Raw genomic sequence first — 57671 nt, 5'->3', positions numbered from 1 at the left:
AGATACATTGTCTCCCATCTTCAGTAAGACGGGAACATCTGCACTGTCTACAAGTGGTTCTATTTCAGGAAGTGTCTTAATATTCGGACCTTTCTTCAATTCAACTTCATCCCCGTCTTCTGCCGGCGGTACAAGCATATCTGTGTTGATAATCTCTTTTTCCGGTTGTTCAAATTTAGGATAAGACATTCCGAATAATTTTTCCATATCACGCGGATCTGTAATTTTTCCCGTCAAAGCTGAAGCTGCCGCTGTTTCAGGACTACACAAATGCACCTGATCATCCTCGGTACCGGATCTACTTGGGAAATTTCTTGGCATCGTTCTTAAACTGATAGTGCCTGATGCGGGTGCCTGCCCCATTCCTATACAACCCATACAACCGGACTGGTGGAACCTTGCTCCTGCCGTTATTAAATTGGCAAATGCTTTATTATCTATTAAATTCTGAATCACCTGCCGGGAAGTCGGGTTGATGTCGAAAGAGACATAATCTATAACGCTCTTACCCTTCACAATCGCACCTGCTATCCAAAAATCCCTAATTCCGGGGTTAGCCGATGATCCTATTACCACCTGCCCTATTTCTTTTCCGGCCACTTCACTTACCGGCACAACATTTCCGGGGCTTGTAGGCAGCGCAATTAAAGGTATAAGGTCGTCCAATATAATTTCATCGTGTAAATCGTATTCACATCCTTCATCTGGCAACAATTCTCTCCAATCTTCTTCGCGATGCTGAGACCTTAAAAATCGTTTTGTTTCCTGGTCACTCGGGAAAACTGTGGTAGTAGCACCAAGTTCAGCACCCATATTTGCAATGACGTGGCGATCCATGGCACTTAAAGAATCCAGTCCTTCACCGTAATATTCTATAACTTTTCCCACACCTCCTTTAACATCATACCTGCGCAGCATTTCCAGAATTACATCCTTTGCGCTTACCCAGTCTGGTAATTTTCCGGTAAGCTTCACCCCCATCACCTGTGGCATTTTAACAAAATAAGGCTGTCCTGCAATTGCAGCCGCCACATCAAGTCCGCCAGTACCTATGGCGAGCATTCCCAGAGATCCTGCAGATGGCGTGTGGCTGTCAGAACCTACCATTGTTTTTCCGGGTTTCCCAAAACGTTCCATATGTACGGGATGGCTCACACCATTTCCCGGGCGACTATACCACAGTCCGAATTTTCGTGATGCCGAAAGTAAGAACGCATGGTCATCGGCATTTTTAAAATCGGTCTGCAGCAGGTTGTGATCTACATATTGTACAGCGACTTCAGTTTTGGCTTTTTTCAATCCCATTGCCTCCAGCTCGAGCTGTACCAGGGTACCGGTAGCATCCTGCAGCAGCGCCTGGTCTATCTTGATCCCGATTTCTTTGCCGGGAGTCATCTCCCCTTCCAGGAGATGTTCTTTAATTAATTTTTGAGTGACATTTAATTTTGACATAGTTGGCTATTTTACGTTTAAAATATTAAAATTGAACCGGAAGTTCCTTCCATTTAACAATATCTTATATCTAAATGCGGAAGAAAAAAGTAATTTGCTTCACAAAAAAAATTACTATTGCTAAGAATTAAATAAATGGATGTTATTATTAAACGTGCTATTGTAGGAGGAGTAGTTTCTACAGTAGTCATGGGTATCGGAACCTTTATATTAGGAGAAATTTCGGGATATAGAGCGATGGATATGCTTTCCACCTCCCTATCAGGAATTAATATGTTGTGCAACACCGTGATCCTGGGGTCCTCTACAATTTTAGCTTTAATGCTTACCTTATTAAGTATCAGCAGGTCTGCAAATTCCCGACTTACGAAAAAGCATTACAGAAACGTATTGCATATTGCCAAATATGACACTATTCTTATTATTGTGGCTACCATCACTTTCCTGATGTTAAACCTGCCTATAATAGAAAGTAATGAAGTGCCAGAAAACTGGTACGTCGCCATTTACTACACCAGCCTTGGTATGGCTGCTATCCTTGGCGGCGGGTTAATTGCTATTGTTACAATGCTTTATGGAACTATAGCAAGTATTATTCTTATCGTCGGACTTCAGATTACAGATCACCCGTTGGTGGACAATGAGGAAGCTGAAGATGCAAAAAAAGAGCAGGAAAAACAGGATGAGAAAAACAAAAATAGGGCAAAACAGATGAATTAAAAAGGGCCATTTGAAAATGTCCCTGTTCAACATCGTTCACGAATAGGTCCTGAAAGGGACGAGTTGATGAACGAGCCAGATTACACTTTGAAATGACCCTTATAGTGTCTAAACTGTTTATTTTAGCTCTTGCTCAGATTTCCAATAATGTCAATTTGATTTCCTTCTTCCAAATTAAATCCTGGTTTTCCTTTTCTCGGAAATAGGTAAGTAAAAGGATCATTAAAGGCGCTCCAGCTTTCGGCAAGACCGTAGTCGTTATTTTTACTCTTATTTTCCGGACGCCTAAAGGTATTTAATTCAGAATCATAATCAGATCCTACTGCATCCTCTCCCGGAAATAACATTCCGTCGTTGATTTCAGAATAAACCAGCACAGATTCTCCTCCATTGCCGGGCAAATCAACGATTTTAAGTGCAAAATCTTTTAAAACTGTTCCTTTAGCGGTGATATCTTTAGTCTTAAAATCATCTTTAATATTATTTCTTGGATGCGCAAAAATTGGAGCTCCACCGGCATCTTCAGATATTGTAGCAAGATCTGCATAAGCAGAATCCACGATACCGTCACAGGTAAGTAAAATTCCTTTTATTTTGTAACCGTCGGTAACCAGTTTTTTTACAGCGGCCTTTGTTGATTCTTCAACCACATCAATCAGGATCATATCCTGCCTGTTAATATGTCTGATAGCATATCCCTGGTTAAAAACGCCATCTTTTTCTTCTCCTTTTATAATAAACGTATCCGGAATAAGCTTTAGGAATTTTCCGGTTTCTCCTTGCTGAATAAATTCAGCTGATTGGCTATGCAGTACCTCCATCTTATCAACAGTCTTCATATGCTATAAATTTTATATTAGTTGCTTCAAGATACAACTTCAGAAACAGTTTTTCAAAGAAAATTTGGAAGGGTTTAACTGCTTTTAGCACTTAATTAACGGCAAAGACATAAGCAGAATAGTTGCCGTGGTGCGAGATGGAAAAAGGCAAATTATAATTCTTTCCCTTTAAAATAAGATGCGGAATAAAATTAAAATCTGTTTTTATACCCAAGTCTATGAAGAATAACTTTTTACTGTTGGCAACTGCCGAGATCAATTCCTGTTTTAGGTTTATAGTATCTGAAAAAATTCGCTTTTGCACTGCGGAATTTTCTACGGAAGCCACACAATGTATTACTTTTTCTGAAATTTTAGCGGTAGTAAAATAATGCCAATTATTGATCTTTACCATTCCTGGAGACCCCAATCCTTCTGAAGGATCTAACTCGCACCTGAAGGATTTCGGATTAAATTTCCGTGGCAGTGAAAACCTTCTTTGATGGGCTTTATAAGCAGCTTCTTTCATTGCCCAAAAAAGCCAGAATCTTTGCTCCTCATTTTTGGCTTTCTTCAATAACTCCCGCTCCCCTTCTGTAAAAATTTTAGAATGCAGTCCGGGTCTTTTCCAGTTGCTTTCTTTAGCTGCCAGTTGCAGATCCACAATGTCGTTTCCGATCATTTTTCAGCCATTTTTCGCTCAATAATCCTCTTTGCATCACCAACCGTTAGCATTCCATCCATTGAATCATTATCGATTTCAATTTTAAACTCATCCTCCACGTCCAGGACCACGTCTACCAGGTTAGCTGAATTTATTTTGAGGTCATTAATGAAATCTGTTTTCTCCTTAAAATCCTCCAACCCCTCCTTCCGCTGAACATACGGAGTAACAATGGATTTCAATTTTTCAATTATTTCTTTATCGTTCATTACTGCAATTTTTTTAATACTTATTTTGATGTTGTCGCTTGTAAAATGTCAACTGTGTATTGTTAGTTTCGAATTGAGATCTTACAACTTCAATTTTCTTCTTTCTTCTTTTTCATCCTGGTTCATGATCCTGATTCCTGGATCCTGTCTCTGCTTTTGCCTTTTTAATTCAATCATATTTCCTGAAAATCACCACCGCATTTACATCTCCAAATCCAAAGCTTGCTTTAGCAAGAATTTTTGTTTCCTGCTGAAGCGTTTTCTGCGGAATTTTTTCGCTGGTAATCATTTTTAGAATTTCAGGATCGGGATCTTCGCAATTAATGTTTCCGAAGATAAAATTATTTTTAAGCTGAAGTACACTCGCAACACATTCTATACTCCCCGAAGCACTTAAACAGTGACCAATCATCCCCTTCAGCGAATTGATTAATGGAAAATCTCCCTTTTCACATTTCAAGGCCTTTGTCCAGTTAAGAATTTCTACAGAATCTTTAGCTGTTGCCGTTAAATGTCCGTTTATAGCATCAATTTGCTGTGGATCGATATTTGCCATTTTCAGGGCACCTCTTATGCAGCGCTGTACCGCCTCATCATTCGCTGCAGTCATGCTTCCACCTGCCCGTTGTCCTCCGCTGTTTACATCCCCGCCCAGGACTTCGGCATAAATTTTAGCACCTCTTTCCAAGGCAGATTCAAGGTCTTCCAGAACAAGGGCTCCTGCACCGCTACCGGGAACAAATCCTGCCGCAGATGCACTCATAGGGCGCGAAGCCGCTTTTGGACGGTCATTGTATTTTCCGGGTAAGATTCGCATGGCGTCAAAACCACCCCAAACATAAGGGCCGTCATCACTGCAACTTCCTACCAGCATCCTTTTAGCTTTTCCAGCCTGGATGCGTTCAAATCCCATTAGCAAAGCTTCAGTTCCTGTTGTACAGGCTGAAGAATTGGTGGTAACCTGATTTCCGCATCCCAAAATACCTCCTAAATACGCACTTATGCCGCTGGCCATTGTCTGGATTACACTTGTGCTCCCAAGTCGCCGTGTTTTTCCGGCGTCAATAAGATGAATTGCTTCCCGGAATTTATCCACTCCCAGAATTCCTGTTCCGAAAATAATTCCGGAGTCCCAGTCTGGTGCTTCATCGGGTGAAGGTTCCAAACCTGCATCCTTCCATGCATCTGTTCCCGAAATCACTCCGTACACGATTCCGCTGCTGTTAAGTCCGCGTAGTTGTAATGGAGTGAAATACTCCTTAAGTTTTTCTTCTGAAACTTCAGGCTTCCCTCCTATCTGACAACTAAAATTTAGCTCTTCTAATTTTGGATGAAAAGTAATACCAGATTTGCCATTTTTGATTGCGGACTCAAATTCTTCTATTCCAACACCATTTGGAGAAGCCACGCCAAGGCCGGTTATTACTACTCTCTTTTTCATTTTTTTTACTTTCAAGCTTAAATTTCATTTTTAAATGATGAGTTTAAAATCTGAATTCCGAAGTTTCACTACTCACTACTCAACTTCATCATCCCTGCAATTGTTCCTTTACAAACTACTTCATCTTTAGTATTAAACATTTCCACATCACATTTTAGCTTATTAAACCGGAAATATCTCTTCTTTGAAACTACTTTCACGGTTTCTCCCGGAAAAACCGGTTTATAAAATTCAACTTCAGAAGAACTAAGGGCTATTTTCGGATTTTTTGCATTAGAATTCTCTCTATTTAAAAGAAAAATTCCGAAGCAAACGAGTCCGATCTGTGCCATACATTCCGTTAAAATTACTCCCGGTGTTACGGGATTATCTTTAAAATGGCCTTTATAAAAAAAAGATTCCGGAGGAAAAGTGTAGTACCCAAAAAGCCCATTTTCATCAATATGGGTAATATCATCTACAAATAAAAACGGATCTGAATACGGCAGCCGGGAAAGGATTTCTTTTATGTCCAAAGGATAAAACTTACAGGTTTTACATTAAATGTTCCCCGCCATTCACAGGAATAATGGTCCCCGTGATCCATCCTGCTTCATCTTTGCTTAAGAGATAAACCACATTGGCCACATCTTTGGGAACGGTGAGCCGCTTAAACGGATTATGTTTTAAGGCATGGTTTTTTAAAGTTTCGTTGCCAGGGATCATCTCAAACGAACGGGTAACGGTAATTCCAGCCTGGATACAATTTGCCCGAATCCCGTGAGGTGCGAATTCCAGAGCCATACCGCGGGTAAGAGATTCCAGTGTAACTTTAGCGGCAGAAATGGCAGCATAGTTCTTCCAGGCTTTCTTGTTTCCCTCACTTGTAAATGAAATTATTCTCGCATCTTTTGCAAACAGTCCTGCGCGAAAAATATCCTGCGTCCAGTCGTACAAACTTAAAGCCATTGCATCTATGGTTAGCTGAAAATCGATGTTTTCAAGCCTCTCTTCCTCGCCCGTCATCGACTTTAAATTTCCTTTGGCTATACTATGTACCATTGTCCTGATCTTCCCCTGAGCACCTAAAATTTCGGAAATTTGCGAAACGAGACCTGCTCTCTTCTCTTTCTGAATAGCATCTACATTAAAACTCTCCAGACGAACTCCGGTGTCACGGATTTCACCAAAAGCTTCTTCAATATTCGGAATTTCAGAACGGCGATCCCGATGAACAATAATAATATTCATCCCGTGCTTTGCAAGCTTACAGGCACTGGCATATCCCAGCCCGCTACTGCCACCCAGGATAAGCGCCCAATAATTTAAATCTTTAAATTCTGCTACCATTGTAATAAAATTCTTTGTGCTGAAAATCCCGGGCCAAAACTGAGCATTATTCCCTGTTCACCTTTAGGAATATCTTTTTCCATAAACCGCTGCAATACATAAAGTACCGTCGCGCTGCTCATATTACCATACAAACGTAAGACTTCCCGGGTATCATCAATATTCTTTCCTAAGTTACCAAAAAGATCAGAGACTGTTTGTACAATTTTTTTTCCACCCGGATGAAAAATGAGATGATCTACTTTTTCAATCGAACTATTATTTCTTTCCAGAAAAGGAAAAATAATATCTGAAAAATGATCTGAAATAGTTTCAGGAACTCTCTGGTCCAGGATCATCTGCAATCCCTGATTGGTGAGATCAAATCCCATCATTTGAGTTGCGTCAAAAAAATGATACATTTCTTCAGCAAGAATTTCAGGTCCTTCTATATTTTCTTCAGAAGACATAAGCACGCATGCGGCACCATCACCAAAAATAGCAGCGCTAACCATATTTGCCATGCTGTAATCCTCAAGCTGAAAAGTTGCCGTGGGACTTTCTACAGCAATCACCGCTGCCCGTTTGCCGGGATTAGCTTTAAGAAAATTATGAGCGTAAATCATCCCGGAAATACCCGCAGCACAGCCCATTTCGGTTACCGGGAGCCGCGTGATATCCTGTCTTAGATTAAGATCATTAATTAAATAGGCATCCAGAGAAGGAATCATAATTCCCGTACAACTAACGGTAATGATGTAATCCAGCGAATCTGCCTTCCATTGTGCGTTATTGAGTGATTTTTTAAGGACATTTTTTCCGAGCTTTTTCACTTCCCGCACATAAATATTGTTCTTATCTTCAAAAGAAGTAGCAGTAAAAACCTCTTCAGGAGCCATTATAGAATAGCGCTTATCCACACCTGCTCCTTCAAATATTTTCAGAATTTTTCTTCGGAATCTATCATCCTGTCCCTCAAGCCAGGTTTCTACCAATGGCAGGACATCTGCCGTTTCCCGGAAATATTCCGGAAGTTCTTTTTCAACCTTTACAATTTTTACACTCATAATCTTTCTACTATTCTTTTTCAATGATCCACTGGTAACGGAAAGCCCACTTCCAGCTTATTTCCTGCTTATTTGAAGGAATTTGGGAAGCCAATTTTTCAATATCCGCTTTTTTGAATCCGCGCAGGATAGAAATCAATCCATCTTTCCTGGCGATTTCATTATTGATAAATACGCCGCAAAAGGCCTGGAAAAGCCTGTAGGCGGCTTTACTCCTGTGAAGGTCGTTAATAACAATCCCAACACGCACCTGCCGGTAAAAATTACTTAATAAATCCACAATTGCCGGATTCTTAAAATGATGTAGCGTGAGCGTACAAAGGATTATATCATATTGCTGATTCTTAAACTCCTCACTAAAAATGTTGAGTGTATTAAATCTCAACTCCGGAAATCCTTCAGAAATTTCTTCTGCAATTTTTATAGCATATGGATTGGCATCTATACCTGTGAGTTTTAATTTCCGATTGTGCCTTCTTCCCCACTTTGCTAATTCCCTTAAAATAGCACCATTTCCGCAGCCGAGATCCACAATTTCCAGAGTTTTTTCCTTCGGAACACTTTCAAGAAGCCTTTTTACTCCCTGAATGGTGATGTTATTTCCGCCGAGCCATTTATTAATATTATCAAGATCACGTAAGGTTTTTTTCAGCTCTTCCCCGCTCAACTCGAAATCATCCATGATCTCCTCCTGATCTGTCCTTTTGGAAGTATCTATGCTGCTCATGCTACAATTTTTCCGTGGGTTCTTTTAATGATGTGAGGCAGAAGAAAAGGCATCTTACTGATAAGATTTTGAGAGACCCCGGCCATTCCTGGATTTAACAAAATACTTTGTAGCATCCTTCCTGTTAATAGCCTGGTTTTAAATTCTTTGTTCCAGTTCATTTGATATTTTTCTTCAATTTCAATTCTACTGCTAAATTCTTTATTACTAAAGGCAAGAATAGCTTCTGAAGCCATTTTGGCGCTGTGAATGGCTATGGCCATTCCATTACCGCATAGAGGATGAATTAAGCCTGCAGCATCTCCCAGCATTAAAATATGATTTTCGATCAGGGACTTTTCATCAAATGAAACCTGTGCAATAGTCAGGTCTTTTTCAAATGCTGGTTTGGCATCCTGGAAGAAGGACTTAAGGTGCGGGTTTTCAGAAAGAACATTATCTTTATAATCTTCCGGGGATTTATGTTCCTTAAAGCTTTTGTAAGTGGCTAAATAGCATACATTAATACTCCCGTTCTCCACTTTTGACAATCCGCAGTACCCACCTCTGAAGTTGTGAAGGGAAACCAGATTGTCGGGATAATCTTTATGTCGATAATGTGCTTTTACAGCAAGCCATTCCGATTTCTTCTGAATAAAATTCCGATTCAGTTTTTTGTCTATTATCGATCTTTTTCCAAATGCAGCGAGGACAAAATCTGCCATAAGTTCTGTACCTTCAGCAGTAGAGATCTTAAATATATCTTTGGAATATGAGATATCTATGACTGTTTCCTGTATAACTTCAACACCTCTCTTTATAGCTATTTCGTAAAGATAATTATCCAGAGCATAGCGGCTTAACCCTATTCCGCCCATCTTCAACTCTGAAAAAATCTTTTTTCCTGATGGTGTGCTGTAATTAAGAGTATTAATTTCTACAGGAGCTAAGTATTCCAGAAAAACACCAAGGGAATTCAGATAAGGAATAATTTCTTTAGAAAGATATTCTCCACAAACTTTATGACGTGGAAAAACATCCTTTTCGAAAAGTATCACTTTTAAGTTATTGGAAGCCAGATGAATTGCTGCGGTTAAACCAGCCAGGCCCCCGCCCACAATAGCAATTTTACCAATTCTCATGTTATGAAGATAATTAAAAAGAATAAAAAAATCCCGGCGGTTAACCGGGATTATATATTGTTTAAGTATTCTCAGTTAATTTTCTGAAGTTGCCTCTTGCGCTTCTTGCTTCAATTTGTCACTAGCCACAATTGCTAACTCTACCCTACGGTTTTTAGCCCGTCCTTCTGCTGTTGTATTGTCGTATTTAGCCTGAGCTTCACCATACCAGTTGGTTGTTAATCTACTCTGAGCAATACCTCCATTAGTTACAAGGTAATTGGTTACTGCCTGCGCCCTATTCTTAGAAAGGGTTAAATTATAACTTTCTGCCCCTCTATCATCTGTGTGGCCCTCTACCAGGATATTTGTATCTGGATATTCCTTTAAAATATTTGCCAGTTTTTCCAGAGTTTGACGGGATTCTCCGCTAATATCCGATTTATCTGTAGCGAAATATACACCACTATTTTCATCAAAAGTTACGTTAATTCCTTCACCTACTCTTTCTACTTCGGCACCCGGAATTTCCTGTTCAATTTCTTTTGCCTGCTTATCCATTCGACTACCAATGTAACCTCCGGCAGCACCACCAACAACTCCGCCAATAATTGCTCCCAGTGCGCTATTGCCATCGCCGGTGTTATTACCTATAACTCCGCCAATTACAGCACCACTACCGGCTCCAATTACGGCTCCTTTTTGTTTATTATTAGCATTTCTTGTCGCGTCACAGGCAAATAGCATGCTGGCTGCAAAAAAAACTGCGGTAAATTTATTTAGCATTCTACTTCTCATAATGTGTTCTTTTTTTAAATTTTATTAAAGTTCATTCTAATTACGAAGGGCTTACCTTCAAGAGTAACTGTTTGTTCCCAAACCATGTCATTCTCACTTAAACTTTTAAGGTTTAATCTAAAGCCCTGTCCACCTGTGGTGGAGTTCGCATTTTCATCTGTTGGTTTCAGGAGAAAGTCGTATACACCCTGAGGCGTATTTTCTTCATCTATAGACCAGTTAAAATATCTTTGTGCTGTACTACAATTAGCACCCTGTAAGGTATATGTTCCCTGATTGTTGTTGGACACAAAGTTCCAGGTACTATTTTCAAAACACGAAGCCGAAGCATCGTTTAGCAGGGTTACATTAAAAGTACCTGTGTTTTGAGGATAAGTAACGCTTGTAAGCGTCCAATCCCCTTTAAACGTTTTACGCGCTTCCCTTGCTACCTGGCTGGGGCCGCAGGAGGCGATTATAATTGCAAATGTTAATACAGTCAGTATCTTTTTCATTATTGTTTTGGGTTTAAAGTAAAAACCCAATGTAGATCATAGATTGATCTACATTGGATTTAATAATATTAAGTTTAGTCCTATTTTCTAAATAACCTGCTTAACAGAGATATTACCAGAAGAACTACAAAAATCCAGAATATGATCTGGGCAATATCAGCAGCTCCCTCTGCTATACCACCAAATCCAAAAATTGCAGCGATAATTGCGATGATTAAAAAAATGATAATTAGACGTATCATAATAATTGGTTTTAATTGATTAGATGGATCTAAATTAGGTCAGGAGTTTCCGGGGAACAAAACATTATTAATACTTTAACAGAGACTATGTTAAGAAATATTAAATATTTTAATTGAAACCTGTTAAATTATTAATGTTCTATTAATTGAAGAATCTATTCTCTGTTTAGGAAAACAAAAACCATCTCTGTTTTCAATATTTGTTGAAGACTTTCTACTTTAGAGTTTTTAGCACAGTTCATAACAGATGACTATTGATATTTGTCATTTTTTGGGTTCTGCTTTCTTTATTGCAATTTGACTGTGAATTTTTAGATTTCTTTTATAAGAAGAATATTTATATTATAGGACATTTGACTATTCATGTCTTAGAAAACATGCTAATACGGCTAAGAAACGGGTATATCAACTATTTTCTTATAAAATCAACTAAATAAGGAAAAGTAAAAAGCTACGGCATCTCGCTTAATTTATTTAACTTTGATTGACTATTACACAAAAAAATCACACACCAATGGCTATGAATAATATTCCCAGTGTAGATCTGGCCGATTTCTTATCTGATGATCCTAAAAGAAAACAGAAATTTGTTGATGAAATTGGCAAAGCTTACGAAGAAATAGGTTTTGTTGCTTTAAAGAATCACTTTTTAAGCGACAAACTTGTAGATGAACTATATAATGAAGTGAAATCCTTTTTTGATCTTCAACTGGAAACCAAGAAGAAATATGAAATTGAAGGTTTGGCAGGACAACGCGGATATATTTCTTTCGGAAAAGAACATGCAAAAGGCAAAAAGGAAGGAGATCTAAAGGAATTCTGGCATTTTGGTCAGGAACCTGCCGAAGATGCCAATCTTACCGAAGAATACCCCAAAAACGTGCAGGTTGAGGAACTGGAAGATTTCAACCATGTAGGTATGGAAGCTTACCGGATGCTCGAGAAAACCGGAATTTATGTCCTAAGAGCATTGGCACTTCACATTGGACTTAAAGAAACATATTTCGATCATTGGGCAAGCAACGGAAACAGTATATTAAGACCTATCCACTACCCTCCTATTACCGAAGAGCCAAAAGGAGCCGTTCGTGCAGGAGCACATGGTGATATTAATCTTATCACTTTACTAATGGGGGCATCTACAGGTGGATTGCAGGTGCTTAGAAAGGATGGTGAATGGATAGATGCCATTCCTCAGGAAGATGAACTTGTGATAAACGTTGGTGACATGCTGGAACGACATACCAATAATAAACTCCGTTCTACTGTTCACCGGGTTGTAAACCCTCCTAAAGAGGAATGGGACAAGCCAAGGTATTCAATACCTTTCTTTTTACATCCAAGGAGTGAGATGCCATTGGACTGCTTAGAAGAATGTATAGATGAAAATAATCCAAAGCAATATGAAGATATCACCGCAGGGGAGTTTTTACACCAGCGGCTTGTAGAGATTGGATTGCTCAAAAAATAAGTTATGGCAAAGAAAAAAATGGGACTTGAAGATCTGGGAGGATTCGTTTTTTCAACCAATGACGATTTTGATGAGAACGAATTGACAGATAACGAGCAACAGGAAGCGCTAAATCCCGGAGATCAGGAATTAGAGGCACATTTTAGCAATAAAGGGCGCGGTGGAAAAACCGTAACAATAATTAAAGGCTACATAGGTCCTGAAGAAGATTTGATAACTTTAGGTAAAAAGCTGAAGAAGAAATGCGGTGTCGGTGGTTCTACTAAAGACGGAGAAATAATCATTCAGGGTGATGATCGTGAAAAAATCATGGAGATCTTGAAAAAAGAAGGATATAATGTAAAACGTGTTGGAGGATAATCTTCAGTACGTTTTTTTATTTACACTATGAGCAGTAAAACGATACATATAATTAACGGAGACGGTCTTGCCGCAAAAATGATGGAACTCGATATTCCGGGAGAAGTCATTGTTTGGCGGGAACTTCTTTGTGAAGGTCCTACTGTTCAGGATGTGGGAAGTAACGAATTTATTGAAGTCAGGAAAAAATTTGTAAGAGACACTTATGATATTTCACCTGAAGATTACGAGGAAAAATTTATTTCTCAGCTGGAAAAACTTCTTGAACTTGAGGAATATGAGGAAGTTATTCTGTGGTTCGAATTTGATCTTTTCTGCCATATAAATATGATTGCTGCAATTAGTTTTTTTCTTAACCAGAAAGAGGAAGTGCCAATGTACCTGGTTTGCAGCAAAAAATTGAATGGTGAAAAGGGGCATAAACCACTTACACAACTCAACGCAAAGCAGTTGTACAATCATTACCAAAATAAAATACCTCTTACTTCAGATGATTTACAAACAGCAGTTTATATATGGGAACTGTATTGTAGTAATAATCCCCTGCAATTAAAGGCTCAAATAAAAAAACATAGTAACTTCGAATATCTGTCAAGCTGTATCCGCGCGCACATAGAGCGTTTTCCTAACAGTAAAACCGGAATAAACTCCCTGGAACGAAATATTCTCACAATCATTCAGCGAAATGTGATTTCTTCAGAAAATCAACTTCTGGGATACGCCCTTGAGTATCAAGGTTATTATGGATATAGTGATGATCAGATGCAACGATTACTAAAGAAGCTTCAGGATTTTTATGTGGTAGAAGATGAGCGCGTAATTCTGTCAAAAAAAGGAGAAGCGGTTATGGAAGGGAATAAAAATTTTTACAGGGAACTTAATAATAATGAATATTTTGGTGGAGCAAAAATGTACGACTTCTTATACGAGTCAGAATCTCATCGATTATTAAAATTGTAATATGAGTTTAGCAGCTTCAGAATTTATATTAAATATTGACGGCAGTATATATCACCTTAATCTTTTACCCGAACACCTGGCAAATACGGTAATTGTAGTTGGGGATCCTGACAGGGTAGATAAAGTAGCCGCACATTTTGATAATATAGAATTTAAGGTAAGAAAAAGGGAATTCCATACCCAAACCGGTACCTATAAGGGAAAGCGTCTTAGCGTGATTTCTACCGGAATAGGAACAGATAATATCGATATTGTTTTTAATGAACTGGATGCGCTGGTGAACATCGATTTTGAGAAGAGAACACTAAGAAAAGATCTAAGACAGCTGGATATTATCAGGATTGGAACTACTGGCTCTATTCAGCCGGATGTTCCTGTTGATTCTTTTTTAATGAGCAAAGCCGGAGTTGGGTTTGATTCTCTCCTTCATTTCTACGACAGCAACCATATTCAGGATATGGAGTTTGCTGAAGCGCTTGTGAAGCATTTGGATTGGTCTCCGAAGAAATCTGTACCATACGTCGTGGAGAATGATAAAAATCTTGCCGGGAAGCTGGATTCTAATGAAGTACACAAAGGAATTACAGCTACAAACGTGGGATTTTATGGTCCGCAGGGGAGAATTTTGCGACTTGCACTACAGGACCCGTACATGAACCGAAAACTTTCAGATTTTTCTTATAAAGGTGAAAAGATTACGAATCTGGAAATGGAAACTTCTGGCATCTATGGACTGTCGAAATTGTTGGGGCATAGAGCGGTTTCCATGAATGCAGTAATTGCCAATCGCGCTACAGGAGAATTCAGTAAAAATCCCAAATTAGTAGTGGAAAGGCTCATAAAATATTGCCTGGATAAGCTTACTGATTAAATTCTAAATTAACAGAAAATTATATCTGTGGAGCTGCCTTCTTTGTATTTTTGAGCTAAAACGAATTTATGCAGAAACCTGAAAGAAGCCACTATAGACATCGTGACCTTAACTGGTTGAGCTTTAACGAAAGGGTTTTGCAGGAGGCCGAAGACAAATTAAATCCTCTATACGAACGTATCCGTTTTTTGGCAATTTTCTCTTCAAATTTAGATGAATATTTCAGGGTAAGGGTTTCTCAACTTCGGCAAATGAAGAAGGTAGAAAAAAGTCTGAGAAAAAAACTTGCCTTAAAGCCCACTAAATTAACTAAGGAAATTCTTGAAGAAGTAAAACGACAGCAGGAGAAATTTGGAGAAATTTATTATAAACAAATCATTCCGGAACTTGCCCACCACGATATTTATTTGATTGAATCTTCCCATTTTAATGCCGAACAAAAGAAGTTCGCCGTAGATCTATTTCAAAAGGAAATTTCGAAACACATAAAATCCAGGCTTTTAAATCTGGATGAAGAAAATGAACTTTTTCTTGAAAATGCTACCCTTTATTTTCTTGTAACTTTTCAGAACGAAAATAAACTTGGGCTGGTAAACATTCCCGTTGATTCCTGCGGAAGATTTGTAGAGCTAAAAGATAAAAACCAAAAGACCGTTACTTTTTTGGACGAAATTGTGCGTTTTGAGCTACACACCATATTTCCGGAGGAGGAGATTACCGGAATTTATGAAATCAAACTTTCCAGGGATGCCGAACTTTACATTGACGATATATACGATGGTCCTTTAGCTGAAAAAATCTATGATTCCCTGAAGCAACGAACCAGCGGGCAACCTACCAGGTTACTTTATGATGCACAAATGCCTAAAGAGGTGCAGAAAAAAACCCGAAAGCTTCTTAACCTGGGGAAAATAGATATGATGCCGGGGGGAAAATATCATAATTTCAATGATTTTTTCTCCTTTCCCGATCCTACGAATAATCCTGAACTACATTTTGAGAAACTTCCTCCTATTCCTCACAAAGTACTCGAAAAGTCTAACGATTATTTTTCTGTAATTGCGGAAAAGGATCAGGCCTTACATTTTCCATACATGTCCTTTGATTATGTCGAGAATTTTCTTGAACAAGCCGTTCAGGATAAAGACGTAACTGATATTAAAATTTCCCTTTATCGTGTTGCTGATGAATCCAAACTGACTTCCTCTCTTCTTGAAGCTCTTGAAAAGGGCAAAAATGTTACCGTTTTTGTAGAAGCAAAAGCACGTTTTGATGAAAAGAACAACATTATCTGGGGAAGAAAATTTGAGGAAAAAGGAGCTAATGTAATTTACAGTTATCCCAAGGTAAAGGTCCATTCTAAAATAATGCTTATCCAGAGAATGGAAAATGGCGAAAGTGTAAATTATTCCTACATAGGTACCGGGAACTTTAATAGCGAAACTTCTGAAATTTACTGTGATCACGCCATTTTTACTGCCAATCAAAAGATAGCGAAGGAGCTGCTAAGGCTTTTTAAAGTTCTGGAAGGAGAATTAATTGTTCCCAGGGAAAAGAACCTCCTAATATCCCCATTTTCGACCCGACAGGAATTTACAAAGCTTATATATAATGAGATAGAAAATGCCAGGGAAGGAAAGAAAGCAAAAATTACTGCTAAAATGAATAGCCTGGAAGACCCTGAAATGGTGGAACTTCTTTATAAAGCAAGTAATTCTGGTGTCAAAATAAGATTGTTAGTTCGAGGATTTACCTGCCTTATCCCTGGAATTAAAGGAATAAGTGAAAATATTTATATGACGAGTGTGGTGGATCGATACCTGGAACATGGCAGGATCTATATTTTTGAAAACGGGGGAGACGAAAAAATCTATTATGGAAGTGCAGATCTTATGAGCAGAAATCTCGACAGGCGTATAGAGGTTATTTCCCCGGTTCTGGATAAAGATATTGCGAGAGAATTTAAGGAATTGCTGGACATACAGTTAAAAGATAATGTCAAAGCAAGAATTCAGGATGCTTCCGAAGAGAATAAATATGTAGAACGTGTTGAAGGGGAAAAAGCCGTACGCTCACAGTACGAAATGTATAACTACTTAAAAGAAAAACATACTTCATGAAATCCATAAGAATTGGCGGTGTACCAGAGCATTTTAACCTTCCGTGGCATTTGTGCATAGAAGAAAATGAATTTAATAAAGAGGAAATAAACGTGATCTGGAAAGATTTTCCAGGCGGTACAGGTGCTATGAATAATGCCCTTCGTTCCGGAGAAATAGACGCAGCCGTTATTTTAACTGAAGGGATCACAAGGGACATCTTAAATGGAAACTATGCAAAAATAGTACAGACGTATATAGGTTCTCCGCTTATCTGGGGAATACACGTAGCCGCCGATTCACCTTATAAAAACAGTGCAGACCTCCAGCATACTAAAGCTGCGATTAGCAGGGAAGGTTCCGGTTCACATCTAATGGCTTATGTAAATGCTCAAAATAATAATTGGAATGTTGATGATCTCGATTTTGAGATCGTAAAAGATATCGATGGTGCTGTTAAAGCTTTAAACGAAGATAAAGCACAATATTTTATGTGGGAACATTTTACCACAAAGCCGCTGGTAGATAATCATACCTTCAGATTAATTGCAGACTGCCCTACCCCATGGCCGTGTTTTGTGATTGCTGTAAGAGATGAAGTTCTAAAATATAATTCCCAGCGAATCCATACGATGCTAGAGGTTTTAAACCGTAAAACAGCAAATTTTAAAGAAATTCCGGAAATTGATAAGATTTTAGCCGAGCGTTATAATCAAAAGCTGGAAGATATTAGAAAATGGTTAAAGCTGACCAATTGGAGCAGCAGCCAATTATCTGATGTAGAAATCACTGAAGTTCAGGAAAAATTATTACAGTTAAAACTTATAAATAAAAAAGTCAAAAGTTCAGAAATATTATATAGTTTGCAGCAGTTTTAACATCATCAATCAATACATCATAAAATGAAAAAAACTATCTGCCTGCTGGCATTCCTATGTCTTGGTTTTACTGCACTTGCACAAACAACTGAAGAAGAAACCACCGCAGTCGACACGCGTGACATTTCAAAAAATGAATTAAGCCTTAATGCATTTAACCTGGTAACTTTTGGGATCCTAGATTTTTCCTATGAAAGAGTTATTAATGAGAATTCCACCTGGTCTACGGAATTATTTCTACACTTCAACAAGGACTATTACGACGAAGCCTATTACAAAGACGTTTCGGTAACCGGGAAGTACAAACATTTTTTTAGTTCCAGCTATGCCCGCGGATTCTATGTTCATGGCTTTGGAATGTTATCCTCAGGAGAATACGAAACAGAATATTGGCACAACTCCGGCACCGGGGAATCCGAATGGGATACGGACAATTACACCGACTTTGCCATAGGTTTTGGTCTGGGCGGGAAATTTATTTCTTCAGGAGGGTTTCTGCTTGATCTTAGCGGGGGAATTGGAAGAAATTTATTTAATAATTCAGCCCCGGAAATTATCGGTCAGTTTATGGTAAACCTGGGCTACAGGTTTTAGTTAAAAAATAGAAGATTACATTAAGGATCGAAAATGGCCATTTTCGATCCTTAATCTTTTTTGGGAACTCTTGACAACAGCAGATCGATAACTGTCAAATGTTGTTCTTGTTTTTTCTGAATCTAAGACCTCACTGGTTTTGAAAACCTGAGTGGTCTCGTGCTAAGATCCATAGTTCCTTCAGAATTTTCTAATAACGCAGTGCGATAATTGCCATTATCAAGTCCCCTCTTATTTTAATAGTTCGCTATTCTTCAAACTGTGAAGTCTGATGCTATTTTAAATTTATATAATGAAAAAGCAATACCTACAAGGTCAAAAAAAGACCTTGCAGGATTGGATGATTCCTACAAGGTTTCAAAAACCTTGTGGATTTAAGCAAAACAGCTTAAATTTCAAAAATCAGTAGATGAATTTGCTATTTTCAATAAATCTCAAATCAATTTCCGTACTTCTTACATTATACCTGGAAATAAGTCGATAATTGCCAAATTTCGAGCTGGACTTTTTTCCTACAAAAAATATCACCAATCCACAGGTTCTTTTCCTTTGTTTTTCAGGTATTCATTGGCTTTACTGAAGTGTTTATTGCAAAACCAGTAACCTCTGTTGGCGCTTAGTGGCGACGGGTGTCCGCTGGTGAGAATCAGGTGCTTTGAAGCATCAATTTTTTTTGCTTTTTTCTTGGCATAGCCGCCCCATAGCAAAAAAACCACATTTTCCTTCTCTGCAGAAATAATCTCGATCACCCTGTCTGTAAATTGTTCCCAACCTTTGTTTTGATGAGAACCTGCCTCGTGTGCTCTTACGGTTAAAGTTGCATTTAGTAGCAAAACGCCCTGTTTAGCCCACCGCTCTAAATTGCCATTATCGGGTACAGGTTTTCCCAGGTCGGTTTCAATCTCCCTGAAGATGTTTTTTAGCGAAGGTGGCACCTGTACATCTTCTTTTACAGAAAAAGCAAGTCCGTGGGCCTGTCCAATTCCGTGGTAAGGATCTTGTCCAAGGATAACCACTTTGGTATCTTCAAATTTTGAAAATTCAAAAGCAGCAAAAATATTCCTGCCTGCAGGAAAACATTTATGGTTTTCGTATTCATCTTTTACAAAAGCAGCAAGATTCTGGAAATAAGGGTTTTCGAATTCTTCATTTAACTTTTTTTTCCAACCCGGGGCTATTTCTACCTTCATTATAATTGAGTAAATTTGCAGAGCCTCAAAAGTAGGGAAAAATTACTATGATTAAAATCACATCGAAGAGTCTTATTGATCTTGAATTTCCGGTTGTACGTGAGCAAATCAGCACGCTTTGTATCACAGGAAAAGGGAAAGAAAAGGCCCTGGAAATAAAACCATATTCCACTTATAAAAAGACATATTTCGGACTACATCAAACGAACGAATATGTAAAATCCAAAACTCAGGAAAGTCCGATTCCCAATCACGGATTCGATACTATTGAAAATGAAATAAAGCTTCTAAACATTGAAGATTCTGTTCTTGAAGTCAGCGGCTTCAGGAAAATAGCTTCTATTTCTGAAACTGTAAATATGCAGTTGCGATATTTCAGAAAATTCAGGGAAATTTATCCTTCACTTTATCAAACCACTTCAGAAGTAGAATATACCACTGAATTGATTGAGCGAATAGGAAAAGTGGTCGATAAATTTGGTGAGATTAAGGACGATGCCTCTCCCCTGTTGCAGGAAACCAGGCGCTCTATAAATTCGGTAAAAGGAAAGATCAATTCCAGTTTTACTTCAGCTCTTACCACTTATAACGGCTATGGTTATCTTGATGAAATTAAGGAGAGTGTTGTTGAAAACGTGCGTGTTTTAGCCGTGAAAGCCATGTACCGAAGAAAGGTAAAGGGCGGAATTATGGGGAATTCCAAAACCGGAAGTATCGTTTACATTCAGCCGGAATCCACCTTTCATTTTACACGGGAACTCAATAATCTTCAGTATGAAGAAAAGGAAGAGATTAACCGGATTCTAAAGGAACTTACTAATTTTGTGCGGCCTTACCGCGAGCTGCTTATCGATTACCAGGAACTGCTGAGTGAGATAGATGTGATTTCTGGAAAGGCAAAGTATGCGGACAAAATGAACGGGATTCTGCCTAAGATTTCTGAGGACCGGGAGATTCAGTTAAAAGATGCTTATCACCCCCTTCTGCTGCTTTCTAATAAAAGAACCGGAAAGAAAACCTATCCGCAGACGATCGAGATGGCAAATGATAACCGAATCATTGTAATTTCAGGACCAAATGCCGGCGGTAAAAGTATTACGCTTAAAACTGTAGGTTTACTTCAGTTAATGCTGCAGAGCGGAATTCTTGTTCCCGTACACGAGTACAGCAGAATGTCATTTTTCGATAAGATTTTGACAGATATTGGGGATAATCAGTCCATTGAAAATCATTTAAGCACCTACAGTTACCGACTGAAGAATATGAAGAAATTTCTTAGGAAGTGTGACGAAAATACACTCTTTCTTATCGATGAATTTGGAACCGGAAGTGATCCAGAACTTGGTGGCGCACTGGCAGAAACTTTCCTTGAAGTTTTTTATGAAAAAGAATCTTTCGGAATTCTTACGACGCATTATGCCAATCTAAAAAAGCTGGCAGGAGAATTGCCAGATATGAGCAACGCCAATATGTTGTTTGATTCTCACAGTTTGGAGCCCATGTTTAAATTGCGCGTGGGAGAAGCAGGAAGTTCCTTCACTTTTGAAGTTGCCCAAAAAAACGGAATCCCTTTCAGTTTAATCAATCGTTCTAAAAAGAAGGTGGAGCGCGGAAAAATTAGGTTTGATCAGAGCATAGCAAAACTTCAAAAGGAAAGGTCTAACCTTCAGAAAACCACCGATTCTTTAAAGGATAAAGAACTAAAAGCCGCTAAGGAAAAGGATAAGCTGGAAGAAACAAATACCCGCGTTCAGCAGAAATTGGAGAGTTATCAGGAGCTTTTTGATACCAACCAGCGTCTTATATACATTGGTCAAAAAATTAATGATATAAGCGAAAAATACTTTGTTGATAAGAAGAAAAAGGAACTTATTGGCGAATTTCTAAAGTTGGTGGAAATTGAAAATTCCAAGCGTAAGAAAGAATCGGCCAAACAACGAAGAGCGAAAAAAGCCGAAGAGAAAAAAGTTCAGCAGGAAGTAGCGAAGAAAATTGAGCCGATAAGGAAACAGAAAAAGGAAGAAAAAGAGAAACAGAAAGCTGTAGCCAAAAAAGAAGCCAATAAACCGAAAGCAACACTTAGAATTGGAGATCGCGTAAGGCTGGAAGACAGTAAATCTGTTGGTACACTAGACAAGATTGAGAAAGGGAAAGCAATCGTAAATTACGGAATGTTTACCACTTCGGTTGCTATAGAGCAATTGGAGTTGGTGCAGGCAATGAAGAAGAAATAGCTTCAGAAGAAAATTGTATCTTTAATATCAATTAATTAGTTATTATGACAATGGATGTCCGGTGGAAGCAAAGATTTCACAATTTCAGCAAAGCATATAAACAGTTGAAAAATTTGTTTCTGAAAAAGAGCTTAATGAGATGGAAGAACAAGGACTGATTAAAGCTTTTGAATATACTTATGAATTGAGTTGGAAAACTTTACAGGATTTACTGAAATACAAGGGATACGTAGACATTATTGGTCCCCGCCCGGTAATTGAACAAAGTTTTCAGGATGGATTTTTGGATGATGGAAAAGGATGGATGAAAATGCATAAAAGCAGAAATTTAACCAGTCATACCTATAATGAAGAAACAGCTAAAGAGATAATTATTGATATAAGAAGTTCCTACATAGGATTGTTTGGTGATCTTTATCAAAAGCTTAATGAAGAAAAAGATTCTTAAGGAATGGAGAATAAAGCGTATAAATATGGTTTAGAGAAAAATGATCTAAAGGAAATTATCTCTGTAATTGAAGACAATGAAAACGTCGAAGAAGCCATCCTGTTTGGATCCAGAGCAAAAGGTAATTTTAAAGCAGCTTCAGACATTGATATTGCTCTGGTAGGAAAAAATCTCAAACTGAACGATATTCTGAAGATTTCCATTCATATTGATGATCTTTATTTACCCTATAAATTTGATTTTGTGAATTACTATCACATTAAAGAGGAGAGATTAATTGAACATATAAACAGAATAGGCATTAGGCTTTTTAAAAAAGAAAAGGAGTACCATTAAAATTTTAGAATCTAATAATGTTAGGCAATGGATGCATTACCAGAAAATAAAAAAATAGTTCTTTTCGACGGAGTCTGTAATCTTTGTGATGGTGCAGTAAAGTTTATTATCGAGCACGATAAAAAAGATGTTTTTCGGTTTGCTTCTTTGCAAAGTGATTTGGGCCGAAAGCTTATTGCTGAAAGAGGTCTTGATCCGGAAGAGCTGGATTCTGTGGTTTTAATCGAACCCGGGGTCGCCTATTACAGAAAATCTACAGCTGCACTGGAAATTTCCAGAGAGCTCTCAGGAGGCTATTCTTTACTAAAGAATTTTCTTGCTTTACCCGAGGGTTTTCGTGACCTAATATATGATTTTGTCGCCGCTAACCGCTATAAATGGTATGGCAAAAAAGAAAGCTGTATGATCCCTACACCAGCTTTAAAAGAGAAATTTCTGGATTAGATTTTATTGTCTTCTTCAGTGTAATTATCATCCCAATCTTTGACATTGGGCTCACCCATTTTATCGACAGATTTTGCTACCATTAGAGATACGGCAGCATCACCGGTCACGTTCACCATCGTCCTGCACATATCCAGAGGACGGTCTACAGCAAAAATTAAGGCAAGTCCTGCTTCAGGAATTCCGGCCTGAGCCAGCACAATAACCAACATAACCATGCCTGCACCGGGTACTGCGGCAGAGCCTATAGATGCCAAAGTTGCCGTGGCTATAATTCCTAATTGCGCTCCCAAAGTAAGGTCCATACCAAAAGCCTGTGCAATAAAAACTGCAGCAACTGCCTGATAGAGACTTGTACCATCCATATTAATTGTTGCACCAATCGGAAGAACAAAGCTTGTAACCTCTCTGTGCACACCCATATGCTCCTCTACCCTTTCCATGGTTACAGGTAAAGTAGCCGCACTGGAACTGGTTGAAAAGGCTAAAAGCTGAGCGGGCGCAATTCCGTTAATAAAAAACGCCGGAGTATTTTTTGTGAAAATCCAAACCAACAGCACATAGACTCCTATCATTAATGCCAGTCCTATTAAAACGGTTAAAGCATACATCGCCAGAGCTGCGAAAAGATCTGCACTTGGTGATTCCACTACCAAGGCAGCCAATAAAGCAAACACCCCATAAGGAGCGGCAAGCATAATAAGGTCAATCATCTTAAGAATAACCTCATTAAAGCCATCAAAAAAGTCTTTAACCGGCTTGGCTGTTTTTTCAGGTACTAGAATCAACCCTATTGCAAAGAAAATAGCAAAAAATATTACCTGCAGCATATTGGCATTGTCGCCGGCAGCAGCAAAAATGTTGCTCGGCACAAGGTCTTCCAGGGCTTGTAAAGGTCCTGCTTCTTTTTGTTTTTCGGCATTTAATTGTATACCCGAAGCATCGCCTTCATAACTGGCTAACAAATCCTGTCGTGTATCTTCAGAAATGGAGCTTCCGGGTTTTATGAGGTTTACCATTCCCAAACCTATGGAAACCGCTATGATTGTAGTAATGATATAGGTAACGATAGTCCTCGTTCCCATTTTGGAAAGCTTGGAAATATCTTTTAAATCTGATATTCCTTTAATAAGCGATGCCAAAATAAGCGGTACTGCAATTAACTTAAGAGCATTTATAAATATGTTTCCGAAAGGTTTGATCCAGTCACTCACAAATTCTGCTCCCCAGCTAAAATTGGTTAATATTAATGCGAATACAACTCCCGCAGCCATTCCCAATAATATCTGCCAATGCAGTGCAAGTTTCTTCATAGTAGCGCTATTTCAAAAATAGAATTAAAGTTTTGATGTCTTGTTCTGAAGCAGATAATCTACAATAACTAATGCAGCCATTGCTTCCACTATCGGTACAGCTCTTGGCACCACGCATGGATCATGTCTTCCTTTTCCCTGCATTTCCACAGATTCACCTTGTGCATTAATCGTTTCCTGATTTTGCATTATAGTTGCGACAGGCTTAAAAGCCACATTAAAGTAAATGTCCATTCCGTTGGAAATTCCACCCTGTATACCTCCGCTAAGATTGGTTTTCGTAGAACCATCATTATTAAAAAGGTCGTTGTGCTGACTCCCTTTCATCTTAGTGCCCTCAAATCCGCTACCATATTCAAAGCCTTTTACAGCGTTTATAGAAAGCATGGCTTTTCCCAGCTCGGCATGTAGTTTGTCAAAAACCGGTTCTCCCAGTCCTTTTGGAACATTTTTGATAACGCATTGCACAGTTCCTCCTACAGTATCCCCTTCTGCACGAATTTCTTTAATATAAGATTCCATTTTCTCTGCAGTTGCAGCATCAGGACATCTTACAGGATTTGTTTCAATTACTTTAAAATCCAGTTCCTTATAACTTTTCTGAAGTTCAATTTCACCAACAGAAGCTGTGTAAGCAGTAATTTCTATTCCAGACAATACCTGTTTTGCAAGCGCACCGGCTACTACCCTGCAGGCTGTTTCCCGGGCAGAAGATCTACCTCCTCCACGATAATCTCTTACTCCATATTTTTCTGTATAGGTGTAATCTGCATGAGATGGTCTGTACGTATCTTTTATATGCGAATAATCTTTCGATTTCTGATTAGCATTTTTAATAACAAAACCAATTGGTGTACCTGTTGTCTGTTCTTCAAAAACTCCGGAAAGAAATTCTACCGTATCCGGTTCCTTTCTTTGGGTGACAATCGCCGACTGTCCCGGTCGACGCCGGTTCAATTCATTCTGAATTTTTTCTAAATCGAGTTTTAGTCCGGCCGGACAGCCATCTATAACTCCTCCAATTGCCTGCCCGTGTGACTCACCAAAGGTGGTAAGTCTAAATAGTTTTCCGAAGGAATTCCCCGCCATAGTTGTGATTTTGAACAAATGTAATTTTTTAGCCACACTTTTGAAAGGCTAATTTCAATTAATCTTCACATAATACAGAGGGCAACTTTTTAAAGTATAGGTAATATTTTCGTAATTACCTGCTAAAGCTTTTTAAAAAATAAGGCCTGAAATTTAGAAAATATTAAATCTGAAAATATTGTCACAAAAGAGAAAGCTTGATATTGTAGTTATTTCTGATGTGCATCTTGGCACCTTTGGATGTCAAGCTAAAGAGCTCTGTGACTATCTGGACAGCATTCATCCTGAAAAATTAATCCTGAATGGTGATATTATTGACATCTGGCAATTTCGAAAAAGCTATTTTCCAAAAGCTCACCTGGAGGTAATTAAGAAAATTATCGATTTAAGTAGTCAGGGTACTGAAGTTATTTATATCACCGGAAATCATGATGACATGTTACGAAAGTTCAGTGATACGAAACTTGGTGGATTTAGTGTTGTAGATAAACTGGTGCTTGATCTTAATGGCAAAAAAGCCTGGTTTTTCCATGGAGATGTATTTGATGTTTCTATAAAGCACGCTAAATGGGTTGCAAAACTTGGAGGCTGGGGATACGATTTGCTTATTCGGTTTAACAGCGTTCTTAACTGGTCCTTAGTGAAAATGGGCAAAAAGAAGTACTCACTTTCCGGTAAAATAAAAAATAGCGTAAAAGCTGCTGTAAAATCAGTTCATGATTTTGAAAAAACCGCTGCCGATTTAGCTATAGAAAGTAATTACAAATTCGTGATCTGTGGCCACATTCATCAACCTAAGATCATTAGGAAAACCAATGAAAAAGGTACCTGTCTCTATTTAAATTCTGGCGACTGGATCGAAAACTTAACTGCGCTGGAATACACAAAAAATCGTTGGGAACTTTTTCATTATAAATATCCTCAAAAGCTAAAAAAAGAGAACAAGATCTTCCCTTTAACCGCTATCACCATTTCCATCCGGAATCAGAAGGATAGCAGAAAAAGGTAAGATTCAATTCAGATTTCTAAGTATCACTATTTGCTTTTGTCTGTAAGACACTATCTATTCTGGAAAGTAATATTTCCATATCAAAGGGTTTAGAAATAAAATCCACAGCACCGGCTTCCTTACAGGTCTCTGCTGCATTATGCAGTGCAGACATCATGATAACCGGAACCTGTGAGACCTCCTCATCCTTTTTTAATGCTGAACATACTTCGGTTCCATCCACACCAGAAATCAATTTGTCCAGTAGCACCAGATCAATATCGTTATCAATAATATTTTGCCTGGTCTCCAATGGCTTCTGTGAAAGAGTTACCTTGTGATCCTTAAATTCAAGAATATCTTTAATCATGTTACCTATAGATGCATCGTCATCCACTATTAAAATTTTTGCCATTTAGTATTTGTTTAGACAAGCTAATTTTTGAATAAATCCGGAGCACTCGTTGGGTTGGTTTTAGCTCTGATTCCCTCCCAAAGTCAATTAACAAAGACTTGCCACCAATATAATATTAATTTTAAAGTAATTTTTAACTATGTGAATAATTCTATTTAAGAGCATCTTTCAGAATACTTACAGGATGACGGGCACTTCTCTGAGTCCCATCTTTTATTTGATGCCTGCAACTTGTACCGTTAGCAGCAATTAGGGTATCTTCTGATGCCTTCCTTACGGCTGGGAATAATGTTTGCTCCCCAATATTCATACTTACTTCATAATGCTCTTCTTCATAACCAAAAGAACCTGCCATTCCGCAACATCCGGACGGAATTACGGTTACTTTATAATTTTCCGGAAGATTTAGAACTGTAAAAGTGACCGCAGTATTGGAAAGTGCCTTCTGGTGGCAATGTCCGTGTATTTTTATCTTTTTTTCTTCTGAAGTAAAAGAAGATGCTCTGATGTTCCCTAAAGCTATTTCCTTTTTTATAAACTCCTCAATGAGCAGGCAATTTGGCGCTAATTTTTCTGCATCAGCTCTATTATTTGCCATACGAAGATATTCGTCCCTAAAACTTAAAATTGCAGAAGGCTCTATACCTATAAGAGGGTTTTCTTCTGAAACCAAATTTTTAAACATGTCAATGTTTTTATTTGCCAGAAGTTTCGCTTCATCAAGAAAACCTTTAGAAAAATGACTTCGGCCGCTTTCTTCGTGCTCCATAATTTCCACCTGGTACTTTAACCTGCTCAGCAATTCCAGGGCATCTATACCTACCTCTGCATCCAGGAAATTAGTAAATTCATCATTAAAAAGATAAACTGTCTTCAAAGGATTTTCTACTCTTAAACGTTCCCTGTTTTTCTTGTAATAATCTGTAACGGTCTGCTTAGAAAGGTTAGGTAAACTTCGTTCTTTAGCAATACCAAAAGATTTTTTTGCTAATCCTGAAGTCAAAGAATTTTTGAAGAAGAAATTTGTAATTCCGGGAACTTTAGAACCCAGCTTATTCATTTTGGCATTGTTTACAAACAGCTTGTTTCGTCTGGAAAAACCGTTTGCTTTTTGGTATTGATACTGAAATTCTGCTTTTAAAGCAGCTACATCTACGCTGGAAGGACATTCACTTTTACAACCTTTACAACTTATACAAAGATCAAATACTTCTTTTAATTCAGAATGATCAAATTTATTCTGCTTTTCCGAATTAGTCAAAAATTCCCGTAAACCGTTTGCCCTTGCCCGGGTAGAATCTTTTTCATTTTTTGTAGCACGATAACTCGGGCACATAGTACCACCAGATTCCGCAGACTTTCTACAATCCCCGCTACCGTTACACTTCTCTGCCATCCTTAGGATTCCTTCGGTTTCAGAAAAATCCATTAAAGTTTCTACTTCAGGTTCCCTTCTATCCACAACATAACGAAAGGAGGTGTCCATTGGTGGTGCATCAATAATTTTCCCCGGATTAAAAATGTTGTTAGGATCAAAAACTGATTTTACATCTTTAAGGATCTGGTAATTTTTAGAACCTATCATATATTCTATAAACTCGGCACGTACTCTACCGTCACCATGCTCCCCACTCATGGATCCATTGTATTTTTTCACCAATTTCGCCACATCTTCAGTAATACTTCTAAAGAGCTTTACGTCCTCAGATTTTTTGATATTTAGAATTGGCCTTAAATGGAGTTCTCCTGCTCCGGCATGTGCATAATAAACTGCAGCTTGTTTGTACTTTTTCATAATCTGGCTAAACTCCAGAATATAATCTGCAAGATAGGGTAAAGCCACTGCAGTATCTTCTATACAGGCCACGGCCTTACTGTCTCCCACTATATTCCCCAGCAGCCCCAATCCTGCTTTTCGCAATTCCAGCGCCAGCTCTATCTGCTCATCCATTAGTACAGGAAAAGCATAACCCAAATCTGAACGCCGTAGCGTTTCCATTAGATCCTGTGTTTGTTGCTGAAGCTCTTCCTCGCTGTTCGCTCTAAGTTCGAGCATAAGGATGGCTTCAGGATCACCATTAATAAAGAAACGGTTTTCTTTGTATTTCAGATTCTGTTTAGTACAATCCAGGATGGTTTTGTCCATCATTTCACAGGTGAAAAGCGGATGTTTCATAGCCGGCACAACAGCCTGCAAACATGCTTCTATAGAAGTATAATGAGCGGCAACCATAGAGGACTTAGGTGGAGGCAATCTGTCGAGTTGCAAAGTTATTTCTGTGGTGAAAGCTAAAGTCCCTTCACTTCCTGACAGGAGATTACATAAGTCCAACTTCTTTGTGGAAGTATTATCGAATACTTCAGAATAAACAAGATCATCAATTGCATATCCTGTATTCCGGCGGTGCATTTCCTGCGGCGGAAACTTATCTTTTATCTCATTTTTACTCTCTTCCGGAGATAATTTTGCTTCTATCTCTCTGTAAATTTTTCCTTCAAGGTTTTCAAGCTGAAGCTTTTCCTGAAATTCTTTCTTTGAAATGGACCGGAATTCTACCTTGCTCCCATCACTCAGGAGGGTTTGGAGAGAAACAACTTTTTCCCTGGTTGTGCCGTATTTAATTGAAGTGGTTCCACTGGAGTTGTTTCCGACCATCCCTCCAATCATGCAACGGTTTGAGGTAGAAGTATTAGGACCAAAAAACAGTCCGTGTTCCTTGAGGATACGGTTTAGGTCATCCCGAATTACTCCTGGCTGAAGCCGTACTGTATTATCCTGGGTATTAATTTCATAAATAGTAGTAAAATACTTAGAAACATCTACAACAACTCCTGTTCCCACACATTGCCCTGCGAGAGAGGTTCCTGCAGTCCTGGGAATTAAAGACGTCTGATTGTCTGTTGCAAAATTTATAAGCAGCTTCAGGTCGTCTTCATTCTTAGGATAACATACTGCCAGAGGCAGTTCTCTGTAAACAGATGCATCTGTGGCGTAAATGGAACGCCACAGGTCATCGTAAAACAAATCCCCTTCTAATTCTGCAGATAATTTTCTTAGTTCTTCCTTCATAATAAAAGATGCTAAAATACGTTTTTTACTATGATTGGCTTAACAGTGTATTAAAGAAAATTAACAATAGATTGGGGAATGTAGGTATTTTCGTTGTACAGTAACGATTACATTTGTTTCTTAAATCAGAAAATTTAAAGAAAACATGAAAAAGTTCTTTTTACTGGCAGCACTTACAATAGGTGCAGCATTTACAGGCATGAAAGCTCAGGAAATTGCAAGCAATGCCATAGGTCTTCGACTTGGCGGAGGAAGTGGTTATGGAGCTGAAGTTTCTTACCAGAAAGCAACAGGTTCTAACAACCGCTTAGAATTTGATCTTGGCTGGAGGAATGATAATAGCTTTGATGCCTTTAAATTGGTAGGTCTCTATCAATGGTTATGGAACCTGGATGGTGGTTTTAACTGGTATGCAGGTGCAGGTGCAGGTGTTGGTAGTGTTAATGACAAAAGAGGTGGAGATTATAATGACGGCGCTTTTCTTTTAGTAGCCGGAAACCTGGGTATTGAATATAACTTTGATATACCATTACTTCTATCTCTGGATTTACGTCCTGAAATAGGATTTAATGATTACGATGTGGTGGATGGATTTTCACCAGATATTGCACTGGGCGTAAGATACCAGTTCTAGAGTTTACCTTTAAATAAAAAAAAGAGGCTGCTTTTTAAAAGGCAGCCTCTTTTTTTGATTAAAACAATGATAAATTGTTTCTAAGCATGACCTGCTATGATATCTGCAACAGAACCGGTAGTCTTCTTTTTTAGTCCATGTAGACCAGCACAATGCGGATCTGATGACAGCTTCTATTGATGCAATAGTCGTGTTTTAAGTATTATAACATCTGAAAGTAACAAATTAAGTTTCTTCCCTTTTTCCGAAAATTATCTCATTTCAAATCTGTTGTCGTAAGATTACAGCTTCTCTATTTCAAAAATTCGCGAAATAAAATCCGCTTCTTGCAATTTACCCCAACCACCAGAATCTTTCTACCTAAATAAATAATCCTAAAGGCAAGCCCAAAGACATTCGGTTTTTAAAATAAGTTCAATTAAATATCATCATTTGTGCAAAACCTGATAGCCCTTTCCTGAATCCTGGTTCTTCATAGGCAGTTATTACAGGACTATAGATTGGGCCATTTTGTAACATTTTCAATTGCTATACAAGTTCTTGTCAATTTTCGATCAACTTTAGGACTGAAGACAGGCTGTCGGCACTTCCTTGAACATGCCAGATGATACAGTAACAAAGTGACTTTTTATAAATATGCGTACTTGAGATCACGTTAAAGACTACTTCATTTTCACACGAGGTATTTCTCTGGGTATTTACCTCTCTAGAACAAAACAGATATTTGTTCTGCAAAATTAAAAAGCTTGTAAATAGTTCTAGGGGTTTTTTAGAATCCAGATTTGGAACAACATTCTTTCCGTTCCTCCTATCCTTTAATATTCACTTTCTTAAATAAAAGCCAAAGTAAGATTTTCCCCATTTGAGACCCGTTTTAATTCTTAAATTTAGATTTAAGCAGTTTCCCAGTAAAGCGGAAAACCCACAGTATTAGCCAGTTTAAAGCGCTGAAAAAAATTAAATATTAAAGAAGCTTCAAATAATGCTGAATATATCAGAATTATCTAAAGAATCGATTAAAAAAATTTTAACAAACCTAAAGGAAGAGTCAGAAACCAATTGCAAACTTCCGGGAGGCGGATTAATGCATATTGAGAAGGAAATTCCTTATCTGGTAATCTATCGTAAAAAGAAAAAAGATCTTTATACTAACCGGATGGTAATAAGTGAATCCTCATACCTCATCATAGGAGAAAAAGATTTTGAGGGATACCGGGAACTTATTTTTGCCATTTCAGATAAATTATCTGTAAAGTTTGAATCCTATATGCTCCTTGAAATGTATGCCGGTGAGAATGGGAGTAGTACCTTTTTAATTAAAGGTCCATCAAGAAAACTTCCCACCACCCTAAAAGTATTGCAGGATGAACTTAATAAAATAAATAGGAATTTTTCTGGATTATACTTGAAAGCAGAAATACAGGATACCAAAGAGCGACAGGCAAAAGATGACGAACCTCTTCTTTCTTTAGAACAGACCAAGAGATGTGGAGCAGTATTATTGGGACTGGAAATTCCTCCTGTTTATAGGGGTGATAGCAAAGAATTTTATCCTGTTTTGTTCAGGACTTACAGAGATTTTATAATTCGAGCGCTTCATATAGCCTTATATGACTTTTTAAGGGTTCAAACTTCCAGCAGTGTACCCAGCTATAACGCCTTAGGAAGACAGGTGCTAAAAGAGAAAGTCTTTGAAATAGACAGGGAACTATCAAAAATTGAAAATAGTTATCAATTCCTATGGCTGGTCTCTCCTTCTAATATTTACGACATTAAAAATACCTTTTTTGACAGTAATTATGACAAGGTCCTGGATTATCATTACCGGCTTCTGCCTATAGATCCCGATGTGCTCAAAAGGAAACTTTATAATTTAAAAATTGAAGATGTAGATGACCCTGCAATGTCGCAGATTTTTCGGGAAAAGCGGGAAGAACTGGATCAACAAATTACCATGCTTAACGAACGTGGTACGCGAAACTTTTTTTACAATAGTATCAGGCTTCATAAAGGTATTGGCAGGGAATTGTGCGAAGAGGCAGAGCAGGTACTAACAGAGATTGAAGAAGCACAGGAAAAATATGAAACTCCTGATAAGGATCTTATCGATTCCCGTGAATTCAGTAGCCTTGCCCGTAAAGAATTTGAATACTTCAGGAATCAGGATGAGAACTTTAAAGGGAAAGTACATATTCGTAAAGATGTGAATATTATGATGGTTTCCCAGGGAGAATTGTATGTTCCTGAAGATTATAAAATGAAACGTAAGGAATCTGAAGCCCTTATTCAGCATGAAGTGGGAACCCACATGTTAACATATTACAATGGTAAAAAGCAGCCCCTGCAGCAGTTAAGCATTGGGCTTGCAGATTATGATCCACTGCAGGAAGGTCTTGCTGTAATGTCGGAATATATGGTAGATGGACTAACGCCTAACAGGTTAAGAACATTGGCAGGAAGAGTGGTGGCTGGTAAAGCATTAATGGATGGAGGCGATTTTAGGGAAATATTCCAGCTCCTTGTTAGAAAACATGGCTTTTCACCCGAAAGATCTTTTAATATTACCTCCAGGATTATGCAGGGTGGCGGATTCCTAAAGGATATTATCTATTTACAAGGCCTGGTAGAATTAAGAAAATACCTTCAGGATGGAGGTGAATACGAACCTCTTTTAGCGGGTAAATTCGGAATTAAACACACCGGAGTAATAAAAGAATTGACGGAAAGGGAAATATTAAAACCCGGGGCCTTACGTCCCAGTTATTTGTTAACTGAAAATGTAAAAGAAAAACTAAAATTAATCAGAGAGGGGTTACCTCTTTCAAAAATGGTAAGTAAATGAAAATATGTTTTGTATTAAACGATGTGGCCACCGAGAAAAATGGTACATCTATAGCATTAATGACAGAGGCACATGTTAGAGGACATGAAGTCTATGCAATGGGAGTGGGTGATTTCAGCTTTCATCACGATGCCCCAATAAGTATTAACAGCACAATTTTGCCTAAAAATACGAAGACAAAATCTCCAGCAAAATTCCTGGAGGCGCTTCAAAGCTCCAAAGCGAGACACAAGAAAGTTTCTTCTAAAGATCTCGATGTGCTTTTCATTAGAAATAATCCCACAGAAGAGGATGACAGGCAATGGGCAGAACAGGCAGGAGTGGCTTTTGGAAGAATGATGCAACAGGAAGGTGTTTTGGTCTTAAATGATGCTTATGCCTTGTCCCATGCGTTTATTGATAAACTCTATTTTGAAGAATTGCCGCAGGTTATAAAACCAGATTCCATTATCACGAGAAGCAAAAAAGACCTTCTTGAATTTTGGGAGAAGCAAAACAAAAAGATGGTTCTTAAACCATTGGAAGGTTCCGGAGGAAAAGATGTTTTCCTTATTGATGAAAATGAGAAAAATGTGAACCAAATTATCGAAACTATCAGCTCTCAGGGCTATGTTATTGCGCAGGAGTTCCTTCCCGCTGTTAAAGACGGCGATGTAAGGGTGCTTCTTATGAATGGCCGTGTAATGGAAAAAGACGGAAAGAAGGCGATTATACGCAGAGTTAGCGGCGAAGGTGAATTCCGTAGTAATTTTGCGTTGGGAGCAACAGCAGATAGCAGTGATTTGACAGATGACATGAAAAGAATTGTTGAACTCACTGCTCCAAAATTAATCCGTGACGGCCTTTTCTTTGTGGGACTCGATATTGTAAAAGATAAGCTTATCGAAATTAATGTGCTTAGCCCGGGTGGAATGGAGCGATTTGCAGATATCGGGCTACCAAAGTTTACAGACGTGGTTATTGAAGCCATAGAGCGAAAGGTAGATTACAAGAAAATGTACAAAGGCACCCTTGCTAACCGCACTTTAGCAACAATGGACTAAAATAGATAATATGAATTCAGAATTAAAAGAAGAAATACCAAGAATAATAGGAAAGTACACTTCAGGTAAAGAAGGCCCTCTTCTCTTTGTGACCGGTGGAATTCACGGGAATGAACCAAGCGGAGTAAAAGCTTTGGAAAGAGTTTTTTCTGAACTGAAAAAAGCTCGTCCGGAAATAGAAGGAACCATCGTGGGAGTTTCTGGTAATCATATGGCGCTAAACCAAAACAAACGTTATATAGACGAAGATCTTAACCGTACCTGGACTGAAGAAAACGTAAAGGAAGGAAAAAAGGATACTCACGAGAAAAAAGAAATGTTTGAAATCATAGATCTTCTGAATAAATTTTCGGAACAAGATTTCACTAAACGTTATTTCCTTGATTGCCATACCACTTCATCAGCAAGTCTCCCCTATGTTTCCGTTCAGGAAGTGAATGATAATGATGAATGGGCCCATAAATTTCCGACTTACATTATAAGAGGTTTCAGCGATATTATTACGGGCGATATTGACCATTATTTAAGCCGCATCGGGATGACCGGTTTCGTTTTTGAAGCAGGACAACACACCGATGAACGTTCTGTAGAAAATCATGAAGGCGTGATCTGGCTCGCGTTAAAAGAAGCTTGCGGACTTAATCTCGAAAAGATTTCAACCTACCCGGATTGTGTAAACCGCTTTGCTGAAAAAAATGCACCACCACAAAAAACTTTTGAAATTATCCATCGTCACGGACTCGAAGATGGAGATATTTTTGAAATGCAGCCGGGTTATGAGAATTTTCAGAAAATTGAAAAAGGAGAGCTGCTTGCAAAACAAAACGGAAATGAGGTAAAAAGCGAATGGGATGCCTATATTTTTATGCCACTCTACCAGGCACAGGGTAACGACGGATTTTTTGTAGTCCAGGAAGTGTAGTAATTAAATGCTATGCATTTTGAATATAAAAAGGTTTTCTGAAATATTTCAGGAGACCTTTTTTTTCTGAAGGGAACCTGAAATATGGCAATTTTCGCCAATAGTAAGAGCTCCCCGATACAAAGGAGTGGCGCACTTGGATTAAATACTTGGTACAATACCCATTACACACAAATCACCGTCAGCAAGAGCCTGTCGAAGGCCATTCATTCTAAAATTAAAAAATTTTCAAATTTTCAAATCGATCAGAGCCTCTCTCCAGATCGATAATTGCCATTTTCGAGGAGCCCTTTTTCAGGAAATCGCTATTACAAAAAGCCCAATAAGAATAATTATAATACCAATAAGCCTGTTCCTAAAGTTCTTCCTTTCATTCATATAAAAGAAAGCAAACAGAATTATAAATACTGAACTGGCCCTTTTAATCGAAATCACGTAAGCCACCAAAATAAACTGAATTGCAAACATTTGGGTTAACACGCTGGCAGATCTAAAAAAACCGACCAGTAACAAAGGCCATTTTCTTTTGTTGATTTGGGATAACGGCTTTTTAGATTTTACTGCCAATATTGGAATTAAATAAAACAGAATTAAAAAATCCTTACTGAAGGACCAGAAAACGGGAGAAGTTTCCTCCACTCCTATTTTATCAATATTTGCGGTAATACTCCAAATAAAAGCAACCAACAACATATATCTTGGTCCCTGCTCTTTTACCAGCATCGCAAAAGGTGCAAAGAAATTCTTATTGTCTTCGCTAATGTTCGAAATATAAGTCCCCGCCACAATTAAAATAATTCCCACAATACCTAAAAGACTGGGGAATTCCCCGATTAAAATCGGTGAAGTGAGCAACATAAACAGCGGAGTAAGAGTGATTAATGGCACAGTGACTGAAAGTTCAGAACGTTTTATAGCTTTAAAATAAAGCAGGATTACAATTAACTGAAGTATGGAGCTGGCCAGAAGTGCCCATAAAAATCTTGGTGTCATTTCTTCAAACCCAAAATAAAAAATGAGCGGAGCAAGCAATATACTCTGCACCAAATGCATAGAAAAGGCTGCAGTGTATTCGTCAATATGATGCAGGTTAAATTTACTTGTTATATCTTTTAATGCTTCTGAAATAGCCGTCCCGAATGCCAATAAAAATCCTAACATCTTTCTAATTTTCTGGTTCTACGGGAAAGGCGATTGTGCTCATTTCCGCATTTGCTTTTGCACCGGTGTTCATCCTGCTAAACTGGATCACCACCGGAGTACTGGTCTTAATAAAACAACTGTAATTTCGTTCCAGTTGCATTGCTTCGGGATCAATAATATCATTAAACCGTATCTTCCGTAGACGTTTTGCTTCTACAATGATTTCATAAGTGCCAACAGGTTTTTGATCCTCATAAAATAACAACAGCTCAACGATTGCATTTTCTTCAGAAATGTTTAAAACCGCGATTTTATCATGGCTTATAAATTCAGGCTCCTCTCCATTGTTTTTAAAAGGAATGCGTCCTGCTGAAAAGGCCCAGTCGATTTTTCCTATTGCTTTCATTGTTTTAGTATTAAAAGTTCCTCCATATACGGACTTAAAAAAATATTATCAGGATCAAATCTTTCCCGATACTTCTGAAAATCATCCCAGCAGGGAAACAGCTCTTTTAATTCCGCTGCTTTAAGGCTATGCTTCTTTCCCCAATGCGGCCTTCCCCCGTATTTTCTGAATATCGGCTCGATAGCTCTAAAATAATCCCAGAATGGAAGTCCGGCGTTATGGTGCAGCGAAATCGTTACCGAATCCCGTCCATACATGCTGCTCACAAAAGCGTCATCTGCTTTTATTGTTCTGTAAAGCACTCTCCAGGCAACATCTTTTCGCCACTTTTTCTTAATTTCCCTACGTACCTCCAGAAAACATTCCGGAGCATTTTTAGCAGGAAGAGCATATTCCATTTCATCAAATTTGAGGTGCCGGGACCGTGGTAAAACTTCATGGCTGTTTCCTTCTATTTCAAGTTCTAACGTACCATAAGAGATTTCCGGCATGTCCTCTGCTTCTTTGTTCATCACCCTTATTTTGGCCATATCACTTCGCGGGTACCAATAAAAATCGAAATTGCGGTTATTCTCCTGTAAATCTTCCAGGTTTTCCAGGCACTTTTCTATGGGTACACACCATTCCTTTCTTTGCAATTTGAAAAACGGCTGCAGTTGAAGCCGCATCTTTAAAAAAATGCCACAGGTACCCAATGCCACCCTTAAGGCCCGGAATAATTCTTCATCTTCCTCAATGGTCTTCTCTATAACTTCTCCCGTTCCGGTTATCATTCTTACACCAACAAGCATTGAAGAAAGATTGCGTAATTCCCTGCCCGTGCCATGCGTTCCTGTACCTATAGCGCCCGCTACGTTATGCATTGCCAGTCCATACCTGTAAAGGTCCTTGCCTGCTTCTTTTACCGTCATTCCTGCTAAAACGGTAGCACGGTTTTTCTCCAAATCTGGTGCTTCAACTCCTTTAAAATGCTTCAGGGAAAGAAGAATATCTTTAGTTTTTACAAGCGGACTGGAAGAATGTCCGGCTCCAACCACCCGCAATTTCCTGTTCTCTCTTCTTGCCTTTTTGACGAGCTGCACTATTTCCTCTTCAGATTCAGGAGTAATTACCTGTTCCGGCTTAAAGCTTAAACTTCCGCTCCAGTTTTTCCACTCTTTATTTTTCATAAAAAATCTATTCTGAATAAGCTATTGTGGTTAACAAAGCATTTTCTGCCTGTCGTGAATCCAGCCTTGTATGCTGTACAACCACCGGAATATCAGATTCTATTACACAGGCATAATCGGTGTCTTTTGGAACAGGTTCAGGATCTTCAAGATCATTAAACCGAAGATGTTTTGTTCGCTGTGCCTCTACCTCAACTCTGTAAGGTCCTACAGGATCTTTATCTGTAAAAAAAAGTGTAATTTCCACCTGGGCTTTCCTGTTGGAAGTATTTAAAATACAAGCTGTTTCATGACTTGTAAATTCCGGTTCGGGCCCTGTGCCGTAAGAAGGAATATAACCTTCAGCAATTACCCACGTTTTCTTTCCGAATGTTCTCATAATTTCTCTTTTTACTGTTAGTTATCGTTGTTGATCATTCTTTTATTTCTGCTATTAAACCTTCATTACTCTCTAATTGTACTGTTCCCTCCAAATTTTTTCCTTCCTTCTCAACATGCGTGGACGCAAGAATAATGGCTTTAGAAAACGGTACATTTGTCTCCATAGTTTCATCCGAATCTCCCAGGTTTAAAATGACAAAAATTTTCTTTTCTTCTGAAGAACGTATATAAGCTAAAAGATTTCCTTTTGTTAATACCGGCCGATATTTGCCAATTTGCAGTGCCGGCTCTTTTTGCCGAAGGGCAATGAGTTTCCTATAAAAACTGAGCATGCTTTCTTCGGAATCCCACTCATTTTTCACATTTAATTCTTTATAATTTTCCATTAACGGAAGCCAGGGTTTTACACTTGTAAAGCCTGCATTTTCTGAAGAATCCCATTGCATCGGAGTCCTTTCGGGGTCGCGGTTGAGTCCCTTCCCCGGGATATTCTTTTCCTGTGGATCCTGAACCTGATCTGGTGCAATTGGCACATCTTCCATCCCTATTTCATCTCCGTAATAGATGGTTGGGGTTCCTCTTAAAGTCAAAAGCATCATTGCAGCGATTCTCGCCTGCTTCACTCCTACTCTCGTCGCAATCCTCGAGTTATCGTGATTTCCCAGAACCCAGTTTGGCCAACCACCGGGCGGCAGGGCCCCTTCATAGTTATTAATTGCTGCTTCAATCTCCCTGGCATCCCATGGTAACAGTACCAACTGAAAATTAAACGGCAAATGTGCACCGCGGTTATCTTTACCATAATACTCCACGAGCTGCTCAACCGGAAGATAAATTTCCCCAATAAGAAGCCGCTCATCAAATTCATCTATAACCGACCTCATTTTTTCTACAATATCGTGCACCTCTGGCTGGTCTGTGGTGTATGTCTGAAGATGTTTGTCATATGGCGAATAGTCTTCGGTATAATTTGGGTTTGGAGGATTATCCCTAAATTGCGCATCTTTTATAAGATGCCACATTACGTCTACCCTAAAGCCGTCTACACCTTTATCTAACCAAAATCGCAATACATTAAACATTGCTTCCTGCACTTCAGGATTACGCCAGTTCAAATCTGGCTGCTCTTTCAAAAAAGCATGATAGTAATATTGATTCGTCTCTTTGTCGTACTCCCATCCACTTCCGCCGAAAACACTTCCCCAGTTTGTTGGTGGGCCACCATCTGGCGCCGGGTCTTTCCATATATACCAATCCCGTTTAGGATTATTTTTAGAACTTCTTGATTCCAGGAACCACTCATGCATATTTGAGGAATGATTGGGAACAAAATCAAGGATCAGTTTCATCTCTCTTTCATGAATTTCCTCAAGCAGGCTGTTGAAATCTTCCATCGTTCCAAACATGGGGTGGATCCCTGTGTAGTCACTCACGTCGTATCCAAAATCTGCCATTGGCGAAGGATAAATTGGTGAAATCCAGACTACTCTTACTCCGAGATCTTTAATATAATCCAGCTTTTCGATGATCCCGGGGAGATCTCCTATTCCGTCGCCGTTGTTATCCTTATAAGAACGCGGATAAATTTGATACACAATTTCCTTTTGCCACCATTTATACTTTTCCGTTTGAATCTCCTTCATATTTTGAATTTTCTGTTGTTAGTTCTTTTTCCTGTGCTATCGCATTATTAAAGGGTGATTTATAAAAATCGTTTTCTTTTGTGCAACCACCGGTAGCCGTATGGGTTCAATTTAATTTCCTGTGAATCTGAATCAAAGGCTTTATAACGCTCGTCCCCAAAGATATCCACGATCTCTTCGGGATTTTCAAATTTGGTTTTTACCATAACTTCTTCATCAGAAAAGTTGTGGAACGCGATTGCTGTTCCTTTATCTGAATTCCGGCAGTGGGCAAGGACACTTTTGTTACCCGTATCCATCACGACGTAATCGCCCCAACCAAATTCACGGAATTCCTTTCTAAATTTTATGGCATGTGCCATCCAGTTCAGTAAAGAATCATGATCGCGATGTTGATCGTGTACATTGATCTTTTTGTAACTGAAATCTCCTTCAGAAATAGTATTCCTAATAAGCTGATCTTCGGGAGCATCAGAAAATCCGCCGTTTTTATCGTTGGACCATTGCATTACAGTCCGTACACTGGAGCGGCCTTCCATAGAAAGATCCTCTCCCATTCCAATTTCCTGCCCATAACGTATAACAGGAGTTCCCGGCAGGGTAAACAATAAGCTGTAGGCCATTTCAATTCTTTTGCGGTCGTTGTCTAGCATAGAAGCAAGACGCCTCCTGATTCCACGCCCAAAAATCTGCATGTTCTTCTTCGGAGCAAAGGCTTGAAACACCTCCTGCTGTTCCTCATTGGATAATTTACTAAGATTCAACTCATCGTGGTTCCTCACAAAAATTGCCATTTGTTCCTTTTCAGAAATCTGTGGTATTTTTTTAAGTGCATCTGCCAATGGAGTAGCTTCTTTTCTGGCAAAAGATAAAAACATGTAATTGTTTACATAGAAATTGAAAAGCATGTGCATTTCATCTTCATCTCCAAAAAAATTCTCATATTCATCAGGAGGAAGATCTACTTCTGCCAGGAGAATAGCATCTTCCTTCTGTGTTTCCACAAATTCCCGAAAATGCCTGAAAACCGAGTGTGGATCTTTACAGAAATCTACTTTGCCTTTTTTATTGAACATGTGCGGCGCAGCATCAATCCTGAATCCGGAAACGCCCATCTTTAACCAGAACTGCATAATCCTGAAGATTTCTTCCTGTACATTTTCGTTAGAAATGTTAAGGTCTGGCTGGTGGGTATAAAAGGTATGGAAATAGTAGGCCCCGGCTTCCTCATCCCATTCCCAATTAGAACCATCCTCTTCACCGCCGCTCATTATATTTTCCTCTCTATCTTCTGGTTTTTCATCTACCCATATATAGAAATTTCGATATTTGGAATTTTTATTCTTTCTGGCTTCCTGAAACCACGTATGTTCTGTAGAGGTATGATTTACTGCCAGGTCAATAAGAATCCTAATCCCTACTTCATCTGCGGCATCTATAAGCTGTGCAAAATGCCCTAAATCGCCAAGCCTGGGATCCACTTTGTAGTAATCCCTTACATCGTATCCATTATCCTTATTAGGGGAATCAAAAAAGGGCATTAGCCAAAGGCAGTTCACACCTAAGCTTGATAAATAAGTAAGACCATTAGTAAGACCTTGAAAATCTCCAATTCCGTCACCGTTCGAGTCTTTGAAGGTTTCCACATCAAGGCAATAAATCACTGCATTTTTATACCAGTATTTGTTCATCTTTTTCTGATTTTATTTCTGAAATTCAGGTCTCAGTTTGTTTCCAAAGAATTCTATAAATTTCTCCTGTTCTTCATTTACATTATGCAGGATTATTTTTTCGAACCCAAGTTCTTTAAAAGCATATATTTTGTCTAAAAACAACTGGGGATCACTTCCCGTGATTACATACTTTTCGATATCTTCCTTGCGCACCTTTTCTCCCATATCGTCAAACTGTTCCGGAGTAATTAATTCTGAAGTGAGTTTACTGGGAAAAATATTGTTCTTCCATTGGTCCTTTGCTCCCTGTAATGCCTTTTCTTTAGTAGATGAATAGGAAACCTGTACTTTTAAAGCCATTGGCTTATTTTCTCCGCCGTTACTTCTAAAAGCTTCAACCATTTCTTTTAACTCTTCAATGGGTTTGGAAATCGTTATTAATCCGTCGGCCCAGCTGGCAAGCCATTTTGCAGTCTTTAACGTTAAAGCAGCACCAAAAACGGTAGGCGTATGGTTGGGAGTTGTAAATAATTTTGCTTTCTCTACTTTTACAATTCCATAATGACTCACGTAATCACCTTTCCAAAGTTCCTGCATGACTTCTACAGACTCTTTAAGACGCTGATTGCGGATTTCTTTAGAGGGCCATTTGTCTCCGGTAATATTTTCATTTAAAGCCTGGCCACTTCCTGTGGCTATCCAGAAACGTTTTGGAAACATTTCGTCCAGGGTGGCCACGGCCTGCGCAATTATTGCAGGATGGTAGCGCTGCCCGGGAGCATTTACAATACCGAATTCGAGATTTGTAGCCTGCATCGCAGCGCCAAGCCAGCTCCAGGCAAAGCCACTTTCCCCCTGTCTATTGCTCCAGGGGTGGAAATGATCTGAAGAAAGTACAGCTTCAAAACCGGCTTCTTCGGCTTTTTGTACAAGTTTTAGTAATGCTGAAGGGGAAAACTGTTCATGAGAAGCATGATATCCTAATTTCATATGATTCTTTCATTGATTCGTCCTCTGTAAGATAAAAAAATGAAAGGGCCTCTTAAAATGATCAGGAAGCCTTAAGTCATAAAAAAAAGATAAAGTTTTTCAGTATTGATTTCCGGAATGGAACCAAAAGGAGGTATTTCTAATGAATATAAAACTGCGAGGTAGCGGATATTATTCTACCGGCACAAATTCTATACACACCGGAGTCTTTACTTCAACGTTAGGAAGTTTTTGGGTAAGCTCACCTGTTTCCTGGTTTATTCTGAAAATTGATATTTCACCCGAATCCTGGTTGGCTACATAAAGAAAATCTCCTTTGGGAGCAATAGCAAAATTGCGCGGAGTTTTACCGTCTGTAGGATAAAAATCCAGTGTAGACAATTTTCCTTCTTCATCCACTGCAAAAGCAGCAATACTATTATGGCCGCGATTAGAGGTGTAAAGAAATTTTCCGGAAGAGTGTAAATGAATATCCGCCCCCGAATTCCTTTCTGAAAAATCTTCCGGAAGTGTAGCAATGTTCTGGATAATTTCCAATCCACCGGATTCCTTAATTTTAAATACTGTTACGCTGCTGTTTAATTCATTTACAGAATAGGCCACTTTTATTTCTTCATAAATCGTGAAATGCCTAGGCCCTGCTCCTTCTTCAAGAGCAACAAAAGCCTGTTCATGAGGTGTAATTTCTCCCTGATCTGCATCAAAATTGTATATGAGAATTTTATCATTACCCAGATCTGCTATATAGGCGTACTTATTGTCTTCAGAAAGCGTAACAGAATGTGCATGTGATTCCTCAGGGTTCTTAAGATCGATGCGTTGCTGTTTTTTTAGGCTTCCATCCTCCTGTCTCTTGTACATCATTACCACTCCGCCCATGTAATTGGCAACAAAAACATACTCTCCGCTCCTGTCCAGAGCCACGTGACAAGGTGCTGTACTTTCAGTAGAAAGTTTATTTAATTCTTCAAGTCCCTGGTCTTCTTTAATCCTGAAGGAGTGAATAAAGCCGTTTTCTTCTCCCTGTCCGCCCAGTTCACTTACGGCATAAAGATTCTTCCCGTCCCCGGAAATTTTTACAAAGGACGGATTGGTAATTTCGGCAACGGTAGTTCCAAACCTAAGGCTTCCACTTTCAGGCTCCTGGTAAATAGTATAGATCCCTTTTGCCTCACCGTCTACAAAGCCTTCTTCCCTTGTATATGTGCCTACATATGCTGTTTTCATATTTTCTAAATATTCTGTATTTGGTTCAGATTTGTCTTTACAGGAAGTAAAAGCCAGGCAGATTATTAGTACCTGAACGAGGTAATTTCTTTTCATGCGAGTAGGTTGATAAATTAAAATATAAAACAGGTACAAACAAATTAACTTCTACTCCTCTTTTTTCTAAGCAGCACAAGCCTGAACTTATACAAAGTCAGAGAAATATTCTATTCCCCTGTTCTTATGGATTGGGTATAAATTTAAAATTTGAAAACAGTATAAACAGTGAACTTTTAAAATTTTTATGAAAAATCTAAGAGTTCTAGTTAAAGCCATTTCTTTCTTTTGAAGTAAAATATCATACCAATAAAAAGCAGCAGCATTATTCCCCACAGCACAAAATAACTGTATTTCCATTGCAGCTCGGGCATATACTCAAAGTTCATCCCATAGATTCCTGCAATAAAGGTGAGAGGAATAAATATAGAAGCCATTATGGTAAGGACTTTCATTACTTCATTCATTTTATTGCTAATCGTACTCATATACATATCAAGTAGGCTTCTAATCATTTCCCTGTAAAGATCAATGTTTTCTGAAATCTGAATCATATGATCGTGCAAATCACGAATATAGCTTTCGGTTTTTTTCTCTATTATTTCGTGGTTTACCTTCAGTAACCTGTTAACCACTTCCCTTAATGGAAAAACGGCACGTCTTATTCTTAAAATAGTACGTTTTAATTCCTGAATTTCCAGCACAAGATTATCTTCTGTCCTTGCATGAAAAATACGGTCTTCAAAAAGTTCAATTTTATCGCTAATGTCGTCAACAACGGCAAAATAATTATCAATTACCGCATCCAAAAGGGCAAACATTAAATAATCTGCACCATTACTTCGTATACGTCCTTTACCAATTTTTATTCGCTCCCGTAGTCCGTCAAAAACATCACCACCCGCTTCCTGAAAGGTCAGCACATAATCTTTGCCCACCACAATGCTTAGGTGTTCATTATTAATGCTGCCATCGCCATTGTAATACAGCATTTTCGCAACGATAAAGAGATATTCCGGGTATTCATCAATTTTTGGCCGCTGCCCGGTATTTACGATATCTTCCATAATAAGCGGATGTAAATCGTAATATTTCCCAAGCTTTTCAATTTCCTCAGTATTATTTAAACCGTCAATATTTATCCAGGTAGTATTCTGCTCTTCTTCAAACTTAAAAGCGTCCTCGGGGGAAGTCGATGTATATCGCTGATAATGGTCCTTATTGTAATCAATAACTTCCAGAAGTGTCTCCTTTGTTTCCTTATTCCCAACATAAGTCATTGTTCCCGGAGCCTGGTGAAGTGCTTTGGTGAATTTAGGTCGTTTTAGCGAGCGTTTTAATTTTGACATGCGGAAAAATTTTTATAAAAGTAGTAATAATCGCTATACACTACAGCATTTGTGCAGGAAAGCCAAACTGAAGTTATATTTCTTCTGAAGTCAATAAATATTTTTCTACTCCTGAAGGTGTCCCTTCTACTTCCAAATTTTACCTTTGCAATATGGAAGAAGCCACGCTCTTAAACACACTTAAAGAATATTTTGGATACGATAGTTTTCGTCCCCTTCAGAAAAAGGTAATTGACTCCATTTTTGACGGAAAAGATAATCTTGTAATTATGCCCACCGGCGGCGGAAAATCTATTTGCTACCAGCTTCCCGCCATTTTACTTCCTGAAATCACGCTTGTAATTTCCCCTCTTATCGCATTAATGAAGGACCAGGTGGATGGTTTAACAGCTAACGGAGTTCCGGCAGCGTATCTTAACAGCAGCCAGCAGGAAGCAGATCAACAGGCTATTTTTCAGAAGATCGATAATAAAGAATTAAAGCTGCTCTATGTTGCTCCGGAAAGTCTTCAATTTATCGATAAAATCCTAACCGACGGAAAAATTAGTTTAATTGCCATAGATGAAGCGCACTGTATTTCCAGCTGGGGCCACGATTTTCGTCCTGCCTATACGCAACTTGGCTATCTTAAGAACCGCTTCCCTTCTACTCCCGTGATCGCTCTAACTGCTACTGCAGATAAGGCGACGCGTAGTGATATCGCGCAACAATTAAATATTCCGAAGGCAAAAAAACATGTAGCTTCTTTTGACCGGAAGAATCTAAGTTTAGAGGTTCGGCCCGGAATCAAACGCTTTGAGCAAATCGCCAATTTCGTAAAAAACCGGAAAAAGGAAAGTGGAATTATTTACTGCTTAAGCCGAAAAACTACTGAAGAAATTGCTGCGAAATTAAAAGCTAAAGGTTTTAAAGCTGAAGCTTATCACGCCGGACTAAGTCATGATGATCGCACCAGGATTCAGGATGATTTTATTAACGATGAAAAACAGATTATCTGTGCGACCATCGCCTTTGGAATGGGGATCGACAAATCTAACATTCGTTGGGTGATCCATTACAACATGCCAAAGAATATGGAAGGATATTACCAGGAAATTGGACGTGCAGGCCGTGATGGATTACCTTCTGATACGCTTCTTTTTCACAGTTATGCAGATGTGGTCCAGCTGCAGCGCTTTGCTTCCAACGCGGCGAATGAAGAGGTGCAGCTGGCAAAACTGGATCGCATGAAGCAATATTCTGAAGCTTTAACGTGCCGGAGAAAAATTCTGCTCAATTACTTTGGAGAGCTTAAGCAGGAAGACTGCGGAAACTGCGATATTTGCCAAAATCCGCCTGCCTTCTTTGACGGAACCATCATTGCACAAAAAGCACTTTCCTGCATATTCAGGCTTAAAGGAAGCGAACCCATAAGCACGATAATTGACGTTTTGAGAGGCTCACAAAATGAAGCCGTTTTGTCTAAGAATTATCAAAAATTACCGACTTATGGCGTTGGCAGTAGCATTTCCTGGCATCACTGGCAGCAATATATTATCCAATTGATCAATATTGGTTATGCTGAAGTCGCTTTTCACAAAAACAACCACCTTCAGCTTACAAAAGCAGCTAAAAATGTCCTTTTTAAAGGCGAAAAGGTTCGTTTAGCTGAAGTTCCCGACAGAAAAACTATTCAGCAGGAAACTGAAGCTTCTACAAAGAAAAAAGACAACTCGTTATTTGAAAAATTGAGGAAATTGCGACTTGAAATAGCCCGAGAAGAGGAAATTCCGGCCTACCTTATTTTTAATGATGCTACCCTCAAGGAAATGGAGAAGGAAAGACCAATGACCGATGATGATTTTATGCAAATTAACGGAGTTGGTCGACAAAAAATGCAGGATTATGGCTATCGGTTTATAAAAGAAATTATTGCTTTCAGCAAAGAAAAACGCGAGCGGAAATCAGCTAAAAAAGGTAAAACTTATCAAATTACCGGCGAACTCTACAAAGAAGGATTGAGCGTGGAAGAAATTGCCAAAAAACGAAAGTTAGCAAGCACCACCATTTTTTCTCATTTGCTAAAACTTTATGATGAAGGCAAAGATATTAACCTAAACCAGTTTGTCTCCAAAGCTGATCTGGATGCCGTTAAAAAAGCAAGAAAAGAACTGGAAGATCCTGATTCTTTAAAGGCTTATTTTGAGCATTTTCAGGAAGCAATAGGTTACGAGACAATTAAAATTTCCCTGAAGATTTTGGAGAAAGAGGAGTAACTGCCCCTCCCGCGGAGGGGAACAAATTCCTCTAAAAATCCTTAAACCCAACTTTATTTAAGATCAAGCCCGAAGCAGGTGCGATATAATCCATTTGCAGCTCCGGAGTGCCGGTAAGACTTTGCGCTATCTGCTCAATAGTCAGTTCCCCTTTTCCCACCTGGATTAAAGCGCCCATCATTAGGCGCACCTGGTGCCGCAAAAAACCTTCTCCATGCACATGAAAAACATACGTTTGCTTCGGAAAAAAACTCGCACTAAAAAGATCATTTTCGGAAATTTCCGCTTTATTGATTTCCCTTTCAAATTTGCTGTTTTCAGAAACACGCACACAATAATTTCTAAAATTGTGAGTGCCTTCAAACAGTCTTGCCGCCTTCTGCATTTCTTCAATATTAAGATCAAATATGAAATTAGCCATCATTGGCGCACAAAACGGATGATTTTTTTCTCCATAAGAAAATAAGTAAGCGTACTCTTTTACCTTTGGATGCTGAATAATGTTGAATTTTGCATCTACTTCTTCTACCGCTAAAGCTCTTATATCCTGTGGCAGATTAAGATTAAAAACTGCCAAAAAATCATCCAGATCTTCCAATGGCTCGTTGTCCAGAAAAAGCTCGAAAGCCGACTCCTGGGCAGATACCATCGCATCTGTACGGCTACTGCCAAGAATCTTGAATTTAGCATCTGGCATTGCCCATCGCAAGGTTTTGGTGACCAGACCTTCCACCGTTTTTACATCGGGTTGTTTTTGCCAGCCATGTAATCTATAGCCTAAAAACTGAATTTTAATAAGGTAATAATAGCGTTTGCGCTGCAAAATTGGTGTTTTCAACAAAGGTAACAAACCAATGGAATTTTACTTCATTTCAGGTTTTCAGGATGAGGTGAAATATCAGTGTAAAATAAAAAGAACATTCTAAAAATTTAAAGTTATTAATTACAACTTACCAGAATTATTTTTAGTTTAGTATAAACTAAAAAGCTGAAACTTTCTTGTAAAGGAACTGCAGGGCGTTTGCACTTCAAGCAAGTTCAAAAACAATTTTCATGAAAAAATTACTCTTTATATTAAGCATTTTTCTTCTGGCTGGCTGTGGTACAACCCGTGATCCGCAGTTGCGGGAACAGTTAAATAGAGATTTTGGATTTGATCCCAGGCACCCAATACTTGTTGGTGGTGATAATTTAGAATTGGGTCCCGGTAATCAACAAGATTACCTAAACAATCTTAGCGGACCCAATGGAGAAGTGATCACCTACACAAGACTAGGCAGTTGCTGTGATTTTAGAACTGAAAACGGAATTCTTGGCAACGGTATGCTGGATAAATATGAGATAAATTATGAAGGACTTGAAGAGCCTATTATCCTATATTTTAATATGTACGATCCGGCACCTAAAGACATCCAGGTACCGGCAGGTTTGATTCTCAAAGAATAATTTTCAGAAAACTTATTTTGTAAAATATCCTCGTCGGGAAAAGGTAATACTGGGATAAGAATTTCTATGGATAAAAAGAGTCTTCAGCAGGTTTTGGGTTTTCTATCTACCCCTCCCCTGTGGAAAAATAATCTCTTTGGACTTTCTCAATTCAATTTTCCTCTGGATATCTCAGCTGAGGATGCTGCTATTTCAGGTTCTCCACATTCTATACTTGGAAAGAGAATGGAAAGCTTTTTTGAAGCGCTTCTGAAGAGTTCTACCGGCTATGAAGTCCTTGCCTCTAATATTCAGATTCAGAATGCGAAGATTACGATTGGAGAAATAGATTTTCTTCTGAAGAGCCTGACAAAAAATCAACATTATCATGTTGAGCTGGTTTACAAATTCTATGTCTATGATCCCGATTATCAGGAGGAATTAGAAAGATGGATAGGACCAAACAGAAAAGATTCGCTCCTTCAGAAAATTAAGAAATTAAAGGAAAAGCAGTTTCCGCTGCTTTACAAACCCGAGACAAAAGAATATCTCTCCGCTCTTCAGGTTAATCCGCAGGATTTGAAGCAGGAAGTATGCTTTAAAGCGCAGTTATTCCTTCCGAAGCATCTCATGCAAATAGAAACCAGTAGCATCAATAAAGAATGTGTTGCGGGTTATTGGATACATTCAGAAGATTTTTTCGGAAAAGACTATGAACATTATCTCTTTTATTCTCCCAAAAAACAACAATGGCCGGTAGATCCACAATATGCCGAAAATTGGCATTCTTACGAGGTGATTAAAAAGGAGGTTGAAACATTTATAGAACGGAAAAGATCTCCTCTTCTCTGGATGAAAAAGAGCGAATTCGAATTTGAACGTTTTTTTATTGTCTGGTGGTAAAGCGGATAAATTTTATTCAGAAATGAAAGCAAATAAAGCTCTTCCTGATCGCTTTTGGCGTGATAAAATGTAGATGAGCCAGATCTTAAGGTTTAATTTTTAAAGACACACTTTCCGAAGTAAAGAAGCGGATGCTTCAAAAAGGCAATTATCGGCTTCCGGCTTCAACATCATAGTGTTATTCCAATCATTATGATTTTTACAGAACCAGCACGATCTTTTTAGTAGATATTAGTGTGGGAGGCATTTTCTTTTCAAAATATAAACATTAATTAAGAAAGATTTAGCACACACAACCTCTCCCAGCCTTTGAATTGACTGCAATTCAGCTTACCTTGAAGAATATTGAAATTAAAGTAAGAGAGAGGAGATAATGAATTAAACTTCTCTCCTTTTAATCAAAAAAATAGAAAATTATGGCATTGATAAGTCAGGAAAAGTTCAAAAAAATTACAGATTTTAAGCAAGATACCTGTGTATCTATTTTTATTCCTACTCAACGAGGAGGAAAAGAGGTCTTAGAGCAAAAAAATAAAAAACACCTTAAATCTACCTGGGACCAGGTAAAAAGAGAACTGGAAGCTAAGAAAGTTTCCGAAGAAAAAATTAAGAGCATTGGGCAGCCAATAGAAGCATTATTAGATCAACCGGAATTCTGGAGACATCAGTCCGACGGACTGGCAATATTTTCTTCCGAAGGATTTTTTGAAAAGTATACGGTTCCCGTAAACTTTGAAGCCCATCATTATGTTTCCAACGACTTTTACGTGAAACCACTGGTACCACTTACTACAGATGATGGAAGATTTTACCTACTCGCTGTACAGCAGGATAAAGTGGATTTTTATGAAGCTACAAAAAATACGATTGGAGAAATTTACATAGAAGATTTAACTCCTTCAAAACTTGAAGACCGCGTAGGTTACGATTATGAGGAAAAAAACCGAAAGGCAAAAACACAAAACAGTTCAATGGGAACTGCGACCAGTCACGGTTACGATGCGGCTAACAAGGATGACAAGAATGAAATTCTGCGATTTTTTAATGCTATAGATAAGGGTCTGCACGAAATTCTGCGGGATGAAAATGTGCCTTTGGTAGTAGCTTGTCAGGATTATCTTTTCCCTATTTACAAAGAAGCAAATTCCTATAAAAATCTGTTTGATCAGGTAGTTCCAGGAAACCCTTCTGATACCGATATGTTTGGTCTGCATGAAAAAGCATTAAATGTAATGGAACCTCACCTTGAAAAGAAGAAACGTACTAAACTGGAAAGCTTTGGAGAATTGACGCCCGATAAAACATCTTCCACTATTTCTGATATTATTCCTGCAGCTTTTGAAGGAAAGGTAGATACGTTGTTCTTAGAAAACCGTTCCGAAATCTGGGGTACTTATGATGAACAAAACCGCAAAGTAGAAGTTAATGAAGAGCAATCTTCAAATAACACTTCATTAATGAACCTGGCAGCAGCAAAAGTCATCGAAACCGGAGGATCTGTATTTCTGATTGAAAGTGCATTTATGCCAGAGAAAGAGGCTAAGCTAAATGCCATCTTTAGATATAGCTAAAAGTATTATCTTCCACAAATCAACAGGGCGGCAACTGCCGCCTTTTTTTATTCAAATATACTATCTTTATAGTTTAAGAAATTACAAGATTACATATGGAAATAAACCTTGCAGTACTAATTGACGGGGATAATATCCCTTCTGCATATGTTAAGGAAATGATGGAAGAGATTGCCAAATACGGCAACCCTACCATTAAAAGAATTTATGGCGACTGGACAAAGCCTCACCTGGCAAAATGGAAAACCGTGCTGCTGGAAAACGCCATTAATCCAATGCAGCAATATGGCTATACCCAGGGAAAAAATGCGACAGATTCCGCCATGATCATAGATGCCATGGATATTTTATATTCTAACAAAGTCGACGGCTTTTGCATCGTTTCCAGTGATAGTGATTTTACGCGTCTTGCCACAAGATTGCGGGAAGCAGGGAAAAAGGTGATTGGAATTGGTGAGAAAAAGACTCCTGAGCCATTTATCGTTGCCTGCGATCGGTTTATTTATATTGAAATCCTTAAAAATAAGGACAAAGATTCGAGCTTGGGAACCAGCAAAGAAAAGACCGAAAAGAAAAACAATGTCGATAAAATTAATCCGAAATTAATTCGCCTTCTTGCAAATACAATTTCTGATGTAGCCGATGAAGACGGTTGGGCATTTCTAGGAGATGTTGGAAGTCTTCTTCAGAAAAAACAACCAAATTTTGATTCCAGGAACTACGGCTATCAGAAATTGACACCCATGATAAATGCCATAGATAAATTCGAAATTGAATCCCGTGAAAATCACAATTCCAGGTTCAAACTCATTTATGTAAGGAACAAATAAAAAATTGAAAATGCGAAGCATAAAACAAATACATAAAGCAGAATATCGACCCATTGCAGATTTGACGACATACTCTCCCATGCCCACGGGAAGTATCCAAATGATCGATCCATTTCTGTTTCTTAATCATCACGGTCCGCAAAATTATCCACCAAATAATAACGGCTTGCCGTTTGGCCCGCACCCGCATCGTGGTATGGAAACCGTAACTTTTATTCTTGATGGTGACATTGCCCATAAAGATTCCAGCGGACATAAAAGCGTAATTGAGAGCGGAGGCGTACAATGGATGACCGCCGGGAGCGGACTTCTACATGCTGAAGTTTCTTCAGAAAAATTTAAAAAAGAAGGAGGTGATCTTGAAATTTTGCAGTTATGGGTAAACCTTCCTGCAAAATATAAAATGACAGAACCGAAGTATCTTGGTTTTCAAAAGGACCAGATTCCAACGATTTCTCTGGACGATGGAAAAGTAAAAGGACAGGTTGTTTCCGGTGCGTTAGAAGACACTTCCGGTGCCTTTAACACCTTTACAGACATCAACCTTGCTACTTTAAATTTTGAAGAAAATGCAAGTGTAAGCCTGAATATTCCTAAAGATCATAACATTTTTTTCTACGTCATTAGAGGAGAATTTGAAGTAAATGACCAACAGGTAAAAGCTCTACACTTAGCCGAATTTAATAATGATGACGTGAAGCTTAAAATAGAAGCCAAAGCTGAAAGTGTATTACTTTTTGGACATGCCAAACCTTTTGAAGAGCCTGTGGTTGCAAGGGGACCATTTGTGATGAATACCATGGAGGAAATAGACGAAGCTTATGCAGATTTCCAGACGGGGAAAATGGGCGCCTGGAAAGAATAAACGGAACCTATGTTATTGTCCTCTTAAATGAAGTTGTGTTTGAATATTTATACTTAATTTAAAGAAAATCAAAATAATATAAGATTATGAATATTACACTTGAGCAAGCACAGACTGCCATAGAGGCCGCTAAAAAGAAATCAGCTGAAATAGGAGTGGCAATGAATATTGCCATTGTAGATTCCGGTGCAAATCTTACCGCTTTTGCACGAATGGATAGTGCGTGGCTGGGATCAGTAGATATTGCCATTAAGAAAGCAAAAACTGCCCGCTATTTCGATATGGAAACCGGAGAAATAGGGAAATTATCTCAACCGGGACAACCTTTATTTAATATAGAACATTCCAATGCCGGACTTATTACGTTCCCGGGCGGTGTACCTATTAAAGATATTAACGGTGACATTATTGGAGCGATTGGAGTCTCCGGTGGTGCTGTAGACCAGGATCACGAAGTCGCTACTTTTGGAATGAATGCGGTGAAGTAATGCTTCGCAGTTCAGAATTAAGGGTTCGGAGTTTATAATTGAAAAATAAAAACAACTTTATTCCCAAAGGTCGATAATTGCCGTTTTTGGAGATACACTTTATTCATACCGCTTAGTGCTCCCCTCCTTTTGAAGGAGGGGTGGCCGAAGGCCGGGGTGGGTAAATACTGCACGTCCAAAGGTCGATAATTGCCATTTTTCAGGCAACACTTCGTTCATAGTACTTACTGCACCCCTCCTTTTGTTAAGGAGGGGTGGCCAAAGGTCGGAGTGGTCATCTACCTCTTCTAATGCCTACCTTCCAGGACTTTCACCACGTTTTTTAAAGAATAGCCTTTTGCTTTCAGTAAAATCAAATAATGGAAAAGCAAATCGGCACTCTCATTCAGGAATAATTCTTCATTATCATCTTTGGCTTCAATAACAGTTTCTACGGCCTCTTCGCCTACTTTTTGCGCGATTTTATTAATGCCTTCATCAAAAAGAGAAACCACATAGCTGGATTTATCTTCACGCAATTCCGGTTCCTCTTCACTCATCCTCTTCCGCTTAGCAATAATTCCTTCCAATTGAGAAATAAAACCAAAGTTTGGTTCATTTTCTTCACCCCAGCAAGTGTCAGTTCCTTTGTGGCAGGTAGGTCCTTCAGGATTTACGCTAATTAGCAGCGTATCATTATCACAGTCGTTTTTAATAGCAACAAGATGAAGAAAATTGCCACTTTCTTCGCCCTTTGTCCAAAGCCTATTCTTGGTCCTGCTGAAAAATGTCACTTTTTTGGTTTCGTTTGTCTTCAGAAAAGCTTCTTCGTTCATGTAGCCAAGCATCAGCACATTTTTTGTTGAAGCATCCTGAATAATAGCTGGAATGAGTCCGTTCCCGTTTTTATTGAAGTCTATGTTCATCTTGTTGTATCTATTGTAAAGTTTTCGTCTGAATCTTATATTTATAATCGCACGGCAACTCCGTTTTTTCGCAATTCTTCCTTTAAATCTTTTATTTCAATTTCTTTAAAATGAAAAACGCTTGCAGCAAGTGCCGCATCAGCTTTTCCTTCCTTAAAAGTATCTGTAAAATGCTGCATATTCCCCGCTCCACCTGATGCAATAATAGGAATATTTAATTCCGAAGATAATTTTGCCAGTGCAATATTTGCAAAGCCCCCTTTTGTACCGTCGTTGTTCATGGATGTAAAAAGGATTTCGCCGGCCCCGCGCTCCTCAACTTCTTTTGCCCATTCAAAAAGATCCAGCTCTGTTGGCACTTTTCCTCCAACAAGATGAACAAGCCACTTCCCATGCACCTGCTTGGCATCTATAGCGACAGTGATACACTGACTCCCAAACTTTCTTGACAGCTCATTTATAAGCCCGGGATTCTTTACTGCGGAAGAATTCACCGAAACCTTATCGGCTCCATTTTTAAGTAAAACATCGACATCTTCCACTGAAGATATTCCGCCGCCAACAGTAAACGGAATATTTACTTTTTCAGCTACGCGCAGGACCAGATTTGCCAAAGTTTTACGACGCTCTTCTGTAGCCGAAATATCCAGGAAAACCAGTTCATCTGCACCAGATTCAGCATAAATTGCCGCCAGTTCAACAGGATCTCCCGCATCGCGTAAATCAACAAAATTGACCCCTTTTACGGTACGTCCGTTTTTGATATCCAGACAGGGAATTATTCTTTTTGTTAACATCTTATTGGTATTGAATAATGAGTATTGAGTATTGAGTAGCGAGAAAAATTCTCTATACTCACTTCTAACATCTAACTTCTATTTAAAATAAACTCTTCCAGCTCCTTTAGGCTAATCCTGCCTTCGTAAATCGCTTTCCCTATAATTGTTCCTTCGCAACCGATTTCAGCTAAACGCGGAAGCTCAGCAAACGTTGAAATTCCGCCGGAAGCAATTAAATTGAGTTTATTGCCAGTTTCCGAAGTTTCCTCCAGTATTCTCTGGTATAAATCAAAAGACGGCCCTTCCAGCATTCCGTCTTTGGAAATATCGGTGCAAATAATGTACTTTACTCCTTCCTGCTGATATTCCTTTATAAACGGGATAAGCTCCTTTTCCGATTCTTCCTGCCAGCCGCTAATTGCCACCTTTTCATCATTGGCATCTGCTCCTAAAATAATCTTTTCTGAACCGAATTTCTGCAGCCACGACTTAAATATTTCCGGATCCTTAATGGCTATACTTCCACCGGTAACCTGATTTGCACCACATTCAAAAGCAATTTCCAGATCTTTATCAGATTTTAATCCGCCACCAAAATCTACCTTCAAACCTGTTTTAGAGGCAATCTCCTCAAGAATTTTATGATTTACAATGTGCTTCGACTTTGCGCCATCCAAATCAACGAGGTGCAGGTATTCAATTCCATGCGCTTCGAATTTCTTTGCCACCTCAAGCGGATGCTCATTATATATTTTTTTCGTGTTATAATCACCTTTAGAAAGTCTTACACATTTTCCTTCGATGATGTCTATGGCGGGAATGATTCTCATTCTTTAGATGTTAGACCGCTTCGCTGTCAGATATTAGACCGCTCCGCTGTTTGATTATTCTATATTCTTTATCATTATTCTTTGTCCAGACCTATAAATCCTGATTCCTGACTCTTTTTTCTTTGCTCTTTATTCTCTAATCTAAATTCAGGAAATTCTGCAGGATCTTCTCCCCTGCATTACTGCTTTTCTCAGGGTGAAACTGGACTCCGTAAAAATTGTTCTTCTTAATGGCAGAAGTGTATTCAACTCCGTATTCAGTAGAAGCTATCGTTTCCTCACACTCCGGAATGTAGAAGCTATGTACCAGGTACACGTATTCTTTTTCATTTATTCCTTCAAAAAGTTCTGACTTAAGGTCAAAAATATGATTCCATCCTATTTGCGGCACCTTTAGTTTATTATTGAATTTCACTACTTGCGCATCAAAAATTCCGAGTCCGGTGGTATCACCTTCCTCACAATAATCGCACATCAACTGCATTCCAAGGCAAATCCCAAGAACAGGCTGTCTTAAAGTCGGAATTACTTTTTCAAGTCCGGTAGATTTCAGCATATTCATGGCGCTGCTTGCTTCTCCCACACCTGGAAAAATCACTTTATCGGCAGCACGAATTTCTTCTGCATCACTGCTAAGAACCGCTTCAAACCCCAGTCTCTGGACTGCAAATTTAATGCTTTGGATATTTCCCGCGCCGTAATCTATAATTGCTATTTTCATTAATTAGATATTAGATTTTAGAAATGAGATATTAGACTTACCTAACAGCATTATCTATTAATCTTTCCTCATTTTTTGATCTCAGATCTTAAGTCTTACGTCTTACATCTTTTAAAGCATTCCCTTTGTCGATGGTAAAATCATTTTCTCAGCATCACGCTTTACTGCCATTTTGATGGCTTTGGCAAAAGCTTTAAATATCGCTTCTATTTTATGATGCTCGTTGGTACCTTCAGCTTTTACATTCAGGTTTGCTTTTGCTCCGTCGGTAAAAGATTTAAAAAAGTGATAAAACATTTCCGTAGGCATTTTACCAACCATTTCACGTTTAAATTCCGCTTCCCATACCAGCCAGTTCCTTCCGCCAAAGTCAATCGCCACCTGTGCCAGGCAGTCATCCATGGGTAAACAGAAGCCATAACGTTCTATCCCCAGTTTATTTCCCAATGCTTTACTATAGACTTCTCCAAGTGCTATCGCCGTGTCTTCAATGGTGTGATGCTCATCTACTTCCAGATCCCCTTCAACTTTTACCACAAGATCCATCTGGCCGTGCCTTGCAATCTGGTCCAGCATATGATCAAAAAAGGCTATTCCGGTCGATATTTGTGATTTTCCGGTGCCGTCCAGGTTAAGCTTTATAAAAATATCTGTTTCATTGGTTTTGCGGCTAATCTCTGCCGTACGATCGTTGAGCTTAAGGAATTCGTAAATTTCTTTCCAACTATCTGTTTTAAGAGCAATGCAGGCGTCAAGCTCTTCCTTTTTATTTTTCACTTCT

56 protein-coding genes and 1 pseudogene (2 of these 57 running past the window's edge) are annotated in these 57671 nt (G+C 38.7%); 24 read left to right on the top strand and 33 right to left on the bottom strand.

Annotated features, from left to right (window positions below; all coding sequences use genetic code 11):
* Nucleotides 1-1452, bottom strand: partial view of an aconitate hydratase gene (locus RM541_RS05020; RefSeq protein ID WP_311499125.1) — the 5' portion only. It extends 585 nt beyond the left edge of the window; only the first 1452 of its 2037 coding nucleotides appear in the window; its start codon is at nt 1450-1452; its stop codon lies beyond the left edge, outside the window.
* Nucleotides 1453-1587: 135 nt separating this feature from the next.
* Here RM541_RS05020 and RM541_RS05015 point away from each other — a divergent pair, with 135 nt between their 5' ends.
* On the top strand, nt 1588-2172 hold the full coding sequence (locus RM541_RS05015) for a hypothetical protein (protein ID WP_311499124.1): 585 nt from the start codon (nt 1588-1590) through the stop codon (nt 2170-2172).
* 122 nt (nt 2173-2294) lie between these two features.
* Here RM541_RS05015 and RM541_RS05010 read toward each other — a convergent pair whose 3' ends face one another.
* The 12 genes from RM541_RS05010 to RM541_RS04955 all read right to left on the bottom strand — a co-directional run bounded on the left by RM541_RS05010 (nt 2295) and on the right by RM541_RS04955 (nt 11100).
* Nucleotides 2295-3011 (bottom strand): hypothetical protein, encoded by a 717-nt coding sequence (locus tag RM541_RS05010; RefSeq protein ID WP_311499123.1) that lies wholly within the window; start codon nt 3009-3011, stop codon nt 2295-2297.
* Nucleotides 3012-3102: 91 nt separating this feature from the next.
* Entirely contained in the window at nt 3103-3672 is a 570-nt protein-coding gene (locus RM541_RS05005) for a 4'-phosphopantetheinyl transferase family protein (protein WP_311499122.1), read from the bottom strand.
* Complete coding sequence (locus RM541_RS05000) at nt 3669-3923, bottom strand: acyl carrier protein (protein ID WP_311499121.1); 255 nt, start codon at nt 3921-3923, stop codon at nt 3669-3671. The genes RM541_RS05005 and RM541_RS05000 overlap by 4 nt, the downstream gene beginning before the upstream one ends.
* 169 nt (nt 3924-4092) lie before the next feature.
* Entirely contained in the window at nt 4093-5364 is a 1272-nt protein-coding gene (locus RM541_RS04995; protein WP_311499120.1) for a beta-ketoacyl-[acyl-carrier-protein] synthase family protein, read from the bottom strand.
* A 68-nt stretch (nt 5365-5432) separates the two neighbouring features.
* Complete coding sequence (locus RM541_RS04990; RefSeq protein WP_311499119.1) at nt 5433-5879, bottom strand: 3-hydroxyacyl-ACP dehydratase FabZ family protein; 447 nt, start codon at nt 5877-5879, stop codon at nt 5433-5435.
* A 19-nt stretch (nt 5880-5898) separates the two neighbouring features.
* On the bottom strand, nt 5899-6693 hold the full coding sequence (locus RM541_RS04985; protein ID WP_311499118.1) for an SDR family oxidoreductase: 795 nt from the start codon (nt 6691-6693) through the stop codon (nt 5899-5901).
* Nucleotides 6687-7739 carry a type III polyketide synthase gene (locus RM541_RS04980; protein WP_311499117.1) on the bottom strand — a complete coding sequence of 351 codons (1053 nt, stop codon included), beginning with the start codon at nt 7737-7739 and terminating at the stop codon, nt 6687-6689. Before RM541_RS04980 ends, RM541_RS04985 begins: the two co-directional genes overlap by 7 nt.
* A 10-nt stretch (nt 7740-7749) precedes the next feature.
* Nucleotides 7750-8466, bottom strand: coding sequence for a methyltransferase domain-containing protein (locus RM541_RS04975; RefSeq protein WP_311499116.1), 717 nt, complete (start codon nt 8464-8466; stop codon nt 7750-7752).
* On the bottom strand, nt 8463-9587 hold the full coding sequence (locus tag RM541_RS04970; RefSeq protein ID WP_311499115.1) for an NAD(P)/FAD-dependent oxidoreductase: 1125 nt from the start codon (nt 9585-9587) through the stop codon (nt 8463-8465). The genes RM541_RS04975 and RM541_RS04970 overlap by 4 nt, the downstream gene beginning before the upstream one ends.
* A 75-nt stretch (nt 9588-9662) precedes the next feature.
* Nucleotides 9663-10352, bottom strand: coding sequence for a YiaD family glycine zipper/OmpA-like lipoprotein (locus RM541_RS04965; RefSeq protein WP_489752720.1), 690 nt, complete (start codon nt 10350-10352; stop codon nt 9663-9665).
* A 26-nt stretch (nt 10353-10378) separates the two neighbouring features.
* Nucleotides 10379-10858, bottom strand: coding sequence for a lipocalin family protein (locus RM541_RS04960; RefSeq protein WP_311499113.1), 480 nt, complete (start codon nt 10856-10858; stop codon nt 10379-10381).
* 80 nt (nt 10859-10938) lie between these two features.
* Entirely contained in the window at nt 10939-11100 is a 162-nt protein-coding gene (locus tag RM541_RS04955; protein WP_311499112.1) for a DUF1328 family protein, read from the bottom strand.
* 520 nt (nt 11101-11620) lie between these two features.
* On the opposite strand from RM541_RS04955, the gene RM541_RS04950 reads away from it, so the two are divergent.
* The 7 genes from RM541_RS04950 (at nt 11621) to RM541_RS04920 (ending at nt 18333) form a co-directional block, all read left to right on the top strand.
* Complete coding sequence (locus tag RM541_RS04950) at nt 11621-12571, top strand: isopenicillin N synthase family dioxygenase (RefSeq protein ID WP_311499286.1); 951 nt, start codon at nt 11621-11623, stop codon at nt 12569-12571.
* Nucleotides 12572-12574: 3 nt separating this feature from the next.
* The gene (locus RM541_RS04945; RefSeq protein ID WP_311499111.1) at nt 12575-12931 is read left to right on the top strand and encodes a translation initiation factor; all 357 of its coding nucleotides are present in this window, start codon (nt 12575-12577) and stop codon (nt 12929-12931) included.
* A 27-nt stretch (nt 12932-12958) separates the two neighbouring features.
* On the top strand, nt 12959-13891 hold the full coding sequence (locus tag RM541_RS04940) for a DUF1835 domain-containing protein (RefSeq protein WP_311499110.1): 933 nt from the start codon (nt 12959-12961) through the stop codon (nt 13889-13891).
* A 1-nt stretch (nt 13892) separates the two neighbouring features.
* The gene (locus RM541_RS04935; RefSeq protein WP_311499109.1) at nt 13893-14762 is read left to right on the top strand and encodes a nucleoside phosphorylase; all 870 of its coding nucleotides are present in this window, start codon (nt 13893-13895) and stop codon (nt 14760-14762) included.
* Nucleotides 14763-14830: 68 nt separating this feature from the next.
* Nucleotides 14831-16882 carry a polyphosphate kinase 1 gene (gene ppk1 / locus RM541_RS04930; protein ID WP_311499108.1) on the top strand — a complete coding sequence of 684 codons (2052 nt, stop codon included), beginning with the start codon at nt 14831-14833 and terminating at the stop codon, nt 16880-16882.
* Nucleotides 16879-17739, top strand: a complete 861-nt coding sequence (locus RM541_RS04925) for a substrate-binding domain-containing protein (protein WP_311499107.1) — start codon at nt 16879-16881, stop codon at nt 17737-17739. Before ppk1 ends, RM541_RS04925 begins: the two co-directional genes overlap by 4 nt.
* A 24-nt stretch (nt 17740-17763) precedes the next feature.
* Nucleotides 17764-18333, top strand: coding sequence for a hypothetical protein (locus RM541_RS04920; protein ID WP_311499106.1), 570 nt, complete (start codon nt 17764-17766; stop codon nt 18331-18333).
* Nucleotides 18334-18857: 524 nt separating this feature from the next.
* On the opposite strand, the gene RM541_RS04915 is transcribed toward RM541_RS04920, so the two are convergent.
* Complete coding sequence (locus tag RM541_RS04915; RefSeq protein ID WP_311499105.1) at nt 18858-19523, bottom strand: uracil-DNA glycosylase; 666 nt, start codon at nt 19521-19523, stop codon at nt 18858-18860.
* 47 nt (nt 19524-19570) lie between these two features.
* On the opposite strand from RM541_RS04915, the gene RM541_RS04910 reads away from it, so the two are divergent.
* From RM541_RS04910 to RM541_RS04895, 4 genes and pseudogenes are all read left to right on the top strand, one after another.
* On the top strand, nt 19571-21757 hold the full coding sequence (locus RM541_RS04910) for an endonuclease MutS2 (protein ID WP_311499104.1): 2187 nt from the start codon (nt 19571-19573) through the stop codon (nt 21755-21757).
* Between the two features lie 124 nt (nt 21758-21881).
* A pseudogene (locus RM541_RS04905) lies at nt 21882-22205 on the top strand (nucleotidyltransferase substrate binding protein); the annotation flags it as partial.
* 3 nt (nt 22206-22208) lie between these two features.
* Nucleotides 22209-22541, top strand: a complete 333-nt coding sequence (locus tag RM541_RS04900; protein WP_311499103.1) for a nucleotidyltransferase domain-containing protein — start codon at nt 22209-22211, stop codon at nt 22539-22541.
* A gap of 27 nt (nt 22542-22568) precedes the next feature.
* A complete protein-coding gene (locus RM541_RS04895) occupies nt 22569-22985 on the top strand; it encodes a thiol-disulfide oxidoreductase DCC family protein (RefSeq protein WP_311499102.1) in 417 nt (138 codons plus the stop codon).
* On the opposite strand, the gene RM541_RS04890 is transcribed toward RM541_RS04895, so the two are convergent.
* The gene (locus RM541_RS04890; RefSeq protein WP_311499101.1) at nt 22982-24298 is read right to left on the bottom strand and encodes a dicarboxylate/amino acid:cation symporter; all 1317 of its coding nucleotides are present in this window, start codon (nt 24296-24298) and stop codon (nt 22982-22984) included. The genes RM541_RS04895 and RM541_RS04890 overlap by 4 nt on opposite strands.
* A gap of 24 nt (nt 24299-24322) precedes the next feature.
* On the bottom strand, nt 24323-25387 hold the full coding sequence (aroC, locus tag RM541_RS04885) for a chorismate synthase (RefSeq protein WP_311499285.1): 1065 nt from the start codon (nt 25385-25387) through the stop codon (nt 24323-24325).
* Between the two features lie 178 nt (nt 25388-25565).
* Between aroC and RM541_RS04880 the strand changes: the two genes are divergently transcribed.
* Nucleotides 25566-26396, top strand: coding sequence for a UDP-2,3-diacylglucosamine diphosphatase (locus RM541_RS04880; RefSeq protein WP_311499100.1), 831 nt, complete (start codon nt 25566-25568; stop codon nt 26394-26396).
* A gap of 16 nt (nt 26397-26412) precedes the next feature.
* Here the strand turns inward: RM541_RS04880 and RM541_RS04875 are convergent, their stop codons facing one another.
* Nucleotides 26413-26790, bottom strand: a complete 378-nt coding sequence (locus RM541_RS04875; RefSeq protein ID WP_311499099.1) for a response regulator — start codon at nt 26788-26790, stop codon at nt 26413-26415.
* Nucleotides 26791-26941: 151 nt separating this feature from the next.
* Nucleotides 26942-29860 carry an FAD-binding and (Fe-S)-binding domain-containing protein gene (locus RM541_RS04870; protein ID WP_311499098.1) on the bottom strand — a complete coding sequence of 973 codons (2919 nt, stop codon included), beginning with the start codon at nt 29858-29860 and terminating at the stop codon, nt 26942-26944.
* 145 nt (nt 29861-30005) lie between these two features.
* On the opposite strand from RM541_RS04870, the gene RM541_RS04865 reads away from it, so the two are divergent.
* The 4 genes from RM541_RS04865 (at nt 30006) to RM541_RS04850 (ending at nt 35301) form a co-directional block, all read left to right on the top strand.
* A complete protein-coding gene (locus RM541_RS04865; RefSeq protein WP_311499097.1) occupies nt 30006-30494 on the top strand; it encodes a hypothetical protein in 489 nt (162 codons plus the stop codon).
* Nucleotides 30495-31476: 982 nt separating this feature from the next.
* Nucleotides 31477-33336, top strand: coding sequence for a peptidase MATCAP family protein (locus RM541_RS04860; RefSeq protein WP_311499096.1), 1860 nt, complete (start codon nt 31477-31479; stop codon nt 33334-33336).
* Complete coding sequence (locus RM541_RS04855; protein WP_311499095.1) at nt 33333-34379, top strand: glutathione synthetase; 1047 nt, start codon at nt 33333-33335, stop codon at nt 34377-34379. The genes RM541_RS04860 and RM541_RS04855 overlap by 4 nt, the downstream gene beginning before the upstream one ends.
* Before the next feature lie 10 nt (nt 34380-34389).
* A complete protein-coding gene (locus tag RM541_RS04850; protein WP_311499094.1) occupies nt 34390-35301 on the top strand; it encodes a succinylglutamate desuccinylase/aspartoacylase domain-containing protein in 912 nt (303 codons plus the stop codon).
* 294 nt (nt 35302-35595) lie between these two features.
* Here RM541_RS04850 and RM541_RS04845 read toward each other — a convergent pair whose 3' ends face one another.
* The 9 genes from RM541_RS04845 to corA form a co-directional block, all read right to left on the bottom strand.
* Nucleotides 35596-36462 carry an EamA family transporter gene (locus RM541_RS04845; protein WP_311499093.1) on the bottom strand — a complete coding sequence of 289 codons (867 nt, stop codon included), beginning with the start codon at nt 36460-36462 and terminating at the stop codon, nt 35596-35598.
* Nucleotides 36463-36466: 4 nt separating this feature from the next.
* Nucleotides 36467-36850 carry a sensory rhodopsin transducer gene (locus RM541_RS04840; protein WP_311499092.1) on the bottom strand — a complete coding sequence of 128 codons (384 nt, stop codon included), beginning with the start codon at nt 36848-36850 and terminating at the stop codon, nt 36467-36469.
* Entirely contained in the window at nt 36847-38019 is a 1173-nt protein-coding gene (locus tag RM541_RS04835; RefSeq protein WP_311499091.1) for a D-arabinono-1,4-lactone oxidase, read from the bottom strand. The genes RM541_RS04840 and RM541_RS04835 overlap by 4 nt, the downstream gene beginning before the upstream one ends.
* Before the next feature lie 7 nt (nt 38020-38026).
* Complete coding sequence (locus tag RM541_RS04830) at nt 38027-38398, bottom strand: sensory rhodopsin transducer (protein WP_311499090.1); 372 nt, start codon at nt 38396-38398, stop codon at nt 38027-38029.
* Nucleotides 38399-38432: 34 nt separating this feature from the next.
* The gene (locus tag RM541_RS04825; protein ID WP_311499089.1) at nt 38433-40043 is read right to left on the bottom strand and encodes an alpha-amylase family glycosyl hydrolase; all 1611 of its coding nucleotides are present in this window, start codon (nt 40041-40043) and stop codon (nt 38433-38435) included.
* Nucleotides 40044-40102: 59 nt separating this feature from the next.
* Nucleotides 40103-41734: an alpha-amylase family protein gene (locus RM541_RS04820; RefSeq protein ID WP_311499088.1), complete on the bottom strand. Its 1632-nt coding sequence runs from the start codon at nt 41732-41734 to the stop codon at nt 40103-40105.
* Nucleotides 41735-41746: 12 nt separating this feature from the next.
* Entirely contained in the window at nt 41747-42706 is a 960-nt protein-coding gene (locus RM541_RS04815; protein ID WP_311499087.1) for a TIGR03885 family FMN-dependent LLM class oxidoreductase, read from the bottom strand.
* A gap of 171 nt (nt 42707-42877) precedes the next feature.
* Nucleotides 42878-44029 (bottom strand): lactonase family protein, encoded by a 1152-nt coding sequence (locus RM541_RS04810; RefSeq protein WP_311499086.1) that lies wholly within the window; start codon nt 44027-44029, stop codon nt 42878-42880.
* A gap of 209 nt (nt 44030-44238) precedes the next feature.
* The gene (gene corA, locus RM541_RS04805; protein ID WP_311499085.1) at nt 44239-45318 is read right to left on the bottom strand and encodes a magnesium/cobalt transporter CorA; all 1080 of its coding nucleotides are present in this window, start codon (nt 45316-45318) and stop codon (nt 44239-44241) included.
* Nucleotides 45319-45470: 152 nt separating this feature from the next.
* Between corA and recQ the strand changes: the two genes are divergently transcribed.
* On the top strand, nt 45471-47573 hold the full coding sequence (gene recQ / locus RM541_RS04800; protein WP_311499084.1) for a DNA helicase RecQ: 2103 nt from the start codon (nt 45471-45473) through the stop codon (nt 47571-47573).
* Between the two features lie 31 nt (nt 47574-47604).
* Here the strand turns inward: recQ and truA are convergent, their stop codons facing one another.
* On the bottom strand, nt 47605-48396 hold the full coding sequence (gene truA / locus RM541_RS04795; protein WP_311499083.1) for a tRNA pseudouridine(38-40) synthase TruA: 792 nt from the start codon (nt 48394-48396) through the stop codon (nt 47605-47607).
* A gap of 230 nt (nt 48397-48626) precedes the next feature.
* Here truA and RM541_RS04790 point away from each other — a divergent pair, with 230 nt between their 5' ends.
* From RM541_RS04790 to RM541_RS04765, 6 genes are all read left to right on the top strand, one after another.
* On the top strand, nt 48627-49019 hold the full coding sequence (locus RM541_RS04790) for a hypothetical protein (protein WP_311499082.1): 393 nt from the start codon (nt 48627-48629) through the stop codon (nt 49017-49019).
* A gap of 66 nt (nt 49020-49085) precedes the next feature.
* Nucleotides 49086-49901, top strand: coding sequence for a DUF1853 family protein (locus tag RM541_RS04785; RefSeq protein ID WP_311499081.1), 816 nt, complete (start codon nt 49086-49088; stop codon nt 49899-49901).
* Between the two features lie 416 nt (nt 49902-50317).
* Complete coding sequence (locus RM541_RS04780; protein WP_311499080.1) at nt 50318-51472, top strand: baeRF7 domain-containing protein; 1155 nt, start codon at nt 50318-50320, stop codon at nt 51470-51472.
* A gap of 95 nt (nt 51473-51567) precedes the next feature.
* Nucleotides 51568-52302 carry an NYN domain-containing protein gene (locus RM541_RS04775; protein ID WP_311499079.1) on the top strand — a complete coding sequence of 245 codons (735 nt, stop codon included), beginning with the start codon at nt 51568-51570 and terminating at the stop codon, nt 52300-52302.
* A gap of 10 nt (nt 52303-52312) precedes the next feature.
* Nucleotides 52313-53167 (top strand): pirin family protein, encoded by an 855-nt coding sequence (locus RM541_RS04770; RefSeq protein WP_311499078.1) that lies wholly within the window; start codon nt 52313-52315, stop codon nt 53165-53167.
* A gap of 86 nt (nt 53168-53253) precedes the next feature.
* The gene (locus RM541_RS04765; protein WP_311499077.1) at nt 53254-53655 is read left to right on the top strand and encodes a GlcG/HbpS family heme-binding protein; all 402 of its coding nucleotides are present in this window, start codon (nt 53254-53256) and stop codon (nt 53653-53655) included.
* A gap of 287 nt (nt 53656-53942) precedes the next feature.
* Here RM541_RS04765 and hisIE read toward each other — a convergent pair whose 3' ends face one another.
* The 5 genes from hisIE to hisB form a co-directional block, all read right to left on the bottom strand.
* A complete protein-coding gene (hisIE, locus tag RM541_RS04760) occupies nt 53943-54560 on the bottom strand; it encodes a bifunctional phosphoribosyl-AMP cyclohydrolase/phosphoribosyl-ATP diphosphatase HisIE (RefSeq protein WP_311499076.1) in 618 nt (205 codons plus the stop codon).
* A 41-nt stretch (nt 54561-54601) separates the two neighbouring features.
* A complete protein-coding gene (gene hisF / locus RM541_RS04755) occupies nt 54602-55357 on the bottom strand; it encodes an imidazole glycerol phosphate synthase subunit HisF (protein ID WP_311499075.1) in 756 nt (251 codons plus the stop codon).
* 71 nt (nt 55358-55428) lie between these two features.
* Nucleotides 55429-56169 (bottom strand): 1-(5-phosphoribosyl)-5-[(5-phosphoribosylamino)methylideneamino]imidazole-4-carboxamide isomerase, encoded by a 741-nt coding sequence (gene hisA, locus RM541_RS04750; RefSeq protein ID WP_311499074.1) that lies wholly within the window; start codon nt 56167-56169, stop codon nt 55429-55431.
* 136 nt (nt 56170-56305) lie between these two features.
* Nucleotides 56306-56890, bottom strand: a complete 585-nt coding sequence (gene hisH / locus RM541_RS04745; protein ID WP_311499073.1) for an imidazole glycerol phosphate synthase subunit HisH — start codon at nt 56888-56890, stop codon at nt 56306-56308.
* A 111-nt stretch (nt 56891-57001) separates the two neighbouring features.
* Nucleotides 57002-57671, bottom strand: the 3' portion of a protein-coding gene (gene hisB / locus RM541_RS04740) for a bifunctional histidinol-phosphatase/imidazoleglycerol-phosphate dehydratase HisB (RefSeq protein WP_311499072.1). It continues 470 nt past the right edge of the window; the window shows 670 of its 1140 coding nt (coding positions 471-1140); the start codon falls outside the window, past its right edge; the stop codon is at nt 57002-57004.

The sequence above is a fragment of the Autumnicola psychrophila genome (assembly GCF_031846645.1).
In the GTDB taxonomy this organism is placed as follows: Bacteria; Bacteroidota; Bacteroidia; order Flavobacteriales; family Flavobacteriaceae; genus Autumnicola; species Autumnicola psychrophila.
Note: the sequence above shows the minus strand (reverse complement) of the source record. Positions and strands in the feature narration are given on the sequence as shown.

Excerpts from the sequence above, each read along its gene's own strand:
- RM541_RS05015 (WP_311499124.1), top strand. The coding sequence starts at position 1,588 with ATGGATGTTATTATTAAACGTGCTATTGTAGGAGGAGTAGTTTCTACA.
- RM541_RS05010 (WP_311499123.1), bottom strand. The coding sequence starts at position 3,011 with ATGAAGACTGTTGATAAGATGGAGGTACTGCATAGCCAATCAGCTGAA.
- RM541_RS05005 (WP_311499122.1), bottom strand. The coding sequence starts at position 3,672 with ATGATCGGAAACGACATTGTGGATCTGCAACTGGCAGCTAAAGAAAGC.
- RM541_RS05000 (WP_311499121.1), bottom strand. The coding sequence starts at position 3,923 with ATGAACGATAAAGAAATAATTGAAAAATTGAAATCCATTGTTACTCCG.
- RM541_RS04995 (WP_311499120.1), bottom strand. The coding sequence starts at position 5,364 with ATGAAAAAGAGAGTAGTAATAACCGGCCTTGGCGTGGCTTCTCCAAAT.
- RM541_RS04985 (WP_311499118.1), bottom strand. The coding sequence starts at position 6,693 with ATGGTAGCAGAATTTAAAGATTTAAATTATTGGGCGCTTATCCTGGGT.
- RM541_RS04980 (WP_311499117.1), bottom strand. The coding sequence starts at position 7,739 with ATGAGTGTAAAAATTGTAAAGGTTGAAAAAGAACTTCCGGAATATTTC.
- RM541_RS04975 (WP_311499116.1), bottom strand. The coding sequence starts at position 8,466 with ATGAGCAGCATAGATACTTCCAAAAGGACAGATCAGGAGGAGATCATG.
- RM541_RS04970 (WP_311499115.1), bottom strand. The coding sequence starts at position 9,587 with ATGAGAATTGGTAAAATTGCTATTGTGGGCGGGGGCCTGGCTGGTTTA.
- RM541_RS04965 (WP_489752720.1), bottom strand. The coding sequence starts at position 10,352 with ATGCTAAATAAATTTACCGCAGTTTTTTTTGCAGCCAGCATGCTATTT.
- RM541_RS04960 (WP_311499113.1), bottom strand. The coding sequence starts at position 10,858 with ATGAAAAAGATACTGACTGTATTAACATTTGCAATTATAATCGCCTCC.
- RM541_RS04955 (WP_311499112.1), bottom strand. The coding sequence starts at position 11,100 with ATGATACGTCTAATTATCATTTTTTTAATCATCGCAATTATCGCTGCA.
- RM541_RS04950 (WP_311499286.1), top strand. The coding sequence starts at position 11,621 with ATGAATAATATTCCCAGTGTAGATCTGGCCGATTTCTTATCTGATGAT.
- RM541_RS04945 (WP_311499111.1), top strand. The coding sequence starts at position 12,575 with ATGGCAAAGAAAAAAATGGGACTTGAAGATCTGGGAGGATTCGTTTTT.
- RM541_RS04940 (WP_311499110.1), top strand. The coding sequence starts at position 12,959 with ATGAGCAGTAAAACGATACATATAATTAACGGAGACGGTCTTGCCGCA.
- RM541_RS04935 (WP_311499109.1), top strand. The coding sequence starts at position 13,893 with ATGAGTTTAGCAGCTTCAGAATTTATATTAAATATTGACGGCAGTATA.
- ppk1 (WP_311499108.1), top strand. The coding sequence starts at position 14,831 with ATGCAGAAACCTGAAAGAAGCCACTATAGACATCGTGACCTTAACTGG.
- RM541_RS04925 (WP_311499107.1), top strand. The coding sequence starts at position 16,879 with ATGAAATCCATAAGAATTGGCGGTGTACCAGAGCATTTTAACCTTCCG.
- RM541_RS04920 (WP_311499106.1), top strand. The coding sequence starts at position 17,764 with ATGAAAAAAACTATCTGCCTGCTGGCATTCCTATGTCTTGGTTTTACT.
- RM541_RS04915 (WP_311499105.1), bottom strand. The coding sequence starts at position 19,523 with ATGAAGGTAGAAATAGCCCCGGGTTGGAAAAAAAAGTTAAATGAAGAA.
- RM541_RS04910 (WP_311499104.1), top strand. The coding sequence starts at position 19,571 with ATGATTAAAATCACATCGAAGAGTCTTATTGATCTTGAATTTCCGGTT.
- RM541_RS04900 (WP_311499103.1), top strand. The coding sequence starts at position 22,209 with ATGGAGAATAAAGCGTATAAATATGGTTTAGAGAAAAATGATCTAAAG.
- RM541_RS04895 (WP_311499102.1), top strand. The coding sequence starts at position 22,569 with ATGGATGCATTACCAGAAAATAAAAAAATAGTTCTTTTCGACGGAGTC.
- RM541_RS04890 (WP_311499101.1), bottom strand. The coding sequence starts at position 24,298 with ATGAAGAAACTTGCACTGCATTGGCAGATATTATTGGGAATGGCTGCG.
- aroC (WP_311499285.1), bottom strand. The coding sequence starts at position 25,387 with ATGGCGGGGAATTCCTTCGGAAAACTATTTAGACTTACCACCTTTGGT.
- RM541_RS04875 (WP_311499099.1), bottom strand. The coding sequence starts at position 26,790 with ATGGCAAAAATTTTAATAGTGGATGACGATGCATCTATAGGTAACATG.
- RM541_RS04870 (WP_311499098.1), bottom strand. The coding sequence starts at position 29,860 with ATGAAGGAAGAACTAAGAAAATTATCTGCAGAATTAGAAGGGGATTTG.
- RM541_RS04865 (WP_311499097.1), top strand. The coding sequence starts at position 30,006 with ATGAAAAAGTTCTTTTTACTGGCAGCACTTACAATAGGTGCAGCATTT.
- RM541_RS04860 (WP_311499096.1), top strand. The coding sequence starts at position 31,477 with ATGCTGAATATATCAGAATTATCTAAAGAATCGATTAAAAAAATTTTA.
- RM541_RS04855 (WP_311499095.1), top strand. The coding sequence starts at position 33,333 with ATGAAAATATGTTTTGTATTAAACGATGTGGCCACCGAGAAAAATGGT.
- RM541_RS04850 (WP_311499094.1), top strand. The coding sequence starts at position 34,390 with ATGAATTCAGAATTAAAAGAAGAAATACCAAGAATAATAGGAAAGTAC.
- RM541_RS04845 (WP_311499093.1), bottom strand. The coding sequence starts at position 36,462 with ATGTTAGGATTTTTATTGGCATTCGGGACGGCTATTTCAGAAGCATTA.
- RM541_RS04840 (WP_311499092.1), bottom strand. The coding sequence starts at position 36,850 with ATGAAAGCAATAGGAAAAATCGACTGGGCCTTTTCAGCAGGACGCATT.
- RM541_RS04835 (WP_311499091.1), bottom strand. The coding sequence starts at position 38,019 with ATGAAAAATAAAGAGTGGAAAAACTGGAGCGGAAGTTTAAGCTTTAAG.
- RM541_RS04830 (WP_311499090.1), bottom strand. The coding sequence starts at position 38,398 with ATGAGAACATTCGGAAAGAAAACGTGGGTAATTGCTGAAGGTTATATT.
- RM541_RS04825 (WP_311499089.1), bottom strand. The coding sequence starts at position 40,043 with ATGAAGGAGATTCAAACGGAAAAGTATAAATGGTGGCAAAAGGAAATT.
- RM541_RS04820 (WP_311499088.1), bottom strand. The coding sequence starts at position 41,734 with ATGAACAAATACTGGTATAAAAATGCAGTGATTTATTGCCTTGATGTG.
- RM541_RS04815 (WP_311499087.1), bottom strand. The coding sequence starts at position 42,706 with ATGAAATTAGGATATCATGCTTCTCATGAACAGTTTTCCCCTTCAGCA.
- RM541_RS04810 (WP_311499086.1), bottom strand. The coding sequence starts at position 44,029 with ATGAAAAGAAATTACCTCGTTCAGGTACTAATAATCTGCCTGGCTTTT.
- corA (WP_311499085.1), bottom strand. The coding sequence starts at position 45,318 with ATGTCAAAATTAAAACGCTCGCTAAAACGACCTAAATTCACCAAAGCA.
- recQ (WP_311499084.1), top strand. The coding sequence starts at position 45,471 with ATGGAAGAAGCCACGCTCTTAAACACACTTAAAGAATATTTTGGATAC.
- RM541_RS04790 (WP_311499082.1), top strand. The coding sequence starts at position 48,627 with ATGAAAAAATTACTCTTTATATTAAGCATTTTTCTTCTGGCTGGCTGT.
- RM541_RS04785 (WP_311499081.1), top strand. The coding sequence starts at position 49,086 with ATGGATAAAAAGAGTCTTCAGCAGGTTTTGGGTTTTCTATCTACCCCT.
- RM541_RS04780 (WP_311499080.1), top strand. The coding sequence starts at position 50,318 with ATGGCATTGATAAGTCAGGAAAAGTTCAAAAAAATTACAGATTTTAAG.
- RM541_RS04775 (WP_311499079.1), top strand. The coding sequence starts at position 51,568 with ATGGAAATAAACCTTGCAGTACTAATTGACGGGGATAATATCCCTTCT.
- RM541_RS04770 (WP_311499078.1), top strand. The coding sequence starts at position 52,313 with ATGCGAAGCATAAAACAAATACATAAAGCAGAATATCGACCCATTGCA.
- RM541_RS04765 (WP_311499077.1), top strand. The coding sequence starts at position 53,254 with ATGAATATTACACTTGAGCAAGCACAGACTGCCATAGAGGCCGCTAAA.
- hisIE (WP_311499076.1), bottom strand. The coding sequence starts at position 54,560 with ATGAACATAGACTTCAATAAAAACGGGAACGGACTCATTCCAGCTATT.
- hisF (WP_311499075.1), bottom strand. The coding sequence starts at position 55,357 with ATGTTAACAAAAAGAATAATTCCCTGTCTGGATATCAAAAACGGACGT.
- hisA (WP_311499074.1), bottom strand. The coding sequence starts at position 56,169 with ATGAGAATCATTCCCGCCATAGACATCATCGAAGGAAAATGTGTAAGA.
- hisH (WP_311499073.1), bottom strand. The coding sequence starts at position 56,890 with ATGAAAATAGCAATTATAGATTACGGCGCGGGAAATATCCAAAGCATT.